Annotated in this window: 59 protein-coding genes, 1 tRNA gene and 1 pseudogene (2 of these 61 running past the window's edge); 30 read left to right on the top strand and 31 right to left on the bottom strand. The window is 39.2% G+C overall.

Translation table 11 applies throughout. From position 1 onward, the window contains the following. Positions 1-15: the 5' portion of a translocation/assembly module TamB domain-containing protein gene (locus tag ACPPVU_RS05625; protein ID WP_426670708.1), read on the bottom strand. 4455 nt of this gene lie to the left of the window's left edge; 15 of the gene's 4470 nt are visible here — the first part of the coding sequence; the start codon lies at positions 13-15; the stop codon falls past the left edge of the window. A 218-nt stretch (positions 16-233) separates the two neighbouring features. Here ACPPVU_RS05625 and tsaD point away from each other — a divergent pair, with 218 nt between their 5' ends. Continuing rightward, positions 234-1235 carry a tRNA (adenosine(37)-N6)-threonylcarbamoyltransferase complex transferase subunit TsaD gene (gene tsaD / locus ACPPVU_RS05630; protein WP_426670709.1) on the top strand — a complete coding sequence of 334 codons (1002 nt, stop codon included), beginning with the start codon at positions 234-236 and terminating at the stop codon, positions 1233-1235. Between the two features lie 81 nt (positions 1236-1316). Next, the gene (locus ACPPVU_RS05635) at positions 1317-1487 is read left to right on the top strand and encodes a hypothetical protein (protein ID WP_426670710.1); all 171 of its coding nucleotides are present in this window, start codon (positions 1317-1319) and stop codon (positions 1485-1487) included. Between the two features lie 6 nt (positions 1488-1493). On the opposite strand, the gene ACPPVU_RS05640 is transcribed toward ACPPVU_RS05635, so the two are convergent. The 5 genes from ACPPVU_RS05640 to ACPPVU_RS05660 form a co-directional block, all read right to left on the bottom strand. After that, positions 1494-1850, bottom strand: coding sequence for a hypothetical protein (locus ACPPVU_RS05640; protein WP_426670711.1), 357 nt, complete (start codon positions 1848-1850; stop codon positions 1494-1496). Between the two features lie 370 nt (positions 1851-2220). After that, on the bottom strand, positions 2221-3234 hold the full coding sequence (gene recA / locus ACPPVU_RS05645) for a recombinase RecA (RefSeq protein WP_426670712.1): 1014 nt from the start codon (positions 3232-3234) through the stop codon (positions 2221-2223). Positions 3235-3437: 203 nt separating this feature from the next. Then, on the bottom strand, positions 3438-4199 hold the full coding sequence (nth, locus tag ACPPVU_RS05650; RefSeq protein WP_426670713.1) for an endonuclease III: 762 nt from the start codon (positions 4197-4199) through the stop codon (positions 3438-3440). Between the two features lie 167 nt (positions 4200-4366). Next, positions 4367-4564, bottom strand: a complete 198-nt coding sequence (locus ACPPVU_RS05655; protein ID WP_426670714.1) for a hypothetical protein — start codon at positions 4562-4564, stop codon at positions 4367-4369. A 270-nt stretch (positions 4565-4834) separates the two neighbouring features. Then, entirely contained in the window at positions 4835-5419 is a 585-nt protein-coding gene (locus ACPPVU_RS05660; protein WP_426670715.1) for an RNA polymerase sigma factor, read from the bottom strand. A 393-nt stretch (positions 5420-5812) separates the two neighbouring features. On the opposite strand from ACPPVU_RS05660, the gene uvrA reads away from it, so the two are divergent. Next, on the top strand, positions 5813-8740 hold the full coding sequence (uvrA, locus tag ACPPVU_RS05665; protein WP_426672182.1) for an excinuclease ABC subunit UvrA: 2928 nt from the start codon (positions 5813-5815) through the stop codon (positions 8738-8740). A gap of 204 nt (positions 8741-8944) precedes the next feature. Further along, positions 8945-9226 (top strand): hypothetical protein, encoded by a 282-nt coding sequence (locus ACPPVU_RS05670; protein WP_426670716.1) that lies wholly within the window; start codon positions 8945-8947, stop codon positions 9224-9226. A gap of 571 nt (positions 9227-9797) precedes the next feature. Here ACPPVU_RS05670 and ACPPVU_RS05675 read toward each other — a convergent pair. After that, entirely contained in the window at positions 9798-10076 is a 279-nt protein-coding gene (locus ACPPVU_RS05675; protein ID WP_426670717.1) for a hypothetical protein, read from the bottom strand. A gap of 117 nt (positions 10077-10193) precedes the next feature. Beyond that, positions 10194-11321 (bottom strand): mechanosensitive ion channel family protein, encoded by a 1128-nt coding sequence (locus ACPPVU_RS05680; RefSeq protein WP_426670718.1) that lies wholly within the window; start codon positions 11319-11321, stop codon positions 10194-10196. Positions 11322-11711: 390 nt separating this feature from the next. On the opposite strand from ACPPVU_RS05680, the gene ACPPVU_RS05685 reads away from it, so the two are divergent. After that, a complete protein-coding gene (locus ACPPVU_RS05685; protein ID WP_426670719.1) occupies positions 11712-12506 on the top strand; it encodes a hypothetical protein in 795 nt (264 codons plus the stop codon). 289 nt (positions 12507-12795) lie between these two features. Further along, the gene (locus ACPPVU_RS05690) at positions 12796-13575 is read left to right on the top strand and encodes a hypothetical protein (protein ID WP_426670720.1); all 780 of its coding nucleotides are present in this window, start codon (positions 12796-12798) and stop codon (positions 13573-13575) included. A gap of 62 nt (positions 13576-13637) precedes the next feature. Here ACPPVU_RS05690 and ACPPVU_RS05695 read toward each other — a convergent pair whose 3' ends face one another. The 4 genes from ACPPVU_RS05695 to ACPPVU_RS05710 form a co-directional block, all read right to left on the bottom strand. Beyond that, entirely contained in the window at positions 13638-14063 is a 426-nt protein-coding gene (locus tag ACPPVU_RS05695) for an LIC_13387 family protein (RefSeq protein WP_426670721.1), read from the bottom strand. Between the two features lie 94 nt (positions 14064-14157). Further along, a complete protein-coding gene (locus ACPPVU_RS05700) occupies positions 14158-14334 on the bottom strand; it encodes a hypothetical protein (protein WP_426670722.1) in 177 nt (58 codons plus the stop codon). 165 nt (positions 14335-14499) lie between these two features. After that, the gene (locus ACPPVU_RS05705) at positions 14500-15750 is read right to left on the bottom strand and encodes a sensor histidine kinase (RefSeq protein WP_426670723.1); all 1251 of its coding nucleotides are present in this window, start codon (positions 15748-15750) and stop codon (positions 14500-14502) included. Next, positions 15750-16424, bottom strand: a complete 675-nt coding sequence (locus ACPPVU_RS05710) for a response regulator transcription factor (RefSeq protein WP_426670724.1) — start codon at positions 16422-16424, stop codon at positions 15750-15752. Before ACPPVU_RS05710 ends, ACPPVU_RS05705 begins: the two co-directional genes overlap by 1 nt. A 173-nt stretch (positions 16425-16597) precedes the next feature. Here ACPPVU_RS05710 and ACPPVU_RS05715 point away from each other — a divergent pair, with 173 nt between their 5' ends. Continuing rightward, positions 16598-17263 carry an FAD-binding oxidoreductase gene (locus ACPPVU_RS05715; protein WP_426670725.1) on the top strand — a complete coding sequence of 222 codons (666 nt, stop codon included), beginning with the start codon at positions 16598-16600 and terminating at the stop codon, positions 17261-17263. A gap of 130 nt (positions 17264-17393) precedes the next feature. Here the strand turns inward: ACPPVU_RS05715 and ACPPVU_RS05720 are convergent, their stop codons facing one another. Next, positions 17394-17972, bottom strand: a complete 579-nt coding sequence (locus ACPPVU_RS05720; RefSeq protein WP_426670726.1) for a cupin domain-containing protein — start codon at positions 17970-17972, stop codon at positions 17394-17396. Between the two features lie 543 nt (positions 17973-18515). On the opposite strand from ACPPVU_RS05720, the gene ACPPVU_RS05725 reads away from it, so the two are divergent. The 3 genes from ACPPVU_RS05725 (at position 18516) to ACPPVU_RS05735 (ending at position 21354) form a co-directional block, all read left to right on the top strand. Next, the gene (locus tag ACPPVU_RS05725) at positions 18516-18635 is read left to right on the top strand and encodes a DUF7009 family protein (protein ID WP_426672183.1); all 120 of its coding nucleotides are present in this window, start codon (positions 18516-18518) and stop codon (positions 18633-18635) included. Further along, positions 18622-20940 carry an FdhF/YdeP family oxidoreductase gene (locus ACPPVU_RS05730; protein ID WP_426670727.1) on the top strand — a complete coding sequence of 773 codons (2319 nt, stop codon included), beginning with the start codon at positions 18622-18624 and terminating at the stop codon, positions 20938-20940. The genes ACPPVU_RS05725 and ACPPVU_RS05730 overlap by 14 nt, the downstream gene beginning before the upstream one ends. A gap of 105 nt (positions 20941-21045) precedes the next feature. Further along, positions 21046-21354, top strand: coding sequence for a cytochrome ubiquinol oxidase subunit I (locus ACPPVU_RS05735; protein WP_426670728.1), 309 nt, complete (start codon positions 21046-21048; stop codon positions 21352-21354). A gap of 150 nt (positions 21355-21504) precedes the next feature. On the opposite strand, the gene ACPPVU_RS05740 is transcribed toward ACPPVU_RS05735, so the two are convergent. Together ACPPVU_RS05740 and ACPPVU_RS05745 are read right to left on the bottom strand one after the other, a co-directional pair. Beyond that, positions 21505-22380, bottom strand: a complete 876-nt coding sequence (locus ACPPVU_RS05740; RefSeq protein ID WP_426670729.1) for an ice-binding family protein — start codon at positions 22378-22380, stop codon at positions 21505-21507. A gap of 445 nt (positions 22381-22825) precedes the next feature. Then, positions 22826-23434, bottom strand: a complete 609-nt coding sequence (locus ACPPVU_RS05745) for a GIN domain-containing protein (RefSeq protein WP_426670730.1) — start codon at positions 23432-23434, stop codon at positions 22826-22828. A 647-nt stretch (positions 23435-24081) separates the two neighbouring features. Between ACPPVU_RS05745 and ACPPVU_RS05750 the strand changes: the two genes are divergently transcribed. From ACPPVU_RS05750 to ACPPVU_RS05765, 4 genes are read left to right on the top strand one after another with little or no spacing between them, the layout of a single operon-like run. After that, entirely contained in the window at positions 24082-24534 is a 453-nt protein-coding gene (locus ACPPVU_RS05750) for a hypothetical protein (RefSeq protein ID WP_426670731.1), read from the top strand. Continuing rightward, positions 24534-25391: an ABC transporter ATP-binding protein gene (locus ACPPVU_RS05755; RefSeq protein ID WP_426670732.1), complete on the top strand. Its 858-nt coding sequence runs from the start codon at positions 24534-24536 to the stop codon at positions 25389-25391. The genes ACPPVU_RS05750 and ACPPVU_RS05755 overlap by 1 nt, the downstream gene beginning before the upstream one ends. Further along, a complete protein-coding gene (locus ACPPVU_RS05760; protein WP_426670733.1) occupies positions 25388-26218 on the top strand; it encodes an ABC transporter permease in 831 nt (276 codons plus the stop codon). The genes ACPPVU_RS05755 and ACPPVU_RS05760 overlap by 4 nt, the downstream gene beginning before the upstream one ends. Continuing rightward, positions 26215-26868, top strand: coding sequence for a hypothetical protein (locus tag ACPPVU_RS05765; protein WP_426670734.1), 654 nt, complete (start codon positions 26215-26217; stop codon positions 26866-26868). The genes ACPPVU_RS05760 and ACPPVU_RS05765 overlap by 4 nt, the downstream gene beginning before the upstream one ends. Before the next feature lie 305 nt (positions 26869-27173). Here the strand turns inward: ACPPVU_RS05765 and ACPPVU_RS05770 are convergent, their stop codons facing one another. The 3 genes from ACPPVU_RS05770 to ACPPVU_RS05780 all read right to left on the bottom strand — a co-directional run bounded on the left by ACPPVU_RS05770 (position 27174) and on the right by ACPPVU_RS05780 (position 31138). Further along, positions 27174-28814, bottom strand: a complete 1641-nt coding sequence (locus ACPPVU_RS05770; protein WP_426670735.1) for a hypothetical protein — start codon at positions 28812-28814, stop codon at positions 27174-27176. A gap of 263 nt (positions 28815-29077) precedes the next feature. Further along, on the bottom strand, positions 29078-29614 hold the full coding sequence (locus ACPPVU_RS05775) for an OmpA family protein (RefSeq protein ID WP_426670736.1): 537 nt from the start codon (positions 29612-29614) through the stop codon (positions 29078-29080). Between the two features lie 1450 nt (positions 29615-31064). Beyond that, positions 31065-31138 (bottom strand) — tRNA-Ala (locus tag ACPPVU_RS05780). 350 nt (positions 31139-31488) lie between these two features. Here ACPPVU_RS05780 and ACPPVU_RS05785 point away from each other — a divergent pair. From ACPPVU_RS05785 to ACPPVU_RS05800, 4 genes are all read left to right on the top strand, one after another. Continuing rightward, the gene (locus ACPPVU_RS05785; RefSeq protein WP_426670737.1) at positions 31489-32871 is read left to right on the top strand and encodes a hypothetical protein; all 1383 of its coding nucleotides are present in this window, start codon (positions 31489-31491) and stop codon (positions 32869-32871) included. Between the two features lie 682 nt (positions 32872-33553). After that, a complete protein-coding gene (locus tag ACPPVU_RS05790) occupies positions 33554-34813 on the top strand; it encodes an MFS transporter (RefSeq protein WP_426670738.1) in 1260 nt (419 codons plus the stop codon). 135 nt (positions 34814-34948) lie between these two features. Beyond that, on the top strand, positions 34949-35176 hold the full coding sequence (locus ACPPVU_RS05795) for a hypothetical protein (RefSeq protein WP_426670739.1): 228 nt from the start codon (positions 34949-34951) through the stop codon (positions 35174-35176). A 36-nt stretch (positions 35177-35212) separates the two neighbouring features. Continuing rightward, on the top strand, positions 35213-35362 hold the full coding sequence (locus tag ACPPVU_RS05800; RefSeq protein WP_426670740.1) for a hypothetical protein: 150 nt from the start codon (positions 35213-35215) through the stop codon (positions 35360-35362). Positions 35363-35463: 101 nt separating this feature from the next. Here the strand turns inward: ACPPVU_RS05800 and lpxB are convergent, their stop codons facing one another. Beyond that, positions 35464-36576, bottom strand: a complete 1113-nt coding sequence (gene lpxB / locus ACPPVU_RS05805) for a lipid-A-disaccharide synthase (RefSeq protein WP_426670741.1) — start codon at positions 36574-36576, stop codon at positions 35464-35466. A gap of 97 nt (positions 36577-36673) precedes the next feature. Here lpxB and ACPPVU_RS05810 point away from each other — a divergent pair, with 97 nt between their 5' ends. Beyond that, positions 36674-37135: a DUF7684 family protein gene (locus tag ACPPVU_RS05810; RefSeq protein ID WP_426670742.1), complete on the top strand. Its 462-nt coding sequence runs from the start codon at positions 36674-36676 to the stop codon at positions 37133-37135. A gap of 1 nt (position 37136) precedes the next feature. On the opposite strand, the gene surE is transcribed toward ACPPVU_RS05810, so the two are convergent. Next, the gene (surE, locus tag ACPPVU_RS05815) at positions 37137-37910 is read right to left on the bottom strand and encodes a 5'/3'-nucleotidase SurE (protein WP_426670743.1); all 774 of its coding nucleotides are present in this window, start codon (positions 37908-37910) and stop codon (positions 37137-37139) included. A gap of 27 nt (positions 37911-37937) precedes the next feature. Between surE and ACPPVU_RS05820 the strand changes: the two genes are divergently transcribed. Continuing rightward, positions 37938-38489: a Uma2 family endonuclease gene (locus ACPPVU_RS05820; protein WP_426670744.1), complete on the top strand. Its 552-nt coding sequence runs from the start codon at positions 37938-37940 to the stop codon at positions 38487-38489. A 160-nt stretch (positions 38490-38649) separates the two neighbouring features. Here the strand turns inward: ACPPVU_RS05820 and ACPPVU_RS05825 are convergent, their stop codons facing one another. Genes ACPPVU_RS05825 through acs form a run of 3 tightly spaced genes read right to left on the bottom strand, consistent with a single transcriptional unit; the run spans position 38650 to position 41293 of the window. Continuing rightward, positions 38650-38835, bottom strand: a complete 186-nt coding sequence (locus ACPPVU_RS05825; RefSeq protein WP_426670745.1) for a CsbD family protein — start codon at positions 38833-38835, stop codon at positions 38650-38652. Positions 38836-38892: 57 nt separating this feature from the next. Then, positions 38893-39375 (bottom strand): hypothetical protein, encoded by a 483-nt coding sequence (locus ACPPVU_RS05830; protein ID WP_426670746.1) that lies wholly within the window; start codon positions 39373-39375, stop codon positions 38893-38895. Between the two features lie 16 nt (positions 39376-39391). Continuing rightward, complete coding sequence (gene acs / locus ACPPVU_RS05835) at positions 39392-41293, bottom strand: acetate--CoA ligase (RefSeq protein WP_426670747.1); 1902 nt, start codon at positions 41291-41293, stop codon at positions 39392-39394. A 157-nt stretch (positions 41294-41450) separates the two neighbouring features. On the opposite strand from acs, the gene ACPPVU_RS05840 reads away from it, so the two are divergent. The 8 genes from ACPPVU_RS05840 to ACPPVU_RS05875 all read left to right on the top strand — a co-directional run bounded on the left by ACPPVU_RS05840 (position 41451) and on the right by ACPPVU_RS05875 (position 47997). Beyond that, on the top strand, positions 41451-41882 hold the full coding sequence (locus ACPPVU_RS05840) for a hypothetical protein (protein WP_426670748.1): 432 nt from the start codon (positions 41451-41453) through the stop codon (positions 41880-41882). A gap of 354 nt (positions 41883-42236) precedes the next feature. Beyond that, on the top strand, positions 42237-42470 hold the full coding sequence (rpmB, locus tag ACPPVU_RS05845; protein ID WP_096355826.1) for a 50S ribosomal protein L28: 234 nt from the start codon (positions 42237-42239) through the stop codon (positions 42468-42470). Between the two features lie 109 nt (positions 42471-42579). Next, positions 42580-42762: a 50S ribosomal protein L33 gene (rpmG, locus tag ACPPVU_RS05850; protein ID WP_002998409.1), complete on the top strand. Its 183-nt coding sequence runs from the start codon at positions 42580-42582 to the stop codon at positions 42760-42762. 101 nt (positions 42763-42863) lie between these two features. Continuing rightward, a complete protein-coding gene (locus ACPPVU_RS05855; RefSeq protein WP_426670749.1) occupies positions 42864-43028 on the top strand; it encodes a DUF4295 domain-containing protein in 165 nt (54 codons plus the stop codon). A gap of 315 nt (positions 43029-43343) precedes the next feature. Then, positions 43344-44309 (top strand): signal recognition particle-docking protein FtsY, encoded by a 966-nt coding sequence (gene ftsY, locus ACPPVU_RS05860; RefSeq protein WP_426670750.1) that lies wholly within the window; start codon positions 43344-43346, stop codon positions 44307-44309. Positions 44310-44391: 82 nt separating this feature from the next. Beyond that, positions 44392-45726: a 30S ribosomal protein S12 methylthiotransferase RimO gene (gene rimO / locus ACPPVU_RS05865; protein ID WP_426670751.1), complete on the top strand. Its 1335-nt coding sequence runs from the start codon at positions 44392-44394 to the stop codon at positions 45724-45726. Positions 45727-45799: 73 nt separating this feature from the next. Continuing rightward, entirely contained in the window at positions 45800-47461 is a 1662-nt protein-coding gene (bshC, locus tag ACPPVU_RS05870; RefSeq protein ID WP_426670752.1) for a bacillithiol biosynthesis cysteine-adding enzyme BshC, read from the top strand. Then, positions 47461-47997 (top strand): RBBP9/YdeN family alpha/beta hydrolase, encoded by a 537-nt coding sequence (locus ACPPVU_RS05875; protein ID WP_426670753.1) that lies wholly within the window; start codon positions 47461-47463, stop codon positions 47995-47997. Before bshC ends, ACPPVU_RS05875 begins: the two co-directional genes overlap by 1 nt. Before the next feature lie 95 nt (positions 47998-48092). Here ACPPVU_RS05875 and ACPPVU_RS05880 read toward each other — a convergent pair whose 3' ends face one another. Next, entirely contained in the window at positions 48093-49271 is a 1179-nt protein-coding gene (locus ACPPVU_RS05880; protein WP_426670754.1) for a P1 family peptidase, read from the bottom strand. A gap of 178 nt (positions 49272-49449) precedes the next feature. Here ACPPVU_RS05880 and ACPPVU_RS05885 point away from each other — a divergent pair, with 178 nt between their 5' ends. Next, positions 49450-50694 (top strand): NHL repeat-containing protein, encoded by a 1245-nt coding sequence (locus ACPPVU_RS05885; RefSeq protein WP_426670755.1) that lies wholly within the window; start codon positions 49450-49452, stop codon positions 50692-50694. A 56-nt stretch (positions 50695-50750) separates the two neighbouring features. Further along, on the top strand, positions 50751-51824 hold the full coding sequence (locus tag ACPPVU_RS05890; RefSeq protein ID WP_426670756.1) for an Ldh family oxidoreductase: 1074 nt from the start codon (positions 50751-50753) through the stop codon (positions 51822-51824). 13 nt (positions 51825-51837) lie between these two features. Here ACPPVU_RS05890 and ACPPVU_RS05895 read toward each other — a convergent pair. From ACPPVU_RS05895 to ACPPVU_RS05925, 7 genes and pseudogenes are all read right to left on the bottom strand, one after another. After that, positions 51838-52164: pseudogene (locus ACPPVU_RS05895) on the bottom strand (DUF5615 family PIN-like protein). Beyond that, complete coding sequence (locus ACPPVU_RS05900; RefSeq protein ID WP_426670757.1) at positions 52161-52382, bottom strand: DUF433 domain-containing protein; 222 nt, start codon at positions 52380-52382, stop codon at positions 52161-52163. The pseudogene ACPPVU_RS05895 and the gene ACPPVU_RS05900 overlap by 4 nt, the downstream one beginning before the upstream one ends. Before the next feature lie 89 nt (positions 52383-52471). Then, a complete protein-coding gene (gene lepB, locus ACPPVU_RS05905; RefSeq protein WP_426670758.1) occupies positions 52472-53914 on the bottom strand; it encodes a signal peptidase I in 1443 nt (480 codons plus the stop codon). A 67-nt stretch (positions 53915-53981) separates the two neighbouring features. Continuing rightward, complete coding sequence (gene lepB / locus ACPPVU_RS05910; protein ID WP_426670759.1) at positions 53982-55451, bottom strand: signal peptidase I; 1470 nt, start codon at positions 55449-55451, stop codon at positions 53982-53984. 31 nt (positions 55452-55482) lie between these two features. Continuing rightward, the gene (dapB, locus tag ACPPVU_RS05915; RefSeq protein WP_426670760.1) at positions 55483-56235 is read right to left on the bottom strand and encodes a 4-hydroxy-tetrahydrodipicolinate reductase; all 753 of its coding nucleotides are present in this window, start codon (positions 56233-56235) and stop codon (positions 55483-55485) included. Between the two features lie 79 nt (positions 56236-56314). Then, complete coding sequence (locus ACPPVU_RS05920) at positions 56315-56971, bottom strand: DUF5683 domain-containing protein (protein ID WP_426670761.1); 657 nt, start codon at positions 56969-56971, stop codon at positions 56315-56317. A gap of 189 nt (positions 56972-57160) precedes the next feature. Beyond that, positions 57161-57671: the 3' portion of a ParB/RepB/Spo0J family partition protein gene (locus ACPPVU_RS05925; RefSeq protein WP_426670762.1), read on the bottom strand. 392 nt of this gene lie beyond the right edge of the window; the window shows 511 of its 903 coding nt (coding positions 393-903); the start codon falls outside the window, past its right edge; it ends in the stop codon at positions 57161-57163.

Genomic DNA, 57671 nt, shown 5'->3' on the forward strand with positions numbered 1-57671 from the left:
TACAATGCTCAACATCAGTAAAATCACCAGCACAATGCCTAACGCTATTTTGAGTAGTTTTTTAATAACTTTGTATTTTTAATGGATGTGCAAAAATATAAATTCAAAAACTTATAACTGGTTTAGTTTTGAACATATTAACCCCCATCCGCTTTAACGGAATTTTTATTTTTTGACTTTTTTCAAGAACCATTGTTTATTAACCAGCGTTTTTGATTTTTACTTTATAATAAGTGCCTGTAATACTCGGAATCGAATCTTCATGCGATGAAACATCCGCCTCAATTTGTGCCGATGGCGTTATATTAAGCAATGTTATTGCCAATCAAACCATACACGAAGCTTATGGCGGTGTCGTGCCCGAATTAGCCTCGCGTGTACATCAGCAAAATATTGTTCCAGCAGTTCATCAATCTCTTTTAAACGCAAAAATTGACAAAAATGATATCGATGCCGTGGCTTTCACCCGGGGCCCGGGTCTGTTGGGCTCTTTATTGGTAGGCGTATCATTTGCCAAAGCTTTTGCACTGGCGAGGAATTTGCCGCTGATCGAGATTAACCACATGCAGGCTCATGTATTGGCTCATTTTATTGATGATCCTAAGCCCGTTTTTCCGTTTCTATGCCTTACCGTGTCAGGCGGTCATACACAGATTGTGCTGGTAAAAGATTATTTTGATATGGAAGTGGTAGGACAAACAACGGATGATGCGGCAGGAGAGGCCCTGGATAAAACAAGTAAAATATTGGGCTTACCCTATCCCGGCGGACCGCTAATAGATAAATATGCTCGTTTGGGCAACCCGGATGCTTATCAATTCCCCGAGCCTCAGATACCCGGACTTAATTTTAGCTTTAGCGGCCTTAAAACTGCCATCCTTTATTTTATCAGGGATAATGTAAAGCTGAATCCAAATTTTGTTCAGGATAATATGGCCGATATTTGTGCCTCTGTTGAAAAACGAGTGGTTACTATCCTGTTAAATAAATTGAAGAAAGCAGCACAGCAATACAACATCAAAGATATTGCACTTGCGGGGGGAGTATCTGCCAACACAGGCTTACGGCAAGGATTAAAACAATTGGGTGATGAAATGGGCTGGAATACATTTATTCCTCAATTTCAATATTGCACAGATAATGCTGCAATGATTGCTATAGCAGGATATTATAAATATCTTAAAGGGGACTTTGTGGGGCAAGATATTACCCCCCTGGCACGAATGCCTTTTTGAACGATCGGTATATTATTTTAATTTCTATTTTTGCAACACTTTCGGACTTACGGACTTTCCGTCTTTCTGACTCTTTAAAATATGAACTTTCCCTCAATAATCTTTTTTACTGTTTTTGTATTACCCCTTATAGCATTTTTTATATGGCTAATGCGCCAGGATAAACGCAAAGGAATTACCGGACTAATTGTACTGGCTATTATTGTTATTGGCGGTATCGTTTATATGTATCTAAAAACTGGCGGTAATTGATTTGTTTTACTTCTTCTCCCCTGCAATTACGGTAGTTAAGGAATCTGTAGTTTTCTGTTTATGCTTTTGCTGAAGCTGTAATGTCCTGATCTCATCTTCCCGGCTTCTTAGCTGTACATTTAAGGTCGCTATTTCCTGTTTGTCACTATAAGATATAAAGGCCAGTACCAGGATACCAAACCCTATTATCAGGTTTACCCCAATTAATAACAGGGTATTACGATATAAATTGGTCTGACTTTCCAGTATCTCAATTTGCCTGTTAGCATTTGCCATAATTGCTTCATTGCTTTCTTTTACTGATTTGTTTGTAGCAATGATTGATTCATTAATTGAAGGTGATAGGCTGTTTTCTTTTTCCATTATTTTATTATTTAGGGGGATTTATATAGCTGTCTTTAAATTAATTGCGGTGAAATGGGAAAAAGCTTTTAATATATTTTGTGTGGCAAAATCAGACCTGATACGGAAAGTTATTACAGAATGTTTTTCCGAAAAAGAAATAGCAGTTATTACATTGATAATAAAGAGTATTGCAAAACTTACTAAGTTGCTAAGATGATTGTGCATGAGGTTATAAAGGTTAGGTGAAAATAAATATTAAATTTTTAGTTGTATGTCTTTTAGTGAGAATTTATAAAAATGTTACAATGTAAATTCAATAAAAAAGCCTCCCCAAATTCGGGAAGGCTTCCTTATATATTAATATTTTATCACCAAACTGGTGTAATGCTTATTCAGCCTCTATTGGTAGTTTTTCGCCAGTTACAGTTTCTTTTATTTTGGCTTCCAACTCTTCCATTAGTTCTGGATTGTCAAGTATCAGTTGCTTAACAGCATCCCGCCCTTGTCCTAATCTTGTATCTCCATAGCTAAACCACGAACCTGCTTTTTTAATGATATTGTATTCTACGCCAAGGTCAATGATCTCACCTGATTTAGAAATACCTTCGCCAAACATAATATCAAACTCAGCAATACGGAATGGCGGAGCTACTTTATTCTTTACAATTTTAACTTTTACCCTGTTACCAGATACCTCGTCACTATCCTTGATCTGTGATATACGACGAATATCCAAACGTACCGAAGCATAAAATTTAAGCGCATTACCGCCGGTAGTGGTTTCGGGGTTACCAAACATCACACCGATCTTATCGCGCAACTGGTTGATAAATATACAGCAGCAACCCGTTTTGCTGATAGTACCGGTAAGTTTACGAAGAGCCTGTGACATTAATCGAGCCTGTAGGCCCATCTTGCTGTCGCCCATTTCACCTTCGATCTCGCCTTTAGGCACCAATGCCGCAACCGAGTCGATCACCAGGATATCAATAGCGCCAGAACGGATCAGGTTGTCGGCAATTTCAAGGGCCTGCTCGCCATTATCGGGTTGAGATATCAGCAAGTTCTCTACATCTACACCTAATTTCTTGGCATAGAAACGGTCAAAAGCATGCTCCGCATCGATAAATGCAGCAATACCACCGTTCTTTTGTGATTCGGCAATGGCATGTATAGCCAGAGTAGTTTTACCTGACGATTCAGGGCCATATATCTCCACCACACGGCCTTTAGGCAACCCGCCCACACCCAATGCAATATCCAGACCCAAGGAGCCGGTTGATATGACGTCGATAGGCTCGATAGCCGTATCGCCCAGTTTCATGATGGTGCCTTTTCCGTATGATTTCTCAAGCTTATCTAAAGTAAGCTGTAAAGCTTTTAATTTTTCTGCGCTGCTCATTCTTTAAAATTTCGAATAACAAATGTAAATATTATTTATTATAATTACTAATATTTTTAGTAATTTATTACTTGGTTAGGTTGAATTGATTATGAATTGGTTAATTAAATGAATGGTTTAATAATAACTAATCAACTCAATCTAACTTAATCCAACTCAATCAACTTAAAGAAAAGTAAACTTAATCAACTCTGAAATCCCAATCAAATATCTTTATCAACACTCCGTTTTTTCAACTCCTTGCTGATGATATTTAATTGTTTTTTCTTCTTTTGGTCTTTGGCTTTTTTTGCTTTCAGAGCCTCAGCTTTCAACAGGGCGGCTTCGGTATGCGTGCGATCGTAATACTTGCAAAACCAGCTAATGGGACATATTTCGCATTTCGGACTACGGGCCAGGCATATATATCGCCCATGAAGTATAAGCCAGTGATGGGCTATTCCGAGCGTTTGTTTTGGAAGAAATTCGATCAATTGTTTTTCAACGGCAAGCGGCGTTCGAGCGTTGGTGGTCAAGCCGATGCGATTGGCTACTCTGAACACATGTGTATCAACTGCAATAGCCGGCAAATCAAACACTACGGAAGCGATCACATTCGCAGTTTTACGACCCACTCCCGGCAATTTTTGCAGATCGTTTAGATCTGAAGGTACTTCGCTGTTGAATTGCTCCACCAGCATTTTGGCCATGCCTACCAAGTGTTTTGCTTTATTATTGGGATAGCTTACACTGCGGATAAAGGTAAAAACCTCCTCAGGGGTTGATGCTGCCAACTCTTTTGGCGTTGTAAAACGTTCAAAAAGGGTAGGGGTAATCTGGTTAATACGTTTATCAGTACACTGCGCCGATAATATCACCGCGATCAATAGCTGAAACGGGCTGCCATAATGCAATTCGGTAACCGCGTCAGGCTGATGTTTGGAAAAATAATCGACAAAATGGCGGTAGCGTTCAGGCTTGAGCATTTTTAGTTCATAGTTGATAGATCATAGTTCATAGCTATGAACTATGCGGTAAAACTAATAAATAATCAGATTTTTATGGAGTGCGAAATAAAAAGGCTCATAGATTACAGCCTGAACTTAACGTTTCTGACTATGATCTATGAACCATGATCGATGAACTACTAAGGCTAACGCAGGCTTTTTGAGTAATTCAAAATTTGATGTACAATTTTCAAACTAGGATTTTTCTTTAAAAGATTCAGCTCATTGCGCAGAGAATGATAAAATATCAAGTCATCCCCCTCTAAATTTTCTTTGGCATCTGTATCTTTCATTGCCGCCTGTTTAGAAGTTCCATTGATAGTGCTAGTAGAAGTTTCGCCCATACGCTTTTCTCAATTTAGATATATTGTTTTGTTTATGATTGATTTACAGGAATAACGCTAGTATAAAGATAATATTTTACCGAAGATGAAATTTAGATGAAATTTTTTTCTTAAACTAAAAGCGATCAAATATTATCAGGGGATTGATGCTGTTATAACGTAAGCTAAATGGAAATGTTGTGTAGTTTTTAAAGTTGATGGCAGGGATATAAAAACAAAGAGGGTTGTAAAGACAACCTTTACAACCCTCTTTCAATTATATAACAAATGTTAGTTCTTCAGGCTCAATTCTTTGCTCTGCATCATTTTGCGCAAATTGTTCAATGCGTAACGCATACGTCCTAAGGCAGTGTTGATGCTTACATCAGTTACATCAGCAATTTCTTTAAAACTCATATCGCCAAAATGACGCATGATCAATACTTCCTTTTGCTCAGCTGGTAAAAGCTGAATCAGGTTTTTAAGGTCTTTGTAGGTTTGTTCACGTACCAGGCGGTCTTCAGTACTTTCATCATAATTGCCCAGTACTTCAAAAATATCAAAATCATCCCCGTTGTTTATCATTGGGGCACGCTTCTCGCGTCTGAAATGATCTATCACCAGGTTATGTGCAATGCGGGTTACCCAGGGTAAAAACTTACCTTCTTCGTTATATTTACCTGCACGTAAGGTATTGATTACTTTTATAAAAGCATCCTGAAATATATCTTCTGCAAGATATTCATCCTTTACGAGTAAGTATATTGAAGTGTAAATTTTGGCTTGATAACGTCGGAGAAGCTCTACAAGTCCGGCTTCTTCGCCTGCTACATATAGATGGATCAGATCTTGGTCACTCTGCAATTGAAAATCCATAGAGGTCTACTTAAACTTTAATTTTAATAGTCAAATTTAGTGTAGTAGAGTTTTATCTATAAGGATCTCCTTTTGGTTGTGTTACGTATTGTGTTATGGAATTGTTACCTCAAATAAAACAAATTCCTGTCTAAAAAACAAATTATATTTTTAACTGGTGCTCAAATTATTGTTTGAGAGTTCAACTTTAACACAATTTTTACAATTAGACTCCCCTGTACCGCAAAGGTTTAGCCCCGTGAAATTTTATTAAACTATTACAATCAATCGACCTAATGATTTGGAAAGTGCTAAATATTTTAGGATTTTTGCATTTTGAAAAATAGTTCATAGATCATAGTTCATGGATCATAGCTAACCATGAACTATGATCTGTGGGCCATGAACCACAACATGAGCATAGAAACAGAAAAAGACCCCCAACATCACATTATAATTAAAGGCGCAAGGGTACACAACCTCAAGAATATGGATGTGGCAATACCCAAAAACAAGCTGGTTGTTATTACGGGCATGTCAGGCTCAGGAAAATCATCACTTGCTTTTGATACGCTGTATGCCGAGGGCCAGCGCCGTTATGTGGAAAGTCTTTCAAGCTATGCACGCCAGTTTTTAGGCCGGATGAATAAGCCTGATGTGGATTATATAAAAGGCATCGCTCCGGCTATTGCCATCGAACAAAAAGTGATCACCTCTAACCCGCGCTCAACGGTTGGTACATCTACAGAAATATATGATTATCTGAAACTGCTATTCTCACGTATCGGTAAAACTATTTCGCCGGTATCCGGCCAGGTGGTCAAAAAAGATACGGTAACGGACGTGATCAATTTTATTGTGGCTTTACCTGATGAAAGTCAGGTGACCATCTTATGCCCGCTTTATCCTCATAATAACCGCAGCCTAAAAGAAGAACTGGCTGTGTTACTCCAAAAGGGTTTTGTGAGGGTTGAATACCAGGGCAAGTTATCAAGGATAGAGGATCTGTTAGCTGACGAGTCGGTAGATAATAGCTCGATGAAAATTCAGCTTAAAGCTGATAGTAAAAAAGCAAAGGATAATGTTGATACCTCATTAATTGCTAAACATTTCACAGAAGTTAAGATCGTAATAGACCGTATCACCAAAAACGAAACGGACGAAACCATAAGCCGCCTGGGCGATTCTGTCCAAACTGCATTTTTTGAAGGTAAGGGTGATTGCTATGTAAGATACAGACAGCCGGATGCTGAAATAGAAACAGAACGGTTTTTCTGCGATCGCTTTGAACTGGATGGCATCAGCTTTGAAGAACCTACGCCAAACTTCTTCAGCTTTAATAATCCTTATGGCGCTTGCAAGCGTTGCGAAGGGTATGGCAAGATCATCGGCATTGATGAAGACCTGGTGATCCCCGACAAAAGTAAAACGATATACGAAGGTGCAATAGCGCCGTGGCGTGGCGAAAAGATGCGCGAATGGAATGAGGAGTTGGTCAAAAATGCTTTAAAATTTGATTTTCCTATTCACCGTCAATATAACCAGCTAACAGAAGCACAACAGCGCTTATTGTGGACAGGTAATCAATACTTCCGCGGACTGGATGCCTTTTTTAAGGAACTTGAAGAACAAACTTATAAAATACAATACCGTGTAATGCTGTCACGCTATCGCGGCAAAACCACCTGTCCCGAATGTAAAGGCAGCCGGTTACGCCAGGATGCCTCATTTGTGAAAATAGCAGGTAAATCCATTACCGATATTGTGCTGATGCCACTAGACAAGGCTTATGAATTTTTCTCAAACCTTGATTTAAGCGAACAAGATCAGAAAATTGCTAAACGGTTGCTAACGGAGATCACCAATCGCCTGGGTTTCCTGAACAATGTTGGATTAGGTTATCTGACTTTAAACCGTCTCTCAAATACTTTATCAGGTGGAGAGTCACAGCGTATTAACCTGGCTACTTCATTAGGAAGTAGTTTGGTAGGCTCGGTTTATGTTTTGGATGAACCAAGCATAGGTTTACATCCCCGTGATACGCAAAGACTGATCACCGTATTAAAATCGCTGCGTGATGTTGGTAATACCGTTTTAGTGGTGGAGCACGAAGAAGAGATCATGCAGGCTGCCGATCATATTATTGATATTGGTCCCGAGGCTGGTACGCACGGCGGTGAACTCATCTTCTCCGGCACTTATGATGAGATCATACAGGATGATAATAGCCTTACCGGTCGTTATCTTGCACGTAAAGAGCAAATAGCTATCCCGGCAACCCGTCGTAAATGGAATGATTATATCGAGATACGTGGCGGACGCGAAAACAACCTGAAACATGTAAATGCCAAATTCCCGCTGGGTGTGCTTACTGTAGTTACAGGCGTATCCGGATCTGGTAAAACCAGTTTGGTGAAACGCATTCTTGCTCCGGCGCTACAAAAGGTACTTGGCAATTATACAGGCGAACAAACCGGCTCCTATGATAGTATTGAAGGCGATTATCAGAAAGTAGAACAGGTCGAGATTGTTGACCAAAACCCGATCGGGCGTTCATCACGGTCAAACCCGGTTACTTATGTTAAGGCATGGGACGAGATACGTAACCTGTATGCCAGTCAGCCGGTAGCCAAAGCAGCCGGGTTAAAACCATCAGCTTTTTCTTTTAACGTAGAAGGCGGTCGCTGCGATGTTTGCCAGGGCGAGGGCGAAGTGAAGATTGAGATGCAGTTTATGGCTGATATCTTCCTGACTTGTGAAACCTGCGGTGGCAAACGCTTTAAACAGCACATACTTGATGTAACTTACCAGGACAAAAACGTATCGGATGTATTGAGCATGACCATTGATGAGGCTTTGGAGTTCTTCAGAAAAGAACCTAAGATCATCAGTAAAATAAAACCGCTGGTTGATGTGGGTTTGGGTTATGTACAATTGGGACAGTCATCCAACACCCTGTCTGGTGGTGAGGCACAGCGTATCAAGCTGGCATCTTTTCTGGTTAAGGGAAATAACTCCAACAAAACCCTGTTCATCTTTGATGAACCGACAACCGGTCTGCACTTTGCCGATATCAAGAAACTGCTTAAATCATTTGATGCCCTGCTGGATCATGGCAATACCATCATAGTGATAGAACACAATATGGACGTGATCAAATGCGCAGATTGGGTGATCGACATCGGTCCCGAAGGTGGCGATAATGGTGGTAAAGTAATCTTTGAAGGAGCACCCGAAGACCTGATCAAACAAGAGCAATCCTATACTGGCGAATTCCTGAAAGAAAGATTTTCAGCGCCAGGCACTGCAAAGGAGAAGCATTTGGATTGGGTAGGGAAGTAAAAATATATAAGTTAATTCTATATTGTTTTTGTAATTGTAAAATGGAAGTAAATTGATTATATTTCAAGTACCGTTTATTTTATCACATTTCAGAATCGATTTATGATTTTAAAGCATTGCTTTTTTCTATCCATTTTATTGATACCCGCTATTGGATTCGGTCAATCTATTAATATCAGGGATTCATATATCAAACCCCAACTCATGTCATCATCAGATGGCAGAGGTGGATCAACCTCAACATACTTCCACTTTCAAGGAAATCAAGTTGAAAAAATAAATGAAAAATTTAACGCTCATGAATCTTATACAATAATAGATAGGAAACAAACGAGCGATGCAGTTTATTATACTATCAAAGGAAACAATATGGGTCATATTTTTTACTTAACTATTCGTTCAACTAAAGTTAATAAAGATGAGACAGCTAATGAATTGATATTTGAATCGCCAGGGGAATTTAAAGAAACATACATGGGATTCTAAAAGTATTGCCGATATGGGGCCTCCATATTTTTGATATTATTACCAATAATTCCCAGATCTTTTTCATTTTTCTGATTCCTCGTCTTTCAGCCATTGTTAGTTTTGTCACTACAAGTGTTCGGGAGATCGAAAAAATATACAACATATTTATTTTGTCATTCTGAACATAGTGAAGAATCTTCTGCGTTTACTAAGTATGCGCTATACCTTCCACCGTGAAGTCCTGGTGAAGAAGATTCTTCGCTCTCGCTCAGAATGACAATTCCCTGTTTTGGCTATATTCCGAACATCTATGGTGTTGTCACCAACAATCTGCAAATATTTCTGATTCACCACGTGAATATCGCATGCAGATTTATTGCATACCTACGGCATGTTAAAGGCTTTTAAGTGAGGTGTTACCAACATTTAGCGCCGATGGCGCGATTTGGTGCCGCGAGTGGCTCCATCGGAGCCAAATGTTGGTAGAAAAAAATGAATAACGTATTCCGTGCTGTAGGTATGATATGTGTTATGCGATTTATTCGTCATATATGTCAATTTTTGTCATACCTACGGTACATGCTAAATGCTACTCCAAAACAAGGTCACCCAGGGAAATATGCAGTGATAAACAAAGCTCGTGAAGCGTTTCAACAGTCAGGTCTCTCGTTCCGGATAACCATGAACGCAAAGCAACTATTTCCCCGCGGATGCGAGATCCCAGTTCTGCTGTAGTTAGACCAGTTTCAGCTAATAAATGCTCAACACGCGATTTAATAGCTAACCGGTTTTCTATGGTGTGCAGATCAACAGGGCGCAATTTATCTAAGATTTGATCTAAAAGCGAAGAGTAGTTTGCTGTTTTCATGGTTAGTTTGCGCATATGAGTCGCACCTGTTAAATTAATAAAATAAGTTGATATTAGCTCCCCATCATTTTAAGAAGAAGAAACTAAATTCTATAACAGAGTAAAAATGTAAATTGTTCAGTCGCGTTGATCAGATTTTACTTTTTTCTCCACATTGTTGGTATTGTCGCCAACAATTTTCTCCTCCCCGGTTTTCTGATACCTCGTCTGCGGCAAACTTTGCGGCATGTTGTCACCGATATATTTTAACAGGCTTTCGCGTATATAACAACGCAAATCAAAAGCATCAGATGAGTTCCGGGCGCTGACAAGGGCACGTAACTCAATCGTATATTCTTTGGCATCAGTCACCTGTAATTTACCCACCCTTTTATCCCATAGTTTAGTTGCCTTTAACAGGCGATCCAGTTCATTACGCAAATCATCTACAGGGAAGGTGTAATCGACATAAAGAAACACAGTCCCTAATAATTGAGAGGTAGACCTTGTCCAGTTCTGAAAAGGCTTTTCAATAAAATAAGTAATGGGTAATATGAGCCGGCGCTGGTCCCAAATCGCAACTACCACATAGGTGAGTGTAATGTCCTCCACACGTCCCCATTCGCCTTCAACTACCAGCACATCATCAATACGAATAGGCTGGGTAAAAGCGATCTGCATCCCGGCAAGGAAATTGGCCAATGACCGCTGTGCAGCAAAACCTATAATAATACTGCCAATACCCACACCTGTAAGTAAACCGGCCCCTATTTTACGCACATTCTCAAAACTTAGTAAGATGATGGATAAGGTTACCATTACGATGATGATAATAACCACTTTTCGTACAAATATTAGCTGGGTTCTTATTTTACGCTCTTTCAGATTATCTTCTTTTTTAAGATCATACTGGTGGTACACGTAATCTTCAAAGATTTTGAAAGCATTGATCAGCAGATTTGCAAAGGCTATAATAACCAATATACTAATGAGCCTATCGAGCAGGGTAAGAGTATCTTTACTGATTCTCTCCAGCGGGAGCATAAAATTCAGTATGAATAATGGCACGAAGAAATTCAGCGGCCGACCCAGGTGTGTAATGATTGACTTGAAGAGCGAATAATCATCCCGGTTCCTATAAAATCGCAAGACACCGGTAATAATTAGTTTCAGGATATAGCCGATCAGCAGACCTGCTATTACTACGCCCAGATTCCAGGCCCACGCGGGGAATTGTTGAGACCATGTTTGCAGCAGGCTATCCATCAAGTTAAATTATATCCGCTTACTGAACACGGTGAAACTAAATTTGTTTAGGAGTTCTTAAGTATCAGTGTTCATGTAACAACTAATCCCGTTTGATGTCTATGCGTTAAATCAACAGATCCATGAGGATATTCTTCATCAGCCTGAGCGCTTTAGTCCTGTCGTTCTCTGTAGCAAATGCACGGCAAAAATTCAACTCCGAAACCCATTTTTTTTTTCTCCTTTGTATATCCTCCCCGGTCGATGTCACCAACAACAAGCAAAAGATAAATTAAGCACGTATTCATAATTAAATTCTATTATATTTTATTTTACAAAATATAATTCTGTAAATTTGGCATTATATGTTAATTAATTTGTTTTAGTATCGAAGCATTCAAAAAAATCTGTATGAAAAAGATTCTAATATTTGCCATTTTGATAAGCTGTATATTTTGGGGATGCAAGAAAGTTAAAAAGGTATCCTATGCCGGTGTATTTAAACTGGAAAAGCAAACGATAAGCGGAGGACAGCGAGATACCACCTGGATTAAAGAACAGATGAAAATCTACACCGACCAGAATTATATATATGCTGGCATCGCGGCCGACTCATCTGTTCGTATTGCTATTGGATCTTATGAGTTGGGTGCCACTGATACGATTGTTGAGCACAATATATTCAACAGCAGGGCATTAGATTCAACCCAGATATTTGTTGCATCAATTAGCAAGAAAAATAATGGGTTTACCAGTGTTATCCCGGAATGGGCCAGGACAGGGCTTGTTAGGTATAAACTTACAGAAGAGTATTCCAGTATCCCGTTAACAGGTCCTTCAGCATTAGATGGAGTTTGGGAGCTGGATAAAATGTATCACATAAAAGGTAAAGACACTGTTGTGCAACACGAAACCAAATTCAATGTATTTTGGAGAGGGCATTTTATGTTCATTCACCGTTATGCTATTGATGAGCTTGGCACTAAATTTAAAGATGGATTTGGGTACGGGGATTTTAGTTTTAAAGACAATATTCTCAGTGAAACAGAGAAAATGTCAAGCCATGCTGATCTCATAAATCAGAAAATTAATGCGAAGATTACCCTTAACGGGGATAATGAATATACCCGGATTTTAAATGATGAAAGAACGCATCAACAAACAACGGAGATATATAAACGACTAAGAAAATACTCCATGTTTTAGTATCATTTTTTTTACAAATAAGGGGCATCTCCCTTAACAAAACAGCAGTTTCCTCATCAGATTCAGGATAAATACATAGTTTTTTATAAAAATTATGTGTTTCATTCTAAGCTATATTATGCGTAAATTTATTATACCAATTCACCTAATAATGAAATTTATGAAAAAAATAGCCATGGAGGTTTATATACTCTTGTTAGGGGCATTTTTTACCGATTGGTAAAAAATCCACCCTTTACCATAAACCACCAACAACAAACATCTTAGTTCACCATTAAACTTAATCAACATGAAAAAGCTTTTAATATTTGCGGCTTTATTAGGCTGCGTAATTTTTGGGTGTAAGAAGAAAGAAACAGTATCTCAGGCGGGTGTGTATAGACTGGATAAACAAATGGCCAGTAGTGGGGGGAAAGATACTATTTATAGAAGAACACAGATGAAAGTTTATACCGACCGATATTTTATGTATTCCGGTACCGCTCCTGATTCATCAGTTGGGTTTGGTGTAGGTTCATATAATTTGGATACAGGTAACAGAATAATTGAACGCAACATATATAGCAGTGGTTATCTTGATTCATCCAAAAGCTTCAATCTACTTATCACACGGAAAGATAGCGGTTATTCACAAATTATTCCTGATCTGCTAGTAGTAAAGGGTGTTAAATGGAAATTGATAGAAGACTATTCCAAACTACCCGCATCCGATACCTCCCTTCTGGATGGTTTATGGAAATTGGATAAAACTTTTTGGGTAAAAGGGAAGGACACTACAAAAGGTAATGAAACACAATTTAAGATATTCTGGGGCGGTCATTTTATGTTTGTTCACCGCTATCCGCTTGATCAGGCACAGAAAACTTTTAAAAACGGGTTTGGGTATGGCACCTTCAGTTTTAAGCAGGATACGCTGACCGAGGAAGAGGAAATGTCAAGCCATTCGGTATTGGTTGGCCGTAGGTTTGCAATCAAGATCACCCTTAACGGCAATGATGAATATTCGCAGGTGATCAATGATTCTAAAGCCAATTTGATAACCACTGAAATTTACAGACGGGTTAAGTGAGGGGGAAATATGTCATTGCAGGTGTATGAATTACGCCCTGCAATGACATTTGTTAATTTAAATCAGCTGCTCTTTTTCATCACAAAACCGGACGCAAGGGTTAATACTGCCGCAGTTAATGTAATAATGGCTGCAAAAGGGAAAAAATAAATTAACTCATCTATACCCCATGCTACTAAAGCTATCCCTACGGCATAGATGATTTTCTTCGAAAGGCTTGCACTATTGTTTGTTTCGCCCGAAACAAACCACAAAACGATAGCTATCAGGATTAACGCTATGGAGCAGGAGTAACCAAAGCCTTCATAAAAATCGCCCAGCGTACGTATTGCACCCATAAAAGGAAATTTATGCCCGGTCATTCCATCAACTACTGATTTATAGACAGGGTCCGGCGCTTCTTTCCATGTTCTAAAACCAAAGGTATGCAGGACCGAGTGAACAAAAATTAAAATTGCGGCGATTCGCAATAGGAGCTTGGGTTTCATATTGGTTTTTTACTGCAATATAATAATAATCAGAAAATTGTGTGAAGCTTCTCTTTTACCGATCACTAATCACCAATCACTAATCCCTGGTCACTCAGAACGCAAACTCTTCACCGGATTTGCCCAAATCCTCACTTGCCTCACGCTGACAGGTCATGTGAAACAAAAATCCATACAAAGAACGGTTGTGCCGCTCAAACAGCAGGCCCATTTTATCCAGGTCTCCGGCTTTCACCCGGAGCATTATTGCATTATCGCTCAGCGTATTCAAACAGCTTTCAATTCTAATTTTGTATGGAGACTTCTGTAAAATAAATTGGTTACAGGAAATTTGGTATTTTTTGCATGAATCTGTTTTTCAATCGATTATGCGATAATGAATAGCCTGCCTATTAATAAGTAAAGCTACTATTTAATAAGCTTCTAATTGATGGACTTAGAATGTGATCTCGAAAGTATGCAGTGACTTTGCGTAGTAATAGGCAATTTCCCAATTATACAGGTTGCAAATATTTTTAACTATAGTTAGCCCCAACCCTGTGCCATCTGATTGGCTGCCTTTTTGGAACCTGTCAAATATTGTTTCCGGGTTTAATGCAGTTACTGCTCCGGTGTTTTGAATGATCAGCTTCCCTTCTGTCAAAATTATATTTTGATTGCCGTTAACATAATTATGACGTATTGAATTGCTGAAAATATTGTTTAAAAGAACATCTATCAGATATTTACTTGCAAATATTTCTTTCTGTCTAAGCCTTTGCATGGCTGTTATGTTTTTTGCGGCTATTAATTCTTGAAACTGGCTTAATTTTTCACGTATCAAATTATCCAGGCTCAACGACTCATTATCCTCGATCAAATTATTTTCGATCTTAACCAGCAATAACATGGTTTGATTGAGTCTTAATAGCTTACCTGATGCCATGTAGATATCATTTATCAGGTCATAATGTTCTGCTTTAAATGATTCATCCTGTATAAGGGTATCCAGTTTCGCGGTTATAACAGCTAACGGCGTCATCATTTCATGAGAAGCATTCTCTGTTAAAAGTTTCAGATGCTGGAAATCATTTTTCACCCTTGATGACATGATTTGTACTGCGCGGCTTAACTCAGTAAATTCATCAACACTATTATTTTGTAAATTAAAATTTGATGGTTCTGAAACATTAAATGCCTTTAATTTGCCTAGTATGCTGTAAAATGGTTTCCACAAACCTTTTAGAACATATCTGTTTGTAATAAATAGAATGAGAAGAAGGGCTATCATTAACACTAATGTAATTAGTGCAATAACCTGCACCAGGTATTCTGCACCTTCTCTTGATTCTGTGATAATAACCTTGTAGTACTCGCCATTTAGTTTTACCAGGTCCTCTACCGCGCGTCCGCCTTCGCTTTTTTTCTCTTTGGGGTTATTGTAAACTGTATCGAAATATCTTCTTGTTAATGCTTTTTGATTCGTTTTTATAAAGACAGTTTGATCCTCATCGAAGTCAACCTGCCGTGGAATACGATTATTGCCAGATACATACTCCTTAACCTCTTCAATTTCTTCAGTAAGGTCACGGTCAAGTTGTATTCTTGAAATATGGGTGATCGCAAAAAAATAGATGATCCCCCCAATGAACAATACCGAAATGGTTATTAAAATACTCGCTTTATTATAGTGGCCGGCAAGTTTCATCAGGCAATAAATTTATAACCTATTCCGTATAAAGATTTTATATAATCGTTGCAACCGGCATCTGTTAGCTTTTTCCTGAGATTTTTTATATGTGTATAAATAAAATCAAAATGATCATTTAGGTCCATCTCATCTCCCCATAAATGTTCAGCAATAGCGTTTTTGGAGATAACTTTACCTTTATTGGCAATAAAATACAAAAGTATATCGTATTCTTTTCGCGTCAGGGTAAGAATATTCTCATTTACGCTTACCATTCTTCCCTGTAAATCAATTGAGATCTCGTGGAAAGTAATAATATTATTGCTGCTGAAAGTCTTTCGCCTGTAAATGGCTACGACTCTTGCCTTTAATTCAGCCAGGTGAAAAGGCTTTGTTAAATAATCGTCCGCGCCGAAATTCAGTCCTTTTATTTTGTCATCCAAAGATCCTCTGGCTGATATAATTAATACCGACTCATTTCTTTCATTTGTTTGTAAGAAATTAAGCACCGCAAAGCCTTCGCCATCAGGTAAGCCAATATCCAATATTACACAATCGTAAGTATAATCTAATAGCTTCTCAACCGCACACTTTAAACAACTGCAGCTTTCGCATACGTTGCCATCATCGCTTAGATAATCTGCTATATTTTGGCGGAGCCCGATTTCATCTTCAACAATCAGAAATTTCAATGGATTTTATTGTGTTAATGACCAGTTAAATCAAGTGTTTAACAAGTTTACATCTCAATTCTGTTTTTAATATGAAGTGCTCCGCGTCAACATAAACCTTTTGCGTACAAGCTTGTTTTTAGGTTGCCGTCAATTCGGTATTGCCTAAGTTTGTTCTAAAAATTACTTATCTTATGGATCACATCGTTAAAATTATCTCTGCGGAAAATGTCACACATAATGTAAAACGCTTTGTTGTTGAAAAACCGGAAGGTTTCCAATTCGTCCCGGGACAGGCAACCGATCTGTCTATAAATAAACCGGAATGGAAGGATAACAAGCATCCGTTTACTTTTACCTGCCTGAATGAAAAGCCTTACCTGGAATTCACTATAAAGATATATACTAACCCTAAAGGCGTTACGCATCATCTTGGCCAATTGAGTGCAGGTGATGAGTTGATCATCAGCGATGCATGGGGTGCTATAGAATACAAAGGGCCGGGCTATTTTATTGCTGGTGGAGCGGGCATCACACCTTTTATAGCGATACTAAGACAGTTGCATGAAGATAGCAAGATTGATGATAATGTCCTTTTCTTCTCAAACAAAACAGACAAAGACATTATCCTGAAAAATGAGCTGGAAGTGATATTGGGTGACAAGGCTCATTTTACAATAACAAGCCAGAAGGATAGCAAATATGATCAACGAAGAATAAATGCAGATTTTTTAAAAGCTGAAGTAAAAGATTTCAAAAAGCATTTTTATGTATGCGGCCCTGACGAAATGGTAAATGAAATTAACGAAACACTTGGAAAATTAGGCGCCAAACCGGATTCGGTGATTTTTGAAAAGTGATTTACCTGTGATTACGAAAAAGGCTTTCCGATGATCTGAAGACCTTTTTAATAGTCGTATCAACCTGGTGTCGTGTCCAATTAAGAATTGACGTTTAGTCCTGAATCGGGAGTCTGAGGTCGGAAAAAACTTACTTTTTCCAGATGGCCGTCAATCCGCCTGATTTGCCGGTGAATGGGTCTGTCCTGGGTATAGGCAGAGCAGCGATGTTTTCGTCGGTCCCGGGTCGTTCACCTGGCAGCCCCCTGTTGATGTCCCAGCTACGACCATCTTCATAAGCACCTACTATGCCCAGGTTGTCGCTGCCGAGGTTCTTATGTCCTACACCTGCCGGGATAACGATGATGTCGCCGGCTTGCACCTTTACTTTTTGGCCTTTTTCACCACCGAGGTGCAGCAATGCTGAGCCGCTGTAAACCCCTAAAACTTCATGGGAAGTGCTATGGTAATGATGAAAAGAGTAAACGCCATTGCGCCAGGAGTTTGTCCAGTTGTTGGTAGCAAAATGCTGCTCCAGCCAGGCGGCGCCTTCATCGTTTCGGGCAGTAAAGGCGTTATGGTAGATCAATAGCGGGAACCTGCTGTTTGGAATCGTTCCGTCATCGTGAAAAAGCAGCTTTTCCGGTTCCATTGGCTTATCGGTATTAAAAGGCTTCTGTGTACTTATGGCTAATAATCCAATCCATGATAAAAATGTTTTACGTTCCATGATTTTTGATTAACGCTTGATGCATAAATTCATTGCATTTTGGTTTGATAAAACCGGAGCATACAGAGTGTTTTGACATAAGGTCGACCCTATTCAGGACGAAACCGACCGTAATCATCCCCGCACAGTCTTTATGACCCGATATTTGATAATTATACGAAGTGGAATTTGCAGTATTAGTCAGCTTTTATATAGCAAGGTATTTTTGTTTAATTTCATCAAGGATGCGGACATAAGCTCAGTGCAGCCCCTGGTAAACATGGACATCGCCGTTAAATGGCAATGGTGTTTATTGATTGAAAGATACTGATAACTGTGACATGATAAGTTTTATGATCATGTATTTAGTTCGCAAAATAATTATTTAATCAAGTTATAATCAGATGTTTGTTTAGTAATTTTGAAGTAAATAAACCATTGCTTATTAGCCGGATAAGTACCAGGAAATTTAGAGAAAAGCATAAAGCAGAGTGAGGCTGACTTAATGTGAACTAAATACATAACCCTATAAAATGTTTTAGATAAGGAGGCCAGCCAGGCAGAATTAGCGCTTCAAAAAAAGATTTTACCTGCCTGGATAATGTGGATGAAGATCAGAGTGATAATTATCCTAATCCATTGGCATTACAAAAAACTAAATTAAATTGCTATGGCAACAGATAAAGAAATCCCATCGGCTGAAAACCCGGAAAAGTTGTTGAATTTAAAATCAACCGGGGCAAAAAAATGGGCAGCCGGCATTCCGGCTGTAGTGGCAGCTTTAAGTGATGTAATGGAGGAAGGGATTCCCTTTAGGGGAACAAGGGCATTATTTGCCATGAACCAGAGAGGTGGCTTTGATTGTCCCAGTTGCGCCTGGCCTGATCCGGATGATGACCGGTCGCCGGTGGGTGAGTATTGCGAGAATGGAGCGAAAGCACTGGCGGAAGAAGCCACCACAAAAAAAGTAACGGCCGATTTTTTTGCGCAGAATTCTGTTGCTGACCTGGCTAATTTAACCGATTTTGAGATCGGTAAAAAAGGGCGGCTAACCGAACCTATGTATCTGCCTGAAGGCGGCACGCATTACCGACCAATTAGCTGGGATGATGCCTTTACAAAGATCGCCGGGCATTTAAATGCGCTGGAATCACCCGATGAGGCTCTTTTTTATACGTCCGGCCGCACCAGCAATGAAACCTCGTTCCTGTACCAGCTATTTGCAAAAGAGTTTGGTACCAATAATATGCCCGATTGCTCTAACATGTGCCATGAAACTTCAGGTTTTGCGCTGGAACCGACCATTGGTATTGGCAAAGGAACGGTAAAGCTGAATGATTTTTATGATACCGATCTGATAGTTATTATTGGCCATAATCCGGGTACTAATGCGCCGCGTTTGATGTCAGCGCTGCAGAAAGGAAAAGAGAACGGGGCAAATATCATGGCCATCAATCCTTTGCCCGAAGCCGGTTTAATGGGTTTCAGGAACCCCCAGGAGATAAAAGGAGTTCTGGGAACAGGTGGGCAGCTTGCCGACATTTATCTTCCGGTTAAAATAAACGGCGATATGGCTTTGTTAAAAGCCTTTGAAATGCTGCTGCTTGAAATGGAAAAGTCATCACCCGGAAAAGTCCTGGACAATGAATTTATTGCGGGGAATACCGTTGGTTATAATGATTTTATTGAACAGTTTAAAAACTATAAGTTAGACGAACTGGCTATTGCCTCAGGGGTGCCTTCATCAGATATTCGTCAAGCTGCTGAAATGCTGGCAAATAATAAGCGTATTATTTTTTGCTGGGGTATGGGCCTTACACAGCAGCCCAATGGCGTGGACATGATCCGGGAAATTGTAAACATCTGCCTGATGAAGGGGAGCATAGGCAAGCCGGGTGCAGGTGTTTGCCCGGTTAGGGGGCATAGCAATGTACAAGGTAACCGTACCATGATGATCAATGAAAAGCCCACACAAAAACAGCTCGACCGTTTAAAAGAGGTTTTTGGGTTTGAACCGCCACGTGGACACGGGTATGATGTGGTAAATGCCATCAAAGCGATGCATAAAGGAAAGGCAAAGGTGTTTTTTGCCATGGGGGGCAATTTCCTTTCGGCCACACCCGACACCACCTATACAGCCGAAGCATTGCGAAAGCTGAGGCTCAGCGTGCACGTTTCCATTAAGCTTAACCGCAGCCACCTGGTACATGGAAAAGAGGCCTTAATATTGCCAACCTTGTCAAGGAGTGATAAAGATATAGTAAACGGCGAGGTGCAATTTATCAGCACCGAAAACTCAATGGGTGTAGTCCAGTCATCTAAAGGTATTTTAAAACCTGTCTCTGATCAGCTGATAAATGAAACCCAAATTGTATGCAGAATGGCTATGGCTACTTTAGGCAGCCGGTCTGTGATCGACTGGAAGCGCTACATGAACAGTTATGACGATATCAGAGATATTATTGAAAAATGTATCCCGGGTTTTGAAAATTACAATAAGCGCGTACGGGAGAGGAATGGGTTTTATTTACCTAATGGGGCCAGGGAAGGTAAGTTCATTACCGATAAATTTGGAGATAAGGCGCCATTTACGGTTACCAAATTACCTGTAAATACATTGGCTGACGATGAATACATGATGGCATCAACCCGTACCCACGACCAGTTCAATACCACTATATATGGATTGGAAGACCGCTATCGTGGGATAAAGAACGAGCGGCGTGTTGTATTCATGAACCGGAAGGATATGGATAAAGCGGGGTATGCCGAAGGTGAAAAAGTTGATTTGTTTAATTATGATGATGGCGTAGAGCGCATAGCCCGATTATTTGTCGTAGTTCCCTATCCAATTCCCGAACGCAATACGGTGACCTATTTTCCGGAAACCAATGTATTAATGTCGATAAATAATGTTGTTGGTGAAAGCAATATGCCGGCATCCAAGTTTATCCGGATAAAAATAAAAAAACATCAATCTCCGGTTTAACGGGTATAGGATTTATACGATTTCGGATACTTAACCGGAAGATTATAAAGATTGTCGCAAATGACCATTTTGAATTTTTTTTATGAAAATTAAAATGCAACACAAATGGATGTCGAGGTTTTAAGCAGAATACAATTCGCATTTACAATCAGCTTTCATTATATCTACCCGCCCTTGAGCATTGGCCTCGGCGTGATGCTGGTGGTAATGGAAGGCATGTACCAAATGACCGGGAAAAAGATATATGAAATCATGACCTGCTTCTGGATAAAAATATTCGCTCTGATATTTGGTATTGGCGTAGGCATCATGCTAATTATTGCCGCAATCGGAGTACCGCTGGTAGCTACCTATACTATTTTTGTTTTCTGGGCATTCCGTGGAAAGGTTAAAATGGCTGAGACAAGTTATTGAAAGCAAAAAACAGCTGTAAACTATTACAACAATACTAATGGCTGCCATTCCTAACCAAATAATATTTGATGCAGAAAGGAGCCTATATTTTCAAAAATAAAAGGCTCCTTTTTTAAATTGATTGATTTTTGAGTGATACTCAATAAACTGTTATGGGTGAACAGAATTCGCTATTAAGGTCACTGCAGTCTGTGCTAATAATTTACCAGTGACTTTTGCACCGGTATTAAGAGAGATCAGTGTTTTGCTCAGAATATTTCCACTGAAATTAACCGTCGTTCCAAGGGTGGCTTTTCCGGATACTACCCAGAAGACATTCTTGGCTTGTGCACCGCCCTTTAAAGTAATAATAGCGGCATTATTTACCGTAAGATTTTGCGCGATCTGGAAAACCCATACATCATTTGAATTTCCGCTTAAAGTGACTCCAACATTTGATATTAAAACTCCGGTACTCCATTTGTAGACGCCCGGCAGTAAAGTCCTTCCACTGATATCGCCGGCATAGCGATTAACAATCGGCGCGGGAAATATAATGCCATTTGCTGTTGTGAAAGCAGTTTGCATGTCACTTATAGCAGTTGTCATTTTAGATGGAGTAGGGGCGGCATAGCTAGCCGCGTAAACTTTTCCTGTTACAATAGGGGTGTGTGAAGACTGGTTACTTGCATCCATTATTAATCCAAATCCGGTGATTGCAGTTGATGCTATCGGGCTCACTCCTATATCACCGAGAATTGAAGTAACGCCGGTAGTGGAGATCCCGGTTTTAGTTAAAATTGTAAAATTGCCAGCTGTTCTGAGGTTTACCGGCGCAAAAGCGGTACTATGCAGGGCTGTGCTCGCAGCCATTTCGCTTGGTGATAATGTCGGGTCAGGAGACGGGCTTGAAGATTCTTTTTGACATCCTGCTGTAAAGACAATAGTCAATAGTAATATTGACCAAATGGTAGTTAATGGTTTAAAATAGCCCCGGCTATGACGGCCTTGGGTACTACTTTTGGTTAAATTGAGTTTTTTACTCATAAATTAATAATTTAAAGAACTGTGAATTATTAAAGCTAATGCTTCGATATATTAATACACCTGCAAAGCAGGGGCCTTTATTAGATGTCCACTACTCTGGCATTGGTATTTGGCTCTGATTTTTATTTGTCTATTTTACTGACATTGTCATTTTTAGACTCGTCGGGGGCTGTTTTGTAGACAATCGGATACGACTTATACAGTAATTTTAATTTAAATAAAATAAAATTTATAATTAGTTAAGGTTATGACTTGAATTTATATTGTGATTAGTATAAAGGAATATATTGTAGTCTGTTAACTAAACTAAATATTCTAAAAGCATCTATATGCTTGAAAGAAAAAAGGCCTTTCAATTTCTCGTAAAACGGGCGCGAAACAGAAAGAGCCACCTGCAATTGCAAGCGGCTCTTTACACTATTATTAACTAATCTAACTAAAACTATTATTCAAGACCAAGCAGGTCGTCTTTGCTGGTTACTGTTTGTGCGATCACTTTTTTGCTTTCATTATAATGATCTGCTACAAGATCAGACTTCATTACAATTGAACCTTCACTACGATTTAAGCTAAATTCATTCACAGTTCCACTCAGCTCAATTTTTGAATGGCCGGTTAATGTTACTTCGGCACTGTACGAATCAAAATTCAGTTTTGCTGTTGCATAATCATGCAGGTCAACACTAAATTCAATTTTAGACACCTTGCCAAATGATATTAATTCTGCATTATCATAAGCAGAAACTGAACTCAGGTTTTCTGAAGTCACCCATACTACCAGTTTTTCAGCATTGTAGGATGATATACGTAAAACGCCGTTGTTGCTTTGTACCAAAGCATGTTCAGAGTAATATTTGTTATAAACTTTAACTTGCTGAGCTGACCCATCTGAAATAAATAATTCAACATTTCCGTGGATCTCAATTTTATTAATTGCTTTAATGTCGTTCAAAATAACATAGTCTGCACTATTTACAGTAGCGGCATAAGTTGATTTGGATATAGCTGATATTGCAACGAACATCAGGAATATGGATAAAATTTTGGCTTTCATTTTTTTATAATTTATTAATCTTTTTGTTTGTTTTAATCCGGTGCTAAAGTTTAACTGCTTACAAAATATGTAGTAGTGGTAAGCACCGTTTTAATTCGCTGCAAAGATGAGCTTAATTATGGAGAGAATAATCACCATAGTGTAATAAATACACTATTTAAAAATTGCGATTTTTTAGCAATAAATACCTTATTTACAATAGTATACAAAATATAAATAAAGTGAAATTACAAAAATAGCATGCTGAAAAATTGGAAAGAATCATAACCCGAAGCCGTTTTTTTCTCATTATCTCCATAAAATTTTATTTGTTTCTCTGGTTCTGATTATGAATAATCAGTCAGGCCCGGTACCAGGAAAAAGAATACAGCTCGTTTTAAGTTTACAGGAGGGTGTAAGTGAACGCGCCTATATGAGTTTTCGCGCTTGAACGATGTTTGCTGGTATAAGACGTAGCACAAATGCGCCCTTTTTTTATTAAAAATTAGTATATTGCCAAAAGGACATAGGCGACTATATCCCGTTTGCGCTTTTATCAATATTTATTCCTGGCTATGTTAGAACCGCACCTACTGCCTCGGCAACCGAGCACCGCATTGTCATTTTGGAACGTAGGGTGTTTGTTGTATTACTCATCTATACTCTTCATGTTTGAGTCCTTGTTTTTTTGGGAAAAATTCCGGGACACTTACGGGGGCGATTCGGTAATGTTAAGCGTATTTTGGTTTGGGTGTCTTATTTTTGCCTTTAGCCATATTTTCCTGGTGATTCTTGATGGATGGTCGCGTTTTCAAAATTATAAACGCATTAAAGATAATTTATTCACACACGGATTTACACCTAAAATCGCCCGTTTGTACATAGGCTCAAAATGCCAGCGTAATGCATTTTTAGTAGCCGCCCGGGAACTGGGTATGGAAGATCAGGCGGTACATTATTACCGCCGGCATGGCATTAAATGGTACCATTTAATACCCCATTACATGCTCGTGGATCGATGGTTTTTATTTAAGCGATCTTTTTGGTCGCGAACTTTCATGGAAAAATATTATGAGCCTAAGTTTAATTACCGGGCACTTAAACAACAAATCTATTTATAATGCTTACCGCAACTAACCTGAGCAAAAGCTATGCATCACTCAAAGTTTTAAAAGAGGTTAGTATCAAATTGGTACCTGGCCAAATTTGTGGCTTACTGGGGCGCAACGGTGCTGGTAAAACGACGCTATTCAAAATACTATGCGGCTTAATTAAGCCGGATTCAGGTAGCTTCAGTATAACATCCAGTTGTACTAAACCTATCGGAGGCATTATTGAAAGGCCAGGACTTTATCCTTACCTTAACGCTTACGACAATCTTAAAATTTTTGCCGGGATACAGGGCGCTGCTACAGATAAGCACTGCATAATTGAAACTCTCATTAAAGTCGGCTTGCCCTTGGACAGGAAAGACCCCGTACGTAATTTTTCAATGGGGATGAAGCAGCGTTTGGGCATAGCAATAGCCTTGCTGAACAACCCTGAATATTTGATTTTGGATGAACCTTTTTCCGGCCTGGATCCAATCGGCGTCACTTCATTGATCAGCCTGATAACGGAATTGGCTGCCATACAGCACATTGCCATTTTACTTTCCTCACACCTGATGGCCGAGTTAAGCAAGTGCTGCCATTATCTATATGTACTGGACGACGGCAAAATAGTAAACTCAGGCACCACCAATCAATTAGTTAATAATAATATTCATAACTTCAGTATCACAGCTACAAATATTTCATCATCCATGGTATTGAGAAATTATCATGCGCAATTGGGTGCTAACGATGCCCGCGTGGTTTGCAACGGCAATCAAATACCAGTACTGCTGAGGGAGTTACTGGCAGAGGGCATAGATGTCACTTCCTGCACGCCCGAATTATCTTTGGAACAATTGATTAATACGCCCATAGCATCATGAGGTGGTTATTGTATGCCGAAATATTAAAGCTCGTCAAGCAAAGTAAAACGTACTATGCAATAACGGCCATTTTTGCTATCCAGCTTTTGATTTTTATCATGGCATACTACCAGGGTAGCGCGATACTTGATCTTTTGCTAAGTAACCTGCGGCAATCTTTTTATTTCGAAGGGAAGCTGCTTAATGGGAACCTCATTATGTACACTGTACTTAATTCACTTTGGTTCAATGTGCCGCTAATACTAATGATCGTTACCTCTGGCATGGTAACGGATGAATATAAGGATGGCACCGTGCAGACGGTAATGTTGCAGGCTGTTGAAAAATGGAAGTTTATCCTGGTTAAATATATTATTGCCTTGTTATTCACCCTGTTGGTGATTGCCCTGATGATGATAACGACATTCACACTTGCTTACGCCATATTCGGCACCGGTGATTTAGTGGTTTACATAGGGACACTAAATTTTTTTGAGTCGGCAGATGCTTTCAGTCGAATTTGCTGGGCATTCGCATCAGGATCGGTAGCGATGGCATTTTATAGCATAGTGAGCGTTACCCTGGCCGTTTTTATCAAGGAAGCCGCCCAGACCTGGATAGCGGCTGCTTTGTTTTTGATTATTACCAATCTGTTGTTAAAGGTAGATTTTGGTGTGGCGGGATTAAATAATTTTTTCTTTCCTAAACTGGTTGATACCTGGCAGCAGTTGTTTAATTACCAAACCGACTGGCTTAAGATAAGCATTAACAATGCTTTGCTGCTATTTTATGGTGTGGCCGCTGCTGCTGCAGGGATATTAGCATTTCATAAAAAAGATATCGGATGAACCGTACTATAATTCTCTTCCTGTTGCTAAGCACGAAATTTGCAGGTGCGCAAAATATAGATGCCGATTTAATGCGCATTAAAAATCGTATGGATTCGGTTAAGCAGTTTTCGGCCGTAGTAACATTAGATCTGGATGTGCCTTTTATTAACATGCCCACAAAGAAAGCGCAGCTATATTATACACAAGGCAAGCCTATGAAATTTTCCTCCAATGATTTTATATTGTTGCCCAAACGCGGACTGGATTTTTCACTTAGCGAGATCTTTAAGCATCCGTTTTTAACAGTGGAACGCGGGCTGGAGAAACGTAACGGGCAAACATTGAAAGTTATTAATATCATCCCCACTGATGGCAAATCTGATTTAGTGCTGGTCACCTTGTATATGGATACGAAGGCCTCGCGCATAGTGGAGTCAGAAATCAATACCCGTAAAGACGGCTCATATACGTTGCTTATGCAGTATGCCACGCTTAGCAATGTTTTGCCAGATTATGTCGAAGCTGCGTTCGCGATTGAGAAACTTAAAATCCCTCTGAATTTTATGGGAAAAGACACTAAAATAGACCGCAAGAAGATGCGCGGAATGGAAACCAAAACGGGCAAAATAAAAATGCGGTTTACTGATTATAAGATCAGTAAGGGATAAGGTTTCATTTCAGGACAGTACACAGTCTGTATTTTCAATTAATCCAAATATTCCACCGTCCTTTTCTTCTTATTGCTGTGGTATAAATAAAAAAGCACCTCCATGTCTATGTAGGCGCTTTTTAGTTTTATGTTCAAAAGACATTTATTACTAATAGCGAGTAGCTTGGTAGGTTTTATTTCTGATCGTTGCCTAAACTGATTTAACAGTCGTACACGATACGAAATGACAACAAAATAAGTTTAAACATAATCTCAAATATTCAAGACCTCCCATTGAGAATAGATTGATATAAACTATTTCGATCATTCCTTACGAACAATCTGGCTATTAACCTCAATTTCCTGTAACAAGCCCGGCGAATTTACGGAACTGCTAAAACTCTTATCAGTATTGACCTGGGATATTTTGGTTAGATCAATATTAGTCTGATCCAGTTGCTTAAAGAGGTCGTTAATCTGTTTTAGATGTGAATTAAACAGTTTTACCTTATTGTTAAACGTGTCAATTTTATAGTTATTAGCAACGGCTGATACTTCTTTTGACGTGTCGGCAGCCTCAAAGCTATAAGGTGATAAATTGTTTATTGTAGTTTCGATTGGTAATAGCGAAGGAGTAACGTCTTTAGGATCAAGCGCCTGGAGGGTTAATCGTACAGGATCAGGATTATAAGCTACCAGACTCTTATATTCATCAAAAATGTCATTGACAATTTTATGCTGGTTAGCATAAGTATCAGCGATGATCTTATTCTTTATGCTATTTTTAAATCCATTAAATAATAATGAAGTAAAATCGTAAGCTTTGGTTCGAAGAACGGCGCCCTGTACTGAGTAGTAATTGCTAAACGTTTTATTCTTTGTATACATAACCCCAAGGCTAGTACTGAAAACCTGGGTTGGTGTGCTTAACGAAAAATCTGTCTCATTTCCGAAATTGTAATATTGTTTGCCGTAAACTTCCAGGTTGTCAATTCGCTCATACGATGACAGAAAATAAAGCCTGAACCTTTGGTATTCTTTGTCGGGGTTATCGATCTGTGCATAACAGTTCTGTAAAAAATCCAGCACAGCTTTATCATTAAATATCTGGTATATGTTAGCAGTCGGTGTCGGTTTCCACCTTATCAAGGAAAGTTTCGCCTTAAATTCAAGTTCTGCAGTATTGTTCACTCTTAAGGAATCAAACATTTTAGCGACAAAATAAGCAACCTGCGCATTTGCCATTCCTCTGCGATCCTTGTTCACCATGGCATCCAGGCTGTCTTGAATAGTGAGATAGTTTTCACTGCTGTTCCAAAAAGACGGTTCTAACGGAGGCAGCAATAACCGATTAGTTTTAATGTCGACAAAGATAAAAGTACCAAGAGGATAAATATTTTGAAAGTTCTTTTCCAGCATGGAAAGGCTGCTCATTGACGATGAGTCCATTTTTAGCAAAAAATTAAGGACTTTATTGTGCTCCAGTTTAACACTTAACCCTTCCAGCGATTCAAAGTTTGTAGTCTGTTTTATCGGTATGATGATTGGTATAGTTATGATTTTATCTACGCTTTGTTCTAGCTCTGTAAAATCTTTCTTTATGGTAACAGAAGTTTGATCTTCAGAGTCTTGTCCGTAAAAAGAAATTGTGTCCCCTTTACTCACCGATACATCTTTTATTTTTTCTTCACCAGGTTTCAGCTTTAATAGTGCCTTCAATTTAAAATTACCCGAATTTTTACTGATCTTATAAAAAACAGCAATATCTGTTTTTGAGGTGTTCTTTATCTTAAATTTAAACCCATGGGCAAAAGACAGCGATGGGAAAAACATCGCCAAAATCGCAAGTTTAGTTACACAGATGTTCGGCTTTTTTACAAAAAGACGGTTAGTCGCTGCGGATATATTGCCAGGCTGATTTATGGATAAAGTTGACCGGATAATCTTGAACAAGTATGTAAGCATGTTATTAATTTTAATTAATTAAAGGATAGTTTCGGCGTCCAAATGCTGCATATTTGGTTATTAGCAATATTTAGTAACCTGTAGTTGGAATAATCACTGTGGCATTCTCATATTCAATATATATTAAAACAACGCTGCTTTTTTGGGAACATTACTTCGTTTAAACGAAAATGCTTAGTCCCGAACAGAAAATCCTATAAAAACTGCTACTCAGATTTTTCATATGAAGAATCAGAGTAGCAGGTCTGTCTCAAGACAAATTTTTATTGTTTTGTCTTGATTTCAACACGGCGGTTTAATTCCTTGCCCGCCTCTGTACTATTATCCGCTACCGGATTTCGTGTACCGAAGCCTTTCGTTTTTATATTATTAGCGCTTACGCCTGCATTAACTAAATAAGTTTTAACTGCATTTGCCCTATCTTTTGACAATCTCAAATTATGTTCCTTCGTCCCTTCAATAGAGGCATACCCGTTTAAGACATACGTAGAATTAGGGTCCAACTTCATTTGAGATGCTACCTGATCCAAAGTACTATAGGAGGATGTTCTTAAAACGCTTGAATCAAACTCAAATTGGATTTTAACCTCATTTATATTTAAATCCGGGTTTTTAACAGGAACTACCGCCGGTTTTGTTGCTTCTACAGGTTTGGGCTTTGGTGGGTCAACCGGTGCAGGTTTAGGAGTTTCTACTGGCGGGGCAGACTTCTGGATTAACTTTTTGGGTTTGCATGCCTGCAACGTAATTACTGCGAATAAAATCATAATGGGCGCGAAACGAGATCTTATAAATTTCATAATTGATTAATTTTAATTGTGATGAAAATTTCAATATGTTAATATTCTTAACCAGGCGGGAAAAGCCGGAGACTTATGGTGTTTGGGAAATAATCATGAGGTGAATAAAATCAGTAACCAGATCGGATTGGTTGACAGCTAAACCCTGTTAAAATTCCAGAACAGGGAGCCTAACTACAATGTCTGATTAGTAATTACAAAGTCACCTATTCTGATTCCTTTAAATCAGAATAGGTTTTATAAACCTCAGTCGTGGGTCTAATCAAATTCTCAGCTTGCAGAAAAAAAGGAAGGAGTAACGATGATTATAATGTATTTTGGAATTGGGCGAAATTATTCTGGGCTTTATATTAAAAAAAACAAGCCCGCTTAAAACAAAAAGAACAATAATAGCAACGGACTTGCTTGAATTGAGCAAATCGTCATCAATGATGGATTTATCGGTGATTATATTAAAACTTACTGCATCACCTTTCGGTTCTATAGATTGTCTTCTGATTATAGGCGCCGAATGAATTGATAATTTAGAAATTGCTGATGTAGAATGAGGAATCAAAAGAATATTAGTCAAGGCAAATAACAGGTAAATAATCAATAAAATCGCCACTTGATGTTTGAAAAAATCATTTGATCGAAGATTACTCATTGTTTTGGAGTCGCGCTTGCAGAAAACATGCAAAAATATGTAAAAATTTATTTTCAAACTGTGTGAAAGTAAAAAAATAGACATATTCATTTATCTTATAATTGACTTTTAATTTAGACATTCCTTAGCAAGGGGAGTTTCACCTTGAACGGTGCTTAAAGGTTAACGTTCAACTGCAATAGGTCTAATAAATCCTAACTTTGGCGAAAACTGATAATAAGAAAGTGGATAAAGGTTAAGAAACCAAACAGACATATATTCAGAGCAATTGTTGAAAGCGGATTTATAATTTTCCTAATTCTATTCCGATTTGTTAATGGGAGAGTATGATAAATGGGCAATGGGCAAAAGCGGGGTTCTCTTAGTGCATTAGGCGCTATTCTTACTATTATCAACTTTATTATAGGTTTATTTTCGGCAATAATTGGATATGTTGTATTCGTATTTGTTAAGTTTGAATATTACATATGCAAAGATAATTTCTTTGTTATAAGTATAGTTTTGACAAAAAGCTTCCAAACAGCGAGTGTAAGGGGTTTTTAATTTTCAATAAATCTTTTATAACTGCTCTTTTATACCTTTGCTCGCAATTGACAGCAATTATACTGCTCTCACTCTTCGCAATTCCAGACCGGACTAACACGATTATCCCGTGAAATGGATGGAAACACAATGGTTAATTATTTTTTTCTCAACGCCTTGCAGAGGTATCAGATTAATAATTACCAACTTTTTGTGTTACCTGCGTGTTGCCTGAAACAAAAAAGGCTCTACGAAATTTCGTAAAGCCTTGATTATCAAGTGTGGAGAATATCGGAGTCGAACCGATGACCTCTTGCATGCCATGCAAGCGCTCTAGCCAGCTGAGCTAATCCCCCTCTTTGAGTTTGCAGTTATCTGTTTGCAGCTTGCAAATTTAAATGCTAACTGTAAATTGAAACTGCCAACTGACTTCCGTTGCGGATGGCAAAAGTAAGAAAAAGAATATTAGTACAAAATTATAATCATTTATCCGTTTGATTGCAGTTAAAGTAAGAGAATACTCATTTACTTTATTATCCTATCAAATATTATGTCAAGATAAATTTTAATGACAGATTTTTTCAGTATAAGTAAAATATTTTTAAAAAAATTGCCTTTTGGGCAAATCAATTAACCCTGCAAAATCGTATATTTATTCTTTAAGCGCTTAATAAGTAAATAATTATGACGGTTATGTAAATTTTCTATGGCTATTGTAATCATAAATAAGGAAGCTTTTTATATTTTAAAGCGTCCTTTTCAAGGAAAATACATCTTTTACACATCCGACCTGTTTTTTATTCTGCTTGCCTTTATTTATCTGGATACTTCCCAAATTAAGTATAAGGTATCGTCAGAGATCATCCTTAATAATTCACTTCAATCAGCAGAATTGGTAGCAGAAGATCTGAAATCAAAAATGCTCGTTCAAAAGGCCATCAGTAAGTTGCCGTTTGAAGTAAATTACTATAAAGAAAGCTCGCCCCAAAAGGAAATATACGGGGACTCTCTGCCGGTTAAATTGATATTAAACAGACACGAGCGGATTACATACACCAATGATTTGATCATTAAAAGTTTAAGCAGTCATTCATTCAGTATAGAGCATCAGGATACGATCCAGTTTTATGAAATAAATGAACGCGTTAACCGCTATTATGGAAAATTCAGAGTGGTTCGTGGCCCGGCATTTACTCCACATTTTCAAACGGCTATAGTCAGACTGAATGAGCCTGTTGATATGCTCGAATATTATTACAACAACCTTGTTATTGAGCCCGATGAAAGTAATAAGACAGTTGCTTTAAGCATATTGGTAAACAATGCACAAAAGGGGCAAGACTTTCTATATAAACTGCTTGAATTTTACAGTAAAAGCAATAATATTCATGCGCTAAATAAAAAAACAAACTATAGCGATAGTATTAACGTTTTGACGCAAAAACTGGAGCTTTTGGAAGCCGGGACTAAGCAATCATCAGCATTGAACGGCCCGAAGCTTAGCCCTCAGCAACTAAAAACGCTCGAAATTATTAAAACTTACCTGCAAGAGCCTCTAAACCAATTTGAACAGGTGCCTTATACTGAAGACGTACAAAGCGGGGGTTTAAGAGATGACCTGGATGGATATAATAAAATGCAATTTGAAGTGCAACGATTGCTTGTGCAGACTAAAATAGATGATCTGGAGATATCAAATATTGATAAACAAATTAGCATTCTTAAGGCAAGTATTTTAAGTTCTATATATCGCTTGCAGAATGATAAGGTAGCGCCAAATACGCAGCCTGACAAAGCAACGGAAAGACATCTTAGAGCTGAAATATTAAAATATCAACGCGCTCAAAATGCGGCGATTATAAATTCAGGCAATATCAGAATAATTGAAAAACCAGAGGATAATATAGAAGAAATAGCTCCTAATGCTTTTTTAGTTTATGGTCTTGCCTTGTTACTTGGCCTTTTGATACCAAGGTTATTTACTTTAATTAATAACCAGAACGCTTCAATCGTGCATTGGCAATGGTTCAACAAACAGCCATTTGGTGATAAACTCAAAATGTTGTTTAGGGTAAGGCAAATAGACTAAATAAATATATAAAAATTAACCTCTTAAAATAAGTAAAGCCCCTGATGGGCAGGGGCCTTTACTAACCAATTATAAACCTAAATTATGAGAAGACTTTGTTATAAATTTTATAGTGTAAAAGTAACACTATTAATTGAAATGTAAACAATACATTTGTAATTTTTTTGTCACTCTTTAAATTAACACTTGTTAACATTGAATTTACATTAAATAAACAATCAAATAGGTATTAATTATATAAAATTAGATTGTTAAATCTGTGTGTTTAATGTTGACGATGTAAAAGTAGCTAAAAAAATAATAAAAGCAACATAATTTTTAACAAAATAAGTAAAAAGATAAAAATCTATCTAAAAAACAGTCAAAATATTGCATTATTTACTCTTTTGGTTCATCTTTTAATAATGTAATCTTATTTTTTAACAATAGTTAGTATCCAAAAGCAGAAAATTACATGTTTTATTAAAAAATAAATTTTTCGGCAGTGTTTTGTGATAAAAAATGTACTAAAACTGACAGTAAATTATTTTTTGCTATTTAAATTGATCTAATCAGGCGATTTTGACTATGTTTTGATCAAAATCACTAGTAAAACGTAGATTTCTGAAAATATTACTTTCTATAAACATCTTTATTGGGAAGCTTTTTCACTTTTGCCAAAGAAATTAAAGTGCAGCTTCCTATGACTTCCGCTGAAATGACTTATGCTGAAAAACGCATTCATCCCGAACTAACCACGTCCCTTTTATGGATAATGGCCATTGCAACTGGTCTTATCGTTGCCAACCTGTATTATAATCAGCCTTTATTAGATGATATGGCCCGGACATACCATGTAAGTAATAGCAAAGTTGGACAGGTAGCAATGTTTACACAATTGGGTTACGCTGCTGGCATGCTTTTTTTAGCTCCGCTTGCAGATATGGTTCGGCGAAAACGACTAATCATGCTTTGCCTTGCTCTGGCAACAATATCGTTATTGTTTACTGCCATATCTCCCAATATTAACTTGTTAATATTGGCCAGTTTTTTGGTAGGAATATTTTCCTTGATCCCGCAGTTGCTTATTCCCATGACAGCACATTTGGCTAAACCGGAAGAGCGTGGAAGTAAAATAGGCTTTGTGATGAGTGGATTGTTGCTGGGTATTTTGCTTTCGCGTACAATCGGTGGGGTAATAGACAGCTATTTTGGCTGGCGTGCTATGTTCTATATTGCAGCCGGTATTATGGTAATTATATGGTTGCTGTTATTTTTCCTGCTGCCCGAAGTGGAACCCGAATATAAAGGGACTTATAAAGCTTTAATGCGGTCACTATTAACTTTAATAAAACACGAACCGGCATTACGATTTGCCGCAATAAGAGGAGCTTTGTGCTTTGCTTGTTTTAGTGCCTTTTGGGCTACATTGGTGTTTTTATTTAGTCAGAATTTTAAGATATTATTCCCATCAGCTCACATTTTTAATAACATAACGCTTACACCAAGTTTAGCTGCGGGCTTATTTGGGCTGATTGGTGCATTTGGCGCAATAGCTGCCAGTGTAATGGGACGGTTAAGTGATAAAATGGACGCCTTTAAGCTTTCTACCTATACTTTGTTGCTGATAGTCGTATCATTTGTTGTTTTTATCTTTTCCGGTAACAGCATACCAGGGCTTATCATTGGTGTAATTGTTTTAGATATGGGTGTGCAGGCAACGCATATTTCTAACCAGTCTTTAATTTTTGCATTACATGCAGGGGCGCGAAATCGCATCAATACGGTTTATATGGTGTCCTATTTTATCGGTGGCGGGATAGGTACTTTCCTGGCCAGTATTGCCTGGGGTTTACATGGCTGGGTTGGCGTATGTGTAACGGGCATTATTTTATCTGGCATTGCAGTTATCGTTCATCTGCTTAACCATAAGATTGTACAAAAAATCAGGCGCAGTGTATAGATAATTGACTATTCCGGAAACGATATTTCGCGGAACCCTGATTTTGTTATCCATTGGCTTATTTTTCTTAAACCAACCTAAATAGCTGATTGTCTTACTGATTTTCGTTGTGGCAATTTATGTTTAACGGTATTATTGAAAATTGTGGCATCAAATTGGGACTGTGCTCATCACGATATGGAAGTTAAAAAGAAAAAGGCATCCGAAAGCGAAGAACAGGAGTGGGCAGACCCGCTAAATCCTGAAAACCCCTCTGACGAGCGCGACAAGGAACAAATTGTGCGGCAGTATAAAGAGGCAAAAAGGCGGAAGGATAATCTTACCGAAAAGGACCATATCGACAAAGAACCAAAGACAGACTAATTACGTATAATAAGTACACACCCTAAAACAATTTTTATGAAAACTCATAAAACAACCTCAGTTACCAAGTTATTAGCTCGTTTTGATAATGAGTTGAAGACGCTTTTAATTCATGATCTTAATACTATAAAAGGCATAAAACGTCAGATACTAAGCAATCACCAGGTACGGTTACAAGTTCGTTAACCGTTTCCTGATCTATATATATACATCTATCTATTAAATCTTCTACAAACCTATGAAAACGGTAAAGCTTCATTTATTCCCTAACCGGGATAAAGGAAGCTTTATTTTTTTGAGGCATATTGGATAATCAATCCGGCTGTTTTTTCTGATGCGCCGGGTTTGCCCATTTTAACATGCAGCTTTTTATAGTTATCCAGCATTTTTTCACGATAGACTTTATCATTCAGGATTAGATTTAATTCCTCATTGATCTTTTGGGGATTGCAATCCTGCTGTATCAGCTCTTTCACTACACCATCATCCATAATTAAATTCACCAGCGATATAAACCTGATTTTTACTAATGCCCTGGCTATATTTATGCTGATTGGATTTCCTTTATAGACTACTATTTGAGGTACGCTAAATAAAGCAGTCTCCAATGTAGCAGTGCCTGAAGCTACAATAGCAGCATGTGCATTGTTTAGCAGATCATAAGTACTATTAAATACAACTTTTATACCTCTATCGGTTATAAATTGATCATAATAAGAGCTATCAAATGAAGGTGCACCCGCTATTACAAATTGGTAATCCGGCCAATTTTTAGCTACCGCGATCATATCGGGCAGTAATCTGCTGATTTCCTGCCTTCGGCTGCCCGGTAAAAGTGCTATGATCTTTTTATCATTGAGTTGATGATGCTGACGAAAATCAGCATCCGGTTTAAACGCTGCAACCGCATCTAATAAAGGATTGCCTACATAATCAACCTGCATGCCCCATTCTTTATAAAAATCCACCTCAAATGGCAGTATGCAAAACAGATGATCGACTATGCGTTTTATTTTTAATACCCGTTTTTGGTTCCATGCCCATACTTTGGGCGAAATATAATAGCAAACTAAAAAGCCGCTGGCTTTGGCAAACTCCGCTATTTTTAAATTAAACCCGGGAAAATCGATCAATATCAATACATCCGGCTGCCATGCTGCTATATCATTTTTGCATGATTTCAGGTTTTTTATGATCGCGCGCAAATTGATCACCACCTCCGCGAAACCCATGAAGGCCATGTCGGCATAATGTTTTACCAGTTCACCACCTTCAGCAAGCATCAGATCGCCACCGAAAAAACGGAACTCCGCTTTTGGGTCTTTTTCTTTTAATGCTTTCATTAGGTTGGCTCCGTGCAGATCGCCGGAGGCTTCACCGGCTACCAAATAATACTTCATTTTACAATGATAGTAAGTATAATTTCAAAAGTCCAGGAGGGAAATTATAAATAAACATTTTGATGAACGAACTAAGCCATCTAACTTAGATTCTATCATGGTCGAAATAGGAATAGTTAATAATAGAAAAGTTTTTTACCAGAAATATGATAAGAATATTTCATGGGGTGACGATTTCTCTAATGGAAATTGGTTAGTATTTGCCATTGTTTCTAATAGAAAGAAAACCGAGCTATTTGAAATTTCTAAGGAACTAATTGATAATAACTTATGCTATGCTTGTTGCACAGGGGAGCAAGGTGAGTTATTGCATGATATTATTGATGATAATATCGTAGCTAGAGAAATAGAAAGGGGATATCCATCATCTGTTGATATAATAACGACCTGGCATGCAGACGTTGAAAATGGGTTGTGGTTTTCGATATATGCTGCTAACAATGAGCAAATGCAAATCGATACTATCATATGTTTGGATGCCAACGGCAGCGATTTAGAAGGTGATATATCAAATTTATTGGGAATGTTCAAACAAGGGTATCTTCCGGCTGACGAATAGTTTAAATATTAAACTTCCAGTTGTTAATTATTGGTATAGCATGGTGGGCCGTCATATCAAACTGCACCGGCACTACGGAAACATAGTTGTTTTCTAAAGCCCAAACATCAGTTTCTTCTCCGGTATCATTTAGTTGGAAAACGCCCGTGAGCCAGTAATAGGGGCGTTTATGCGGATCCATACGTTCATCAAATTCTTCAGCCCATTTGGCATTGGCTTGGCGACATATTTTGATACCTTTGATATCCTTAGTATTCGGGAAATTTACATTGAGCAGTGTTGCAGCAGGCAAACCATTTTGCAGAACCTGCAGGGCTATCTCCTTTACATATTTTAAGCAATGACTAAAATCAGCCTGTAAGGTATAATCATCCAGCGAAAAACCGATAGACGGTATACCTTCAATAGCCCCCTCAACAGCTGCTGACATGGTGCCGGAGTAAAGGATATTAATAGAATTATTCAGTCCGTGATTAATCCCTGATACACACAGATCTGGCTTTTTGCCTTTAAGTACTTTGTTTACGGCCAGCTTAACACAATCAACCGGAGTGCCCGAGCAGCGATAGCTTTCAATGCCCTCGTAAATCTCAACCTTGTCCAGCCGCAACGGACTGCCTATAGTGATTGCATGCCCCATACCTGATTGTGGACTATCCGGCGCTACTACAACCACATTGCCGATTTCTTTCATCGTATCCATTAAGGCTTTGATCCCGGGAGCGGTAATGCCGTCGTCATTAACAACAAGTATAGTAGGTTTGGCGTTTTTCATTTGGGTCAAAATTAGTTATATTTGATTATGCTTATTGCTGAAAAGAAAAAATATACCGTTGATGACTATATGATGATGGAGGAAGGTGCGCCTTTTCAGCTAATTAACTATGATCTGATTATGTCGCCATCACCAACACCGATTCATCAAGCTATTTGTATAAGACTTTCTCAGATAATCCTGAATTTTTTGGATAGTACTGATAATGGTGGTGTCGCATTTGCCGCCCCAATGGACGTAAAATTTGATGATGGCAATGTATTGCAACCTGATGTGCTTTATATCTCAGAACAAAGAAGATCAGAGCTTGTAAAAGATAGGATTGAAGGCGCCCCAGATTTGGTTATTGAGGTGCTTTCTCCATCAAATGCATACTACGACTTAAGGCAAAAAAAAGACATTTATCAAAAATACGGAGTAAAGGAATACATCATTGTTGACCCTATTGCCCTAAATTCCGAGTTATATATTTTGCAGGATGGCGTATATCAATTACATCAAAAAGCTGAAAAAACAGAACAATTACAATCAGTATTGTTGCCCGGTTTAAGTTTTGATCTCAGTAAGATCTTCGCATAAAGAAACAAACCTCTAAATAATTCTTTTCACTCCCGGTATCAATACAATTATTGAAGCCAGCAAGAAACTCCCGATTGCAGCTAACGGAGCACAGACGCCAAAATACTGATAAAGTTACAGGTAAACTAAAAAGCCCCGGTTTCCCGAGGCTTCTGTTCTTTTATAAGCTATTGATCCATTTTACCAGATCATCCCGGCTTTTACCGGTCTTTTTCTGGAGTTTTCCCAACAACTCATCGTCTTTTCCTTCTTCGCGGACCAGGTCGTCATCGGTCAGGTCGCCGTAGGCTTGTTTTATTTTCCCTTTCAACTCGTTCCAGCCGCCTTTGATTTGTAATTTATCCATGATGTTTTTTGTTAGATGTTAGCTTAATAACATTTAGAACATCATTTAGGTTTTGGATTAATTTTCGGCTGATTTGTGTTTATATCGTTTTAGTACAGTTCTAGCCATATTTTGATCAGGCCAAATCTCTATTAAATAATGGTCATCGCCTTCATCTTCATCAGTGTCAACACCATCTAAAGCCATTGAGTAAACCCTAACCCGATAATTCCCGGGTTCTATCAGAACGCTAAGAGCAATTTCACTATTAGGGCAATCAATTATCTGCAAAAGCCCTGAACTGATTTTGATTCCACCTTCCACTATGTGGTCGTATTTGCTAAAATCAATTTCTTTTGTTGGGCTATTTAATAGCTGAAGTTCAGCTTTGACATGACCATAGGATTCTATTCCAACTCCTAAAACCCACTCTTCTATCGCGAGTCTATCCTGAAATGCATCGTTCGTCCAAAAATTAGCTGACGCAGTGTCCCCGTTTTTTGTCCCATCTACAATATAAAACTGATTATAAGCGGTATTAAAATCAAGCTGATATTTCATCCCAGTCTATAAATGACTACAACGCCCCCGCCTTTATCTCCTCAACTACAGCCGGATCAAGCAGGGTAGAAGTATCGCCCAAATTAGAAGTATCGCCTTCAGCTATTTTACGCAAGATACGGCGCATGATCTTGCCCGAACGTGTTTTTGGTAGCCCGGTCACAAACTGAATTTTATCAGGCTTGGCGATGGCGCCAATGATGCGCGTAACAGTCATCATAATATCCTTGCGGGTCAGTTCTTCATCGCCATGCTTATTGGGGCTCACCACAAAAGCATATACGCCTTGCCCTTTTATATCATGCGAATAACCCACCACAGCCGATTCAACCACACTACTATGCATGTTGATGGCATTTTCCACTTCGGCAGTACCAATACGGTGACCAGATACATTCAGTACATCATCCACACGCCCTGTGATGCGGTAATAACCATTTTCATCGCGAAGACTACCATCGCCGGTAAAATATTTACCGGGATACGTCGCGAAGTACGTAGTGCGGCAACGCTCATGGTCGCCATACGTGGTGCGCAGCATGCCTGGCCATGGGAATTTAATACACAGATTACCACTTACATTTGATCCTTCAATTTCGACCCCGTTTTCGTCTACCAATACCGGCTGTACACCCGGAAGCGGCAACGACGCGTAACTCGGTTTGGTTTTAGTAACCCCTGCAATAGGAGATATCATAAAACCACCCGTTTCTGTTTGCCACCAGGTATCCACAATAGGGCAATTGCCATGACCGATCTTTTCATCAAACCAATGCCATGCCTCCTCATTGATAGGCTCGCCAACAGAGCCTAATTTTTTTAGTGAGCTTAAATCTTTAGATTTTACCACGTCATCACCAAAACTCATTAATGAGCGGATAGCAGTAGGTGCAGTATATAGAATATTTACTTTGAATTTTTCAACGATGTCCCAAAAACGTCCCGGATTTGGGTAAGTAGGAATGCCTTCAAACAACACACATGTTGCTCCCTGTGATAAAGGTCCGTACACGATATAAGAGTGACCGGTTATCCAGCCGATATCTGCAGTGCAGAAATAAACTTCGCCTACATTATATTGAAAGGCATTAGAAAAAGTATACCCGGTATAAACCATATACCCGCCGCAAGTATGTACCACGCCTTTTGGTTTACCTGTTGAGCCCGAAGTATACAGGATGAAAAGCATATCCTCAGCATCCATCTCTTCAACCGGACATATCGTATTGCCCTGGGTTTCTACCTTCTTTATCTCATCTTCCCACCATACATCACGGCCCTTGATCATGGATATAGGGGTGCGGCTGCGGGTAAGTACAATTACTTTTTTTATCGACGGACATTGAACCAATGCATCATCTATAATTGATTTTAACTGAATTTCCTTATTTCCTCTGAAACCGCCATCAGCAGTGATCACGATATTGCAGGTAGCGTCTTTTATCCTGTCAGCAATGGATTGTGCCGAAAAGCCACCAAAAACTACAGAATGAATTGCTCCGATACGTGCACAGGCTAATACAGCAATAGCCAGTTCGGGCACCATTGGCATATAGATGCAAATGCGGTCGCCTTTTTTAGCGCCATTGTTCTTTAATACATTGGCAAACTGGCAAACTTTATCATGCAGCTGACGGTAGGTCAAAATACGGTGATCCTCTGTCGGATCATTTGGCTCCCAAATAATGGCAGGTTTATCGCCCAGTTTTTCCAGGTGACGGTCGAGGCAGTTTTCAGTAATATTCAGCTTTGCCCCCTGGAACCATTTTACCTTTGGCTCAGTAAAATTCCACTCCAGCACTTTATCCCAGGGTTTGCGCCATTGGAAGTTGCCGGCTATATCGGCCCAAAATTCTTCCGGTTGTTCTACGCTTTTCTGATAGGTTTTCTGGTACTCTTCAAAGGAAGTGATCTTCATTGTTGTGTTGTTTTGATAAATTTTGTTGTCGCTTAATGGTTGAACATTTCATAAAGCACAGCGGAATATCAAATAGTAAATTGGTGAGCGAAAATTAGCAATTTTCTTGTTAAAGGCTATATTAAATTTATATCTTTAAATATTGCCTTATCATCACATGCGAAACTTAAAGAAATTGTTATTACTGCTTTGCGCTTTCTGCTTTTTATCTTTTCGGCAGGATAAAATAAAACGAATTGTTATAGTTGCCTATCGGGAACCAGAGTTGATGTATGGCAACATAAAACAGGTAATAGAATTAAGGCCTGATAGGAAGGTTGAGGGAGATAAGCCACAATTGGTGCCTGATGATACCACCTTATTTAGCAAGGCGGGCGATCCAATCAGAACAAACTTTGGTGAAAAAGGCTATGCTGCTTCTTACGTAACATATTATACCAAATATGACAGCAGCCAAATACGTGTAGAAACTGCAGTTTATGTAGATTTAAAGAGTGTATATTATTTTGATAGCAATGGCCGCGTCACAAAAAGAGAAGAGCCCGGTCCCACACAGCCAATATCATTAGTCCTTTATCATTATAAATAATAGTCTTGGTGAATTAAGTAGTTACGAGGATTATGATTATTATAATGCTTTAAGGTCAAGGGTAAGTTTTGAATATGATTTCGACGGATTTTTAGCACAAAAAGTGTATCATCATGGTAACGATCACTGGAACGTGAATTATACATACTTATCTTTCGACCCAAAAGGTAATTGGACAAAGAGAATTGTAATGACCGATGGAGGTCACGCCGATACAGTTGAGCGCAAAATTACCTACTATTAACCCTCTCAAATCTTTTTCAAATTATTTTAAAAACACTGTTGAATATTTGACATTAAATCCTGATATTTGCAAACTCTTTCAAGAAAAGGGATTGAATTAAATCGATTGTCATGTCAAGAATTTGTGATTTAACAGGAAAGGCTTCACTGGTTGGTAATAACGTTTCTAACTCAAATGTTAAAACTAAACGCAGGTTTCACCCAAATTTAAAGCTGAAGAAGTTTTATATTCCTGAAGAAGATAAGTGGATTACTTTAAAAGTATCTACTTCTGCTGTGAAAACTATCAGCAAAAACGGTATAACTGCTTGTATCAACAAGTTTGTTAAAAAAGGATACATTTAGTAGTAGGTTATACGTTCAACGTTTTACGTAATACGTAAAGCATGTGCGCATAACTCATTTGAAAATAAACGTAAAACGTATCACGTAATACGTACAACAAAATAAGAAGATGGCAAAAAAAGGCAACAGGGTTCAGGTAATATTAGAGTGTACCGAGCATAAAGAAAGCGGACTGCCAGGCATGTCTCGTTACATTACTACCAAGAACAAGAAAAATACTACTGAAAGACTGGAATTGAAAAAATTCAACCCGGTTTTAAGAAAAGTAACAGTTCATAAAGAAATTAAATAAGTTATACGTCGGACGTTGTACGTTATACGTATGGCAATCGGCAAATACATTGTTTCAAAAAAACGTAGAACGTTCAACGTAATACGTAAAACGTAAATAACATGGCAAAGAAAGTAGTTGCAACCCTAAAAACAGGTAAAGGCAAAGAATATTCAAAAGTGATCACTATGGCTAAATCGCCAAAAACTGGTGCTTACTCATTTAAAGAAGTAATTGTACATAACGACCACGTTAAGGATGCGATTACTGCTGGTAAAGGTCAGTAATCTGATCTGAAAAATATTTAAAAGCCGTCTTGTTTCAACGAGAGGGCTTTTTTTATTAAATATGCAAATGTGCTGATATGCAGATGTGCAAATGAATTTTTTGATGTGCAGATGTGCGAATATGCAGATGTGCAAATGAATTCAACAATGTGCAGATGTGCGGATATGCAGATGTGCAAATGATCTGAGAAAAGTAATAAATCAGATATTGATAGCATATGCATATTTACAAATCTGCATATTTGCACATCCAAAATATTTGCACATCTGGACAATCTGCATATTTGCACATTCTCACATCTGCACATTTGAACTATGGGATTATTTGATTTTTTTAAAAAGAAAGAAAGCACGCCGCAGGAACAGCAGGCGCTGGATACTGGCTTAGAAAAAACAAAAGACAGCTTCTTCTCCAAGATCACTAAGGTAGTTGCAGGCAAGTCAACCGTTGATGATGATGTGCTCGACGATCTGGAAGAAGTACTGGTTACCTCAGATGTAGGTGTAAGCACTACCCTAAAGATCATCAAACGTATTCAAGATCGTGTGGCCCGCGATAAATATGTCAATACATCCGAACTGAATAACCTGCTTCGTGATGAGATACAACACTTATTAGCAGAAAATAACAGCAACGATTTCACTAATTTTGAATATGGCAACCACAAACCATACGTTATTATGGTGGTGGGAGTCAACGGTGTAGGTAAAACTACGACTATTGGTAAACTGGCTCATAAATTAAAGCAAGCGGGAAACAAAGTGGTGATTGGTGCGGCAGATACGTTCCGCGCAGCAGCTGTAGACCAGATCCAGCTATGGGGCGAACGGGTTGGTGTACGGGTAGTGGCACAGGCTATGGGTTCTGATCCGGCATCTGTAGCTTATGATACTTTGCGGTCTGCGGTTTCCAATGGCGATGATGTGGCTATTATTGATACTGCTGGTCGTTTGCACAATAAGGTTGGCCTGATGAACGAGCTGACCAAGATCAAAAATGTAATGGAAAAAGTGGTGCCCGGTGCACCGCACGAAATATTACTGGTGCTGGATGCCTCTACTGGTCAAAACGCCATTGAACAATGCAAACAGTTCACCGAAGCCACTGCTGTAAACGCCCTGGCATTAACTAAACTGGATGGCACTGCCAAGGGTGGTGTGGTTATAGGGATATCCGATCAGTTCAGGATACCGGTGAAATATATAGGAGTAGGCGAGGGCATGGATCATTTGCAGCTATTTGATCGTAAAGCTTTCGTAGAAAGTTTATTCAAACAATAAGATTAATAAAAGAATTGTCATTGCGAGGAACGAAGCAATCGCGAACTGTACAGAGCGGCAATAATAAGTGAGATAAGAGGTAATGAGGACAAAATCAATAAACAAGCCAACAGTAGTAGCTAAGCCGCGTGTAAACGTAGTCACCTTAGGTTGTTCTAAAAATACTTACGATTCTGAAGTATTAATGGGCCAGCTTAAAGGCAACCTTTTTGATGTGGTGCATGAATCTGATCAGGTACGTAATGATGATATCATCATAATCAATACCTGTGGGTTTATTGACAATGCCAAACAGGAATCGATAGATACCATATTGCAATACAGTGAGCTAAAGGAACAGGGAAAAGTAGGCAAAGTGATCGTTACCGGGTGCTTATCTGAACGTTATAAGCCCGAACTTGAAGCTGAAATTACCAATGTTGATGCTTATTTTGGCACTAACGATTTGCAAAATCTGTTAAGTACTTTAGGTGCAAATTACCGCCACGAACTAATAGGCGAACGCATGTTAACCACACCTTCGCATTTTGCTTACTTCAAAATCGCCGAAGGCTGTAACCGTCCGTGCTCATTTTGTGCGATACCTTTAATGCGTGGCAAACACGTAACCAAACCGATAGAGGATCTGGTTAAGGAAGCACAGCATCTGGTTAAGAACGGAACAAAAGAACTGATATTAATTGCGCAGGACCTGACTTATTACGGTTTGGATCTGTACGGCAAACGTAATTTGGACGAACTGCTTCGCCGTCTTTCTGATGTAAACGGTGTTGAATGGATTCGCCTGCAATATGCTTATCCATCCGGTTTCCCGATGGAAATATTGGATGTGATGAATGAGCGGGATAACATCTGTAAGTATATGGATATGCCTTTACAGCATATCACTGATAATATGCTGAAGTCTATGCGTCGTGGTACCACCAAACAGAAAACGATCGATCTGGTGAACGAGATCCGTGATAAAGTTCCGGGTATCGCCATGCGTACCACCCTGATCACTGGCTACCCCGGCGAAACAGAACAGGATTTTGAAGAGATGCAGCAATGGGTAGAGGAAACACGTTTTGATCGCTTAGGTTGTTTCACTTACTCACACGAAGAAAAAACTCATGCCCATTCTTTGGTTGATGACGTGCCTGATGAAATAAAGCAGAAGCGCGCGGATGCCATCATGGAAATACAGCAAGGTATTTCGTTTGAAAAGAACCAGGAGAAAATTGGTCAGACTTATAAGGTGTTGATCGATAAAAAAGACGGTAATTATTTTGTTGGCCGTACTGAATTTGATTCGCCCGAAGTAGATAACGAGGTTTTAATTGATGCCAGCAAGCACTACGCAACCGTTGGTAGCTTTGTTAATGTGAAGATAGACAGTGCGGAAGATTTTGATCTTTATGGACAAATTGTAAAATAACAGGATTTTAGCAGGGCTATTGTTGTTTTAAGATTATAAAATCTAATTTCGGGGTAAATAAAACAATTTTGAGATGATCGGTGGATTAACTAAATCCGAAATTGAACATTCGCTATCCGAAATAAAACTAATGGACGCCGCCTGTATAGACTATAAAGAAACCGGTTTTTTCTCGCACACGGTTACTGGTTACCTGGAAGATAAGCCTGAATTAAGGCCATATTATAGCTATCGCCCTGATCTGGACGGTTTCAAAGCACTGCTTCAAAATAAAAAAGTAATAGGCGACAGGGACTTGCTCGCAAAAGTTCTGACTAAACAATATGAACAGATTTCGACATTGAATATTCAGGATTCGAAATTGGTTCATGATAATATTGCTTTACTTAAATCGGCTGATACTTATACCATCACCACCGGTCATCAACTAAATATCTTTGCTGGTCCGCTCTATTTTATCTACAAGATCGTCACAGCTATTAAGCTGGCGATGCAACTGAAGGAAACTTTTCCTGATAGGAATTTTGTCCCGGTCTACTGGATGGCTTCGGAAGATCATGATTTTGCCGAGATCAATTATACCAACATAGGCGGTAAAAAGGTACATTGGTGGTACGAGGCTTCCGGTGCTACCGGGAGAATCAATCCTGATACCATGCGCCAGGCGCTTAACCAATACAAAGGCGTGTTAGGTTTGGATCATCATGCGAATGAACTGGCTGAGATCGTAGAAACAGCCTATACTAAATTTGACCACCTTGCTGATGCGACGCGCTACTTGGTGAATGCCTTATTCGGTCAGTATGGTTTAGTGATTATTGATGCGGATGACCATGAATTGAAAAAGCAGTTCGCACCAATTATTGAACAGGATATTATCGAGCAGAACAGTTTCAAAAATATAGAGGCGACCAACAAAGAGTTAGAAAACCTGCATGTACACATCCAGGTTAACCCACGCGAGATTAATTTTTTCTATTTAAGCGACGGCTTGCGCGAGCGGATTGTTTTTGAAGACGACGCTTACAAAGTTTTAAATACTGAGATCAGTTTTTCAAAAGAGCAATTACAACAGGAAATCCATACCTATCCGGAACGCTTTAGCCCGAACGTAGTGATGCGCCCGCTTTACCAGGAATATATTTTACCAAATATTGCTTACGTAGGCGGAGGGGCCGAAGTTGTTTACTGGCTCGAGCTGAAATCTAACTTCGAACATTATAAGGTTGATTTCCCGATACTTATTCTGCGTAATTCAGGCCTTATCATTCCAAAACAATCGGCCTCAAAAATAGCCAGGATGGAACTGGCACCGTGTGAACTTTTTAAAAGTACCAATGCCATTAAAACCGCCTGGATCAAAAAGCATAGCGATCACGAATTATCCCTGCGCAACGAATGGCGCGAGTTGCAGCAAATTTTTGAAAAAGTAAAACTGCGATCATTTAAGATCGACCCTACATTGGCTCAATCAACCGATGCAGTTCAGGCCAGGTTGGAACATGCAATCAATAGCCTCGAAAAGAAACTCATCAAAGCCGAAAAGAAAAATTACCATACCCGTTTAGAACAGATCGATCATATCAAAGCCGAGCTTTTCCCAAAGGAAAGCTTACAGGAGCGCAACGAAAACTTCGGATTGTTCTATGTAAAATGGGGGCAACAGTTCATTGATGAACTCGTCCGAAATTTTGAACCTCTGGATTTCAAATTTACAGTATTGACAGAGAAATAATGTTTAAGTCTACCATCCTCACCCTCCCCGGTATTGGCGGTTCAGGCCCACAGCACTGGCAATCTCTTTGGGAAAAAGAATATGGTTTCATTCGGATTGAACAGAAGGAATGGGATACACCTGACCGTGCTGATTGGGTAGCAAATATCCAAAATGCAGTATCGAAATACGATCCGATAGATATCATATTAGTTGGTCATAGTGCAGTATGCGGTGCAATAATAGAGTGGACGCGTCAATATCAAACTGAAATAAAGGGTGCTTTATTGGTTGCCCCTGCTGATCCGGAAGCCGATACTTTTCCAACCGGGGCGGTAGGATTTAAGCCAATGCCCCTGATCAATTTACCTTTCCCATCGATCGTGGTAACAAGCACTAACGACTATTATGTTCCCCTTGATTGTGCGACACAATTTGCCCATTCATGGGGCAGCGAACTGGTCAATATTGGAGAAGCAGGTCATATCAATGTATCCTCGGGCTTTGGCAAATGGGATGAGGGACTTGAGATATTGAAAAAACTGGATAACCATTAGTTGATTAGGTTGATTAAGTGAGTGGTTGATTAAGCTAATTTTTGGAATAATAAAAACCTAATCAACTTATTCCAACTCAATCTAACGCAATCAACCTATTTAACCACATTATATTTCTTTAACAGCCTGATCACTGCATCATGCGGCAGGGCGTAGGCTTTATTGCCGTTAATGCCTTCCATGGTATCGGCTGCAACCATAGCGTTGATAATAGCTTCCTGCACAGCCTCTACCGTGGCCTGAAATAGCGGATTGATCTGATCATTTGCCAGCATCTCAACCTGTGTATTATCCTTGCGGTTAAAGGCATCCGGGTTCGCTGTGGAGAACGCAATAAATATATCCCCTGAACTATTCTCGCCCCGCCCGCCTACAATGCCAACTCCCAGCGGAACACGTGCTGCTATGCGTTTTAGCTGATGTGGTAATAAAGGTGCATCGGTGGCAACAACTACGATGATTGATCCTTGTCCTTCGTCCTTTTTATATTGCGGCGGAGCAACAAGTATAGTTTTTAAGGTATCCAACAAAGCTTGCCCAACAGGCACCCCGGCTATAGTAAGATTTGCCCTCCGGCCAAAATTAGATTGCACCAGAACACCCACAGTATATTGTTTATTATTGATAGTGATTATCCTCGATGCTGTACCCGTTCCTCCCTTAAATCCAAGACACATCATGCCTGTACCACCGCCTATATTACCTTCTTTCAATGGTCCTGATTTTGCCGAGTCCAAAGCTTCATAGGCATTGCTCTCCTTTACATGAAATCCGTAAATGTCATTTAAAAAGCCATCGTAAGTTTCAGCCACAACGGGATAGGTGTACCAAAAATCTTCGTTGTACCATTTCTTGTCGACAAACCATTTTAAAACAGCGTCCCGCACTGTACCAACACTGTTTGTATTTGTGATCATAACCGGGGTTTCCAAAAAGCCGGATTCAGTTATCCACGTGGTGCCGGTCATTTCGCCATTCCCATTAAGGCTGTACCAGTTGGCAAATACCGGGTGATGGTTTGCTTTTCCATTTGGGAAAATTGCTGTCACGCCAGTTCTTATCGGCCCTTTACCGATATAATCTTTTCCGGAACCACTGATGATAGTACTGTAGCCCACTTCAACTCCCGCTACATCGGTTATGGCATTGTATTTACCGGGTGTGCCGGTAAAAGGGATACCAATATCACGGGCACGTGGTTTTTGCGCATTGGCTATGTTTGTCAGTATAACAAATCCAATAAGAGATATGATTTTGAGGCTATTGCGATACATAGGATTGAGGATTAATATTTTAAATATAGCAATTTTCGGATGGATGTTTCTTATCTGCAAATGTTGCAGATTTACCCGTTAGCCTGTCCCGGGCAAAAGAAAATCCTATATTTACCCAGTATAGCAAACATACAATTTACGATTGCCGTAAAAGTACACCTATCCCATTTTAAAGCATTTGAAACTGATACCTGGGTTAAAGCAACTGATATATGCCATGGTCGTCCTATTTTTGACGGCCTGCGTTTTTGTTTCCTGTACTAAAACGGATGTCAATGCAATTCCCGGCAAATATGACCCCAATGGTAAGCCGCCGGGAAGCACAACTGGCGGTACTATAGGAGGTATAGGCGCTACTAATTCTGACTCAACTTCCGTAGCTCTTTTCTATTCTCCGGATGATGTAGCAGTAGACGCTGCCGGAAACCTATATGTTGCCGATTATGGGAATAACCTTATTCGTAAGATCACAACTGCAGGCATGGTGACTACCTTCGCCGGAAATGGAACTATTGGTGCAAACAACGGGCCTGGTGCAGCAGCGTCTTTTAGCGGCCCATCAGGAGTTGCAGTCGATAATGCGGGGAATGTATACGTTGCAGATGCAGGCAATAACCTGATCCGTAAAATAACGCCCGATGGTACAGTAAGTACATTGGCGGGTACCGTTGCAGCTGTTGACACCAGTAATACGGTCACCTCTGAACCTCTTTTTTCTGGTCCGAGTGGAGTGGCTGTAGATGCATCCGGGAATGTGTACGTGGCTGATGCCGGCAATAATGAGATACGTGTAGTAAGTCCTTCAGGCGTTGTAAATACGCTGGCAGGGAACCTGAATGCGGGCTACGCCGATGGGACAGGTAGTAATGCAAGGTTTAACAACCCTACAGGCGTTGCTGTTGATGTATCGGGTAATGTATATGTAGCTGATCTGTTAAATAACCTGATCCGGAAAATAGGGTCCGGTGGAGTAGTAAGCACACTTGCCGGTGGCGATACTGCACGTATGGCAGATGGAAAAGGGGCACTGGCATCATTTTATTTTCCTAATAGTCTTACTGTAGATGCTTCCGGGAATTTGTATGTAACGGACGCTCTTAATAACCTGATCCGAAAAGTAACATCAGATGGTACAGTAACTACTATTGCTGGCAACGGTACTGCAGGTTTCTTAAATGGTACCGGTACGGCAACGTCTTTTAATGATCCGGCTGGTATTGCAGTTGATGGCATAGGAAATTTGTTTGTAGCAGACGCCAATAATAACCTGATCAGAAAGATAACTCCTGCGGGACAAGTAACCACTGTCGCGGGTGCTGTTCCATCATCTATTTCGGTTAGGCGTAACAATATTCATAGCCTTTACCATATCGGTATGCACAGGCTGAACAATCAACTTTCCCTGAAAAGTAAATTACGGTAAGCTAATTTATGAAACGATCTTATGGCTGATAGCATAAGGTTGTTATATTTGCCCGCATGCTTATCCCGGAGTCTTCCTTACGAAAATTTACTGAAAATATCTTTACAGCCATGGGCTGCAGTGCCGAACACTCGCAGCTTGCAGCGGATGTATTGTTAAAGTCAGATCTAAGAGGCATCGATTCGCATGGTGTAGCGCGGCTCAAAGGGTACGTGCGTCTATGGGAAAAGAAACGCATTAATACGTCTCCTGATATTAAAATAGTTCACGAAACTCCTACCACGGCAACAGTTGACGGCGATGCTGGCCTGGGTTTAATAGTTGCCCCTTTTGCAATGCAGGTAGCTATCAGTAAAGCTGAACAATATGGTTCGGGTTGGGTATCTGTACGTAATTCCAATCATTTTGGTATAGCGGGTTATCATGCGTTGATGGCGGTTGAAAAGGATATGATCGGTTTTGCCATGACCAATGCAAGTCCGTTGGTTTCGCCAACCTATTCCAGCGAACGCTTATTAGGCACCAACCCTATGTGCTATGCATTCCCGGCAGGAAAATATCCCCCTGTTATTGTAGATATGGCTACTTCGGCAGCGGCTAATGGCAAGCTAGAAATTGCACAGCGACTGGGCAAGCAGGTTCCTGAAGGATGGATACAAGACAAGCAAGGGAATAGTACTACCGATCCTCACGCACTAAAAACAGGTGGGGCTTTGTTGCCTCTGGGCAGCGATGCAGAACATGGCAGTCATAAAGGGTTTGGATTAGGGGCTACTGTGGATATCCTTTCGGCAGTGTTATCAGGTGCTAATTACGGGCCGTGGGTGCCGCCATTTGTGGCGTTTTTAGACCCGCCAACTGACCCGGTAGGGTCGGGGATAGGACATTTTGTTGGAGCGATGCGTGTAGATGGTTTCCGCCCGGTTGATGAATTTAAATCGCACCTGGATAATTGGATAGAACGTTTTAAATCATCAGCAACTATCGATCCAGATCAGAAAGTGATCATCCCGGGTGAGCCTGAAACGGAAGCTGAAAAAGATAGGAAAGTCAATGGTATCCCATTAGTAGATGCCGTTGTGAAAGATTTGAATGAATTGGCAGAGCGGTTTAGGATAGAACCTTTGTAAATTTAATCTATCTCTAAAAATGATATTTCAGAGGAATTATTTTCAGCAAAGTTTGAATAGCTTCTGCATTTGAAAGTAATTTATTAGCAATCTTCAAATTGGAAGAGTTACCAAATCGTAACCAGATGATTTTTGGCGGAGTACCTTTTAATGTCGCAAGATCAATAAAGTCACTATCGAGAGTGATAATCGTATAATCATTTTGGAAAGCCTAATCCCATATTTCTATATCTGATGCGTCAGTAAGTCCAAGTGTTTTAATGTGATCTACTTTTTCAAAGGTCGTTGTCAAAAGATTAACTACCCTAAAAGAGATATTTTGATCAAGAAGAAGTTTCACGAAACAACTCTTAATTTATGCTCTTTGTCAGCAGCGTATGAAAGACAGGCTTTTATTTGTTCTTCATTTAGCTCGGGGAAATCCGAAATGATATCACTCACAGACATCCCTTCCGAAAGCCAACTTAACACGTCATAAACAGATATCCTGGTACCAATAATAATTGGTTTGCCGAATCTCTTTTCAGGATTAATTTCTATGTAGTTAGCATAATTCATATACCAATATAGTTATAAAAGTTACAAATCCGAATTTGATAAGTTAGATGTTGAATAATTCCGAAATCGAAAATCCCAATTCCGAAATCCTAATGTATTCCCTTAAATATCCTGTTCCAGCGGATAGAATTAAAGCCACGGCCACTTGAGTCGCTGCTCATCCAGACAAATAGTGCCTTGCCTACAATATGATCTTCGGGTACAAAACCCCAGAAACGTGAATCCTCGGAATTATGGCGATTATCGCCCATCATCCAGTAATAGTTTTGTTTAAAGGTGTATGTTTTGCTTTTTTTGCCGTTGATCACAATGTCGTTACCATCAATTTCGAGTTTATTGTTTTCGTAAACCTGTATAACCCGCCTGTAAACAGGGAAAGTTAAACTATCCATTGTTACTGTCCAGCCCTTTTTAGGAATGATGATAGGTCCGTAGTTGTCAACGTTCCATCTCAAATGCGGATCATGGGGGAACTCTTCGGGATTAAAGATGCCTTTTGGCTGAAAATAGTCAGTTACCGATTTGACATTCGAATATCTATTTAGTGCTGCCGCTGACTTCCGCGTCATTAACATTTCATAATCCGTTGGAGTTATCTGGTTGGCCACAAAAATGTGCAGGTCATTTATGATCTGTTGATTAAGCGGACTGCCATCAGTATGCACAATATAAGAAGGCTGCGATTCAGGAGGGTTAGGCATAGCTTTACGGTTTACATACACTTGAGTATTAACAATCGATAGCGTATCACCGGGTATGCCCTGGCAGCGTTTTATGTAGTTATCCTGTTTGTCAACCGGCCTGTAAAAAGGCGAATCAGCCTGCATCGGGAAATTAAATACCACAACATCGCCCCTTTTAACATCGCTTAACCCCGGTAACCGCAAATAAGGCAACTTTATAATATCAGAGTACGATTTAGTATTGATAAATGGCATCGTATTTTGCGCAAAGGGAAAAGATAAGGGCGTAGAGGGTATACGCGGTCCATAATTTACTTTGCTCACAAATAAATAATCACCAACTAAAAGTGTGCTTTCCATTGACCCGCTGGGTATCACGTAGGCCTCAATAAAGAAAGTACGGATCATGGTGGCAGCAATTACCGCAAAAATGATTGCCTCGCTCCATTCGCGGGCGGATGATTTTTTTAAGAACTCATGATATTCTTCCCTGAAATCCTCACTTGCTGATGGGCCCAGGTACTTGGTCTCTTTATCAAATCCCCATTTTGGCAAATAAATAAAAGTTAATACGACACCGGCCGCCAGTTGTTTAAATGTGAATTTGCCGTAGGATTTAAGAAAATCAACTAAAATGCCTATTGCGACCAAAAAGTTAATACCAGGAATAAACATGAAAATAAGCCACCATCCCGGACGGCCGCTCAGTTTGAGCATGTAATACCAATTGTAAAATGGAATAATTGCAAGTATACCGGGTGTCTCTGCCTTTTTAAACAATCCCCATAAACCAATATATGGCAGGATAAAGAGTAGGATAAAGGCAATTACAAATTCAACAATATTCAAAATCTTATAAGTTTAGATAATTAAGCATTTTTTCATCTGCACATTTGCATATCCTCATATCTGCACATCAATTCACCCCCCTGAATAGCCTGCTCCACCTGATCTTGTTCAGGAATGAACCGTTCTCATCCATACTCATCCAGATAAACAACGCCTTACCCACAATATGGTCCTCAGGCACAAAGCCCCAAAAGCGGGAGTCTTCAGAGTCATGGCGATTATCACCCATCATCCAGTAATAATTCATTTTAAAGGTATAGGTGTCTGTTTTTTTGCCATTGATCAGGATATCATTTCCGGAGATTTCTACCTTATTGTTTTCATAAACCTCAATGCAACGCTCATACAAAGGGAAAGTCATGCCATCTAATTTAACGGTCCATCCTTTTTTAGGGATGATGATAGGGCCAAAATTGTCTACGTTCCATTTATAGTCTGGCAGCTTTCTGTCTTGCAGTACACCAATAGGATATTTATTAGGGAAAACAGCATTATTAGGATCAGATACTCCTTTGGGACTAATATTTGGACTGATGGATTTGATATTAGAATACCCCTTTAAAGTATTAGCTGATTCTTTGGTCATGGTTGAATAGTTCACATTGCCATAATCAGATATTTTCAGATCTTCTTTAATTTGCGGATTAAGCTCCATACCCGTTGTGGTATAACTATAATCAATTTGCTCTCCCGGTGGATTGGGGGCAGCTTTACCATTCACATATACCTGTGCATCAACCACACTCAAAGTATCACCGGGCGCACCCTGGCAACGCTTAATGTAATTTTCGCGTTTATCAACCGGACGGTTAAGCGGCGAATCTGCATCCATAGGATAGTTAAAAACCACTACATCGCCTTTTTTAACGTCGCTTAATCCTGGCAAACGGTAATAAGGTAATTCAAGGCCATCCCAGTAAGCTTTTGTATTGATCAATGGCATTGTATGATGTGCAAACGGAAACGCTATTGGCGTTTCAGGTAGCCGGGCGCCGTAATTTACTTTGCTCACAAACAGGAAATCGCCTACTAACAATGAGCGTTCCATTGATGGGGTTGGGATGGTATAAGCCTCGATGAAGAATGTGCGTATTAATGTAGCAGCCAAAACAGCGAAGATTATCGCCTCTGTCCATTCGCGGCTGGAGGATTTCTTTAACGATTTTTTGTATTTCTCTTTAAAATCTAAACTTGCTGATGGCCCTAAATATTTTGTTTCTTTATCAAAACCCCATTTTGGTATATAAATAAATGAAAGTAATATAAAAGCCGCCTGTTCACGCAATGAGAATTTACCATATGATTTTATAAAATCTATGTTAATACCAATAGCTACTAAAAAGTTAATGCCTGGTAGAAGAAGAAGTATTGCCCACCAATTTGGCCGTCCACTTAATCTTAGCATTACATATAAGTTGTAGAGGGGTATTAGCGATTTCCAGCCTGGCTGACTAGCTTTTTCAAACAATTTCCAAAGTCCGATACACGGCAGTATGATAAGTATGATCAGGGCAATTACAAATTCAACTATGTTCACTATGCTGATGTTTTAAATGAAAATCTATGTTTTAAATATCAAAATCAAACATTTGCTCGACAGAGAAAAATCCTTTTTTACCATGTACCCACTCTGCGGCAAGCACAGCTCCCAATGCAAAGCCATTGCGATTATGTGCGGTATGCTTAAACTCTATACTGTCCACTTCTGAATCATAGATCACAGTGTGGGTTCCCGGCACGCTATCAATACGGAAGGATTCTATCAGCACCTGGTCGTTTTTAATACTGCTGTCATCGGCATCATTGCCCTCTGTTGTCAATACATTCACCCACTCCTTTTTGCTATCGAGATTTTCAATTACACCTTCGGCAATAGTAATGGCTGTTCCGCTTGGCGAATCCAGTTTTTGCGTATGGTGTATTTCTTCTACCTGTACATCGTAATAAGGGTAATTATTCATCAGCTTAGCCAGCTTGCGGTTGATATGGAAAAAGATATTAACGCCTACGCTGAAATTAGAAGCATATAATAAAGTATGATTGCCTTTTTTGCAATTCTTCTTTACTTCATCCAGGTGCTCATACCAGCCTGTAGTGCCTATTACAATCGGTACATCTGCATCAAAGCAATGTTGTATGTTACTTAAAACTGATCCCGGTGTTGTAAACTCAATGATGGCATCTGCTTTTCTTAGGTTCTCAGTGGTGAGCTCGTGCAGATTATTATAATCGATTTTTAGTACGATGGTATGTTTACGGTCTGTGGCGATCTTTTCGATGATCTTGCCCATTTTTCCGTAGCCTAATAATGCAATGTTCATTATCTGTAATTCCTCAATATGATATGAGTGTAAAGGTAATTTTTATTTTTTCAAGTCTGCCAAATAGCAGCTTATAGCTTTATCTAACTGTAAAGGTAATTTTTATAGCCGGAATAACGGAACCTACCCCGTTAAATGCATAAAGCGACTGCCCCATTACACTGGGACTTATTTTAATGGACAAATTATTATCCATCGTATAACTTCTGATAAATTTTGCATCGATGTAGGCATCTATCATTTGTATACCCCATGCACCTACCAAACCTAATATACATAGGTCGCGGTCGCGGCGGTAACTGTCCAGTGCGGAATATATATCCGAATCAGATATACCTACGTAATTAGGATTTCGACCTTCCGTTATGCCCTTTTCACGCAATTTTGCCTCTGTTAAAATGCTGGAATAGTAATTTTGGTTAAAAATAATACCATCTACCAACAATCCCATACCTACATATATGATAGGAACTTTCCACCAGCGATGATTGTATACCTGCCCCCAGCCGGGGATCATAAGCGAGCGCATAACTGCCTTATGCGGACTGTGCAGCGTATCCGGATGATAGGTTTTTTCTTTGGTGATTTTAGGATAGTAACGTTTTGAGGTAACAGAATCCTTTGCCCGGTTAAGGCTGTCTGTTTTACTTTTTACGGCAATTGTATCTGGATTTTGCGCCCTGGCAATAAAACTAAATCCAATTATAAAACAAACAAGAAGCAAACATTTATACATTGTAACCTAACTTAATATGATCGATGTTATTATACATAAGTAGCTATTTTATTTATAACTAAAAATAATTTTTAAGGTTGAAGACATAGTAAGATGTTATTGTTTGCTCAATAATAAGATGTACTTGCAAAAACCCGGAATAACTTTATGGATAAATTATGTCGATATTACAGAAGTGGATGGTACTTTTTACCAATCCAACATTTCAAGAATGCGGCTAAGATCTTCCTCTGATAAAAAGGGGATCTCAATGGTGCCTTTACCCTGATTGCTTACTTTAAGTTTAACTCGTGTGCTGAATTTCGATGCCAGGTCATCCTGTATCTTTTGTATCTGGAATGATAGCGGCTCAGGTTGTTTACCTTCTTTCTTCACCGGCGCCCTTTGCAGATCGCGCACCAGTTCCTCTACTTTACGAACTGATAATCCATGCTGAGCAATTTGCTGATGGATGTATAGCTGTTTTGTAGAGTCATCAACAGTTATCAGGGCTTTTGCATGCCCCATGCTGATCTGCCCGTCGCGTATAGAAGCTTGTATGGTGGGTGGTAATTTTAATAAACGCAGGTAATTGGTTACTGTCGAGCGATTCTTGCTTACCCTTTCTCCCAGTTCTTCCTGTTTCAGGTTGCACTCATCTATCATCCGCTGAAAGCTTAAGGCAACTTCTATGGCATTCAGATTTTCACGCTGGATATTT

Source organism: Mucilaginibacter sp. McL0603, from assembly GCF_049992945.1.
GTDB lineage: Bacteria > Bacteroidota > Bacteroidia > Sphingobacteriales > Sphingobacteriaceae > Mucilaginibacter.

Bases quoted from the DNA above. Each gene is read 5' to 3' on its own strand.
- ACPPVU_RS05775 (WP_426670736.1), bottom strand. From the start codon at position 29,614: ATGAAATTTATAAGATCTCGTTTCGCGCCCATTATGATTTTATTCGCA.
- ACPPVU_RS05855 (WP_426670749.1), top strand. From the start codon at position 42,864: ATGGCAAAGAAAGTAGTTGCAACCCTAAAAACAGGTAAAGGCAAAGAA.
- ACPPVU_RS05730 (WP_426670727.1), top strand. From the start codon at position 18,622: ATGGCAACAGATAAAGAAATCCCATCGGCTGAAAACCCGGAAAAGTTG.
- ACPPVU_RS05670 (WP_426670716.1), top strand. From the start codon at position 8,945: ATGTCATCATCAGATGGCAGAGGTGGATCAACCTCAACATACTTCCAC.
- ACPPVU_RS05890 (WP_426670756.1), top strand. From the start codon at position 50,751: ATGCTTATCCCGGAGTCTTCCTTACGAAAATTTACTGAAAATATCTTT.
- nth (WP_426670713.1), bottom strand. From the start codon at position 4,199: ATGCTCAAGCCTGAACGCTACCGCCATTTTGTCGATTATTTTTCCAAA.
- ACPPVU_RS05785 (WP_426670737.1), top strand. From the start codon at position 31,489: ATGGCTATTGTAATCATAAATAAGGAAGCTTTTTATATTTTAAAGCGT.
- ACPPVU_RS05770 (WP_426670735.1), bottom strand. From the start codon at position 28,814: ATGCTTACATACTTGTTCAAGATTATCCGGTCAACTTTATCCATAAAT.
- ACPPVU_RS05820 (WP_426670744.1), top strand. From the start codon at position 37,938: ATGCTTATTGCTGAAAAGAAAAAATATACCGTTGATGACTATATGATG.
- ACPPVU_RS05765 (WP_426670734.1), top strand. From the start codon at position 26,215: ATGAACCGTACTATAATTCTCTTCCTGTTGCTAAGCACGAAATTTGCA.
- ACPPVU_RS05680 (WP_426670718.1), bottom strand. From the start codon at position 11,321: ATGGATAGCCTGCTGCAAACATGGTCTCAACAATTCCCCGCGTGGGCC.
- ACPPVU_RS05900 (WP_426670757.1), bottom strand. From the start codon at position 52,382: ATGAATTATGCTAACTACATAGAAATTAATCCTGAAAAGAGATTCGGC.
- ACPPVU_RS05655 (WP_426670714.1), bottom strand. From the start codon at position 4,564: ATGGGCGAAACTTCTACTAGCACTATCAATGGAACTTCTAAACAGGCG.
- uvrA (WP_426672182.1), top strand. From the start codon at position 5,813: ATGAGCATAGAAACAGAAAAAGACCCCCAACATCACATTATAATTAAA.
- bshC (WP_426670752.1), top strand. From the start codon at position 45,800: ATGATCGGTGGATTAACTAAATCCGAAATTGAACATTCGCTATCCGAA.
- surE (WP_426670743.1), bottom strand. From the start codon at position 37,910: ATGAAAAACGCCAAACCTACTATACTTGTTGTTAATGACGACGGCATT.
- acs (WP_426670747.1), bottom strand. From the start codon at position 41,293: ATGAAGATCACTTCCTTTGAAGAGTACCAGAAAACCTATCAGAAAAGC.
- ACPPVU_RS05635 (WP_426670710.1), top strand. From the start codon at position 1,317: ATGAACTTTCCCTCAATAATCTTTTTTACTGTTTTTGTATTACCCCTT.
- ACPPVU_RS05810 (WP_426670742.1), top strand. From the start codon at position 36,674: ATGGTCGAAATAGGAATAGTTAATAATAGAAAAGTTTTTTACCAGAAA.
- ACPPVU_RS05880 (WP_426670754.1), bottom strand. From the start codon at position 49,271: ATGTATCGCAATAGCCTCAAAATCATATCTCTTATTGGATTTGTTATA.
- ACPPVU_RS05755 (WP_426670732.1), top strand. From the start codon at position 24,534: ATGCTTACCGCAACTAACCTGAGCAAAAGCTATGCATCACTCAAAGTT.
- ACPPVU_RS05740 (WP_426670729.1), bottom strand. From the start codon at position 22,380: ATGAGTAAAAAACTCAATTTAACCAAAAGTAGTACCCAAGGCCGTCAT.
- ACPPVU_RS05750 (WP_426670731.1), top strand. From the start codon at position 24,082: ATGTTTGAGTCCTTGTTTTTTTGGGAAAAATTCCGGGACACTTACGGG.
- ACPPVU_RS05790 (WP_426670738.1), top strand. From the start codon at position 33,554: ATGACTTCCGCTGAAATGACTTATGCTGAAAAACGCATTCATCCCGAA.
- ACPPVU_RS05690 (WP_426670720.1), top strand. From the start codon at position 12,796: ATGAAAAAGCTTTTAATATTTGCGGCTTTATTAGGCTGCGTAATTTTT.
- ACPPVU_RS05705 (WP_426670723.1), bottom strand. From the start codon at position 15,750: ATGAAACTTGCCGGCCACTATAATAAAGCGAGTATTTTAATAACCATT.
- ACPPVU_RS05735 (WP_426670728.1), top strand. From the start codon at position 21,046: ATGGATGTCGAGGTTTTAAGCAGAATACAATTCGCATTTACAATCAGC.
- rpmG (WP_002998409.1), top strand. From the start codon at position 42,580: ATGGCAAAAAAAGGCAACAGGGTTCAGGTAATATTAGAGTGTACCGAG.
- ACPPVU_RS05825 (WP_426670745.1), bottom strand. From the start codon at position 38,835: ATGGATAAATTACAAATCAAAGGCGGCTGGAACGAGTTGAAAGGGAAA.
- ACPPVU_RS05695 (WP_426670721.1), bottom strand. From the start codon at position 14,063: ATGAAACCCAAGCTCCTATTGCGAATCGCCGCAATTTTAATTTTTGTT.
- ACPPVU_RS05675 (WP_426670717.1), bottom strand. From the start codon at position 10,076: ATGAAAACAGCAAACTACTCTTCGCTTTTAGATCAAATCTTAGATAAA.
- recA (WP_426670712.1), bottom strand. From the start codon at position 3,234: ATGAGCAGCGCAGAAAAATTAAAAGCTTTACAGCTTACTTTAGATAAG.
- ACPPVU_RS05640 (WP_426670711.1), bottom strand. From the start codon at position 1,850: ATGGAAAAAGAAAACAGCCTATCACCTTCAATTAATGAATCAATCATT.
- ACPPVU_RS05685 (WP_426670719.1), top strand. From the start codon at position 11,712: ATGAAAAAGATTCTAATATTTGCCATTTTGATAAGCTGTATATTTTGG.
- ACPPVU_RS05800 (WP_426670740.1), top strand. From the start codon at position 35,213: ATGAAAACTCATAAAACAACCTCAGTTACCAAGTTATTAGCTCGTTTT.
- ACPPVU_RS05715 (WP_426670725.1), top strand. From the start codon at position 16,598: ATGGATCACATCGTTAAAATTATCTCTGCGGAAAATGTCACACATAAT.
- ftsY (WP_426670750.1), top strand. From the start codon at position 43,344: ATGGGATTATTTGATTTTTTTAAAAAGAAAGAAAGCACGCCGCAGGAA.
- ACPPVU_RS05875 (WP_426670753.1), top strand. From the start codon at position 47,461: ATGTTTAAGTCTACCATCCTCACCCTCCCCGGTATTGGCGGTTCAGGC.
- ACPPVU_RS05660 (WP_426670715.1), bottom strand. From the start codon at position 5,419: ATGGATTTTCAATTGCAGAGTGACCAAGATCTGATCCATCTATATGTA.
- ACPPVU_RS05720 (WP_426670726.1), bottom strand. From the start codon at position 17,972: ATGGAACGTAAAACATTTTTATCATGGATTGGATTATTAGCCATAAGT.
- dapB (WP_426670760.1), bottom strand. From the start codon at position 56,235: ATGAACATTGCATTATTAGGCTACGGAAAAATGGGCAAGATCATCGAA.
- ACPPVU_RS05840 (WP_426670748.1), top strand. From the start codon at position 41,451: ATGCGAAACTTAAAGAAATTGTTATTACTGCTTTGCGCTTTCTGCTTT.
- ACPPVU_RS05830 (WP_426670746.1), bottom strand. From the start codon at position 39,375: ATGAAATATCAGCTTGATTTTAATACCGCTTATAATCAGTTTTATATT.
- ACPPVU_RS05745 (WP_426670730.1), bottom strand. From the start codon at position 23,434: ATGAAAGCCAAAATTTTATCCATATTCCTGATGTTCGTTGCAATATCA.
- ACPPVU_RS05760 (WP_426670733.1), top strand. From the start codon at position 25,388: ATGAGGTGGTTATTGTATGCCGAAATATTAAAGCTCGTCAAGCAAAGT.
- rimO (WP_426670751.1), top strand. From the start codon at position 44,392: ATGAGGACAAAATCAATAAACAAGCCAACAGTAGTAGCTAAGCCGCGT.
- ACPPVU_RS05920 (WP_426670761.1), bottom strand. From the start codon at position 56,971: ATGTATAAATGTTTGCTTCTTGTTTGTTTTATAATTGGATTTAGTTTT.
- rpmB (WP_096355826.1), top strand. From the start codon at position 42,237: ATGTCAAGAATTTGTGATTTAACAGGAAAGGCTTCACTGGTTGGTAAT.
- lpxB (WP_426670741.1), bottom strand. From the start codon at position 36,576: ATGAAGTATTATTTGGTAGCCGGTGAAGCCTCCGGCGATCTGCACGGA.